The organism is Niallia sp. Marseille-Q9988 (assembly GCF_976954375.1).
Genome location: NZ_CDRJSZ010000004.1, coordinates 403701 through 461371 on the forward strand (window position 1 = coordinate 403701; position 57671 = coordinate 461371).

The 57671-nt window shown below is 34.8% G+C and carries 52 protein-coding genes and 1 riboswitch (2 of these 53 cut by a window edge); of the genes, 40 read left to right on the forward strand and 12 right to left on the reverse strand.

Annotation, left to right across the window (positions count from 1 at the left end):
- Window positions 1–998, forward strand: partial view of a ribosomal protection-like ABC-F family protein gene (gene abc-f, locus ACWNMZ_RS08890; protein ID WP_235248291.1) — the 3' portion only. Its footprint begins 892 nt before the window's first position; the window shows 998 of its 1890 coding nt (coding positions 893–1890); its start codon lies beyond the left edge, outside the window; it ends in the stop codon at window positions 996–998.
- Between the two features lie 40 nt (window positions 999–1038).
- On the opposite strand, the gene ACWNMZ_RS08895 is transcribed toward abc-f, so the two are convergent.
- A complete protein-coding gene (locus ACWNMZ_RS08895; protein ID WP_031538907.1) occupies window positions 1039–1746 on the reverse strand; it encodes a YoaK family protein in 708 nt (235 codons plus the stop codon).
- Between the two features lie 275 nt (window positions 1747–2021).
- Window positions 2022–2930: a helix-turn-helix domain-containing protein gene (locus ACWNMZ_RS08900; RefSeq protein ID WP_235248283.1), complete on the reverse strand. Its 909-nt coding sequence runs from the start codon at window positions 2928–2930 to the stop codon at window positions 2022–2024.
- A 173-nt stretch (window positions 2931–3103) separates the two neighbouring features.
- Here ACWNMZ_RS08900 and ACWNMZ_RS08905 point away from each other — a divergent pair, with 173 nt between their 5' ends.
- The 10 genes from ACWNMZ_RS08905 (at window position 3104) to ACWNMZ_RS08950 (ending at window position 17763) form a co-directional block, all read left to right on the forward strand.
- Window positions 3104–3280 (forward strand): hypothetical protein, encoded by a 177-nt coding sequence (locus ACWNMZ_RS08905; RefSeq protein WP_235248276.1) that lies wholly within the window; start codon window positions 3104–3106, stop codon window positions 3278–3280.
- Window positions 3281–3364: 84 nt separating this feature from the next.
- A complete protein-coding gene (locus ACWNMZ_RS08910) occupies window positions 3365–4510 on the forward strand; it encodes a DUF6034 family protein (protein WP_235248274.1) in 1146 nt (381 codons plus the stop codon).
- Window positions 4510–5295: a hypothetical protein gene (locus tag ACWNMZ_RS08915; RefSeq protein ID WP_235248272.1), complete on the forward strand. Its 786-nt coding sequence runs from the start codon at window positions 4510–4512 to the stop codon at window positions 5293–5295. Before ACWNMZ_RS08910 ends, ACWNMZ_RS08915 begins: the two co-directional genes overlap by 1 nt.
- On the forward strand, window positions 5282–6133 hold the full coding sequence (locus tag ACWNMZ_RS08920; RefSeq protein WP_441130843.1) for a hypothetical protein: 852 nt from the start codon (window positions 5282–5284) through the stop codon (window positions 6131–6133). Before ACWNMZ_RS08915 ends, ACWNMZ_RS08920 begins: the two co-directional genes overlap by 14 nt.
- A gap of 17 nt (window positions 6134–6150) precedes the next feature.
- A complete protein-coding gene (locus ACWNMZ_RS08925; RefSeq protein ID WP_235248262.1) occupies window positions 6151–6801 on the forward strand; it encodes an ABC transporter ATP-binding protein in 651 nt (216 codons plus the stop codon).
- A gap of 501 nt (window positions 6802–7302) precedes the next feature.
- On the forward strand, window positions 7303–8532 hold the full coding sequence (locus tag ACWNMZ_RS08930) for an IS110 family RNA-guided transposase (protein WP_031540352.1): 1230 nt from the start codon (window positions 7303–7305) through the stop codon (window positions 8530–8532).
- 325 nt (window positions 8533–8857) lie between these two features.
- Window positions 8858–10486, forward strand: coding sequence for a Na/Pi cotransporter family protein (locus ACWNMZ_RS08935; RefSeq protein ID WP_235248244.1), 1629 nt, complete (start codon window positions 8858–8860; stop codon window positions 10484–10486).
- A 291-nt stretch (window positions 10487–10777) separates the two neighbouring features.
- Window positions 10778–16036, forward strand: a complete 5259-nt coding sequence (locus ACWNMZ_RS08940; RefSeq protein WP_235248242.1) for a 5'-nucleotidase C-terminal domain-containing protein — start codon at window positions 10778–10780, stop codon at window positions 16034–16036.
- 6 nt (window positions 16037–16042) lie between these two features.
- Window positions 16043–16621 carry a class D sortase gene (locus ACWNMZ_RS08945; RefSeq protein WP_235248240.1) on the forward strand — a complete coding sequence of 193 codons (579 nt, stop codon included), beginning with the start codon at window positions 16043–16045 and terminating at the stop codon, window positions 16619–16621.
- A 227-nt stretch (window positions 16622–16848) separates the two neighbouring features.
- Window positions 16849–17763, forward strand: a complete 915-nt coding sequence (locus tag ACWNMZ_RS08950) for a glycine-rich domain-containing protein (protein ID WP_235248237.1) — start codon at window positions 16849–16851, stop codon at window positions 17761–17763.
- A gap of 72 nt (window positions 17764–17835) precedes the next feature.
- Here ACWNMZ_RS08950 and hxlB read toward each other — a convergent pair whose 3' ends face one another.
- Window positions 17836–18393 (reverse strand): 6-phospho-3-hexuloisomerase, encoded by a 558-nt coding sequence (gene hxlB, locus ACWNMZ_RS08955; RefSeq protein WP_235248236.1) that lies wholly within the window; start codon window positions 18391–18393, stop codon window positions 17836–17838.
- A gap of 4 nt (window positions 18394–18397) precedes the next feature.
- Window positions 18398–19030 (reverse strand): 3-hexulose-6-phosphate synthase, encoded by a 633-nt coding sequence (gene hxlA / locus ACWNMZ_RS08960; protein WP_235248229.1) that lies wholly within the window; start codon window positions 19028–19030, stop codon window positions 18398–18400.
- 178 nt (window positions 19031–19208) lie between these two features.
- On the opposite strand from hxlA, the gene ACWNMZ_RS08965 reads away from it, so the two are divergent.
- The 3 genes from ACWNMZ_RS08965 to ACWNMZ_RS08975 all read left to right on the forward strand — a co-directional run bounded on the left by ACWNMZ_RS08965 (window position 19209) and on the right by ACWNMZ_RS08975 (window position 22630).
- Window positions 19209–19583 (forward strand): winged helix-turn-helix transcriptional regulator, encoded by a 375-nt coding sequence (locus ACWNMZ_RS08965; RefSeq protein ID WP_235248221.1) that lies wholly within the window; start codon window positions 19209–19211, stop codon window positions 19581–19583.
- Window positions 19584–19882: 299 nt separating this feature from the next.
- The gene (locus ACWNMZ_RS08970) at window positions 19883–20908 is read left to right on the forward strand and encodes a LacI family DNA-binding transcriptional regulator (protein ID WP_235248218.1); all 1026 of its coding nucleotides are present in this window, start codon (window positions 19883–19885) and stop codon (window positions 20906–20908) included.
- Between the two features lie 57 nt (window positions 20909–20965).
- The gene (locus tag ACWNMZ_RS08975; RefSeq protein WP_235248203.1) at window positions 20966–22630 is read left to right on the forward strand and encodes a glycoside hydrolase family 13 protein; all 1665 of its coding nucleotides are present in this window, start codon (window positions 20966–20968) and stop codon (window positions 22628–22630) included.
- 204 nt (window positions 22631–22834) lie between these two features.
- On the opposite strand, the gene ACWNMZ_RS08980 is transcribed toward ACWNMZ_RS08975, so the two are convergent.
- Complete coding sequence (locus tag ACWNMZ_RS08980; RefSeq protein ID WP_031536360.1) at window positions 22835–23233, reverse strand: hotdog fold thioesterase; 399 nt, start codon at window positions 23231–23233, stop codon at window positions 22835–22837.
- Window positions 23234–23509: 276 nt separating this feature from the next.
- On the opposite strand from ACWNMZ_RS08980, the gene ACWNMZ_RS08985 reads away from it, so the two are divergent.
- Both ACWNMZ_RS08985 and ACWNMZ_RS08990 read left to right on the forward strand, forming a co-directional pair.
- Window positions 23510–23965: a MarR family winged helix-turn-helix transcriptional regulator gene (locus ACWNMZ_RS08985; RefSeq protein WP_081836571.1), complete on the forward strand. Its 456-nt coding sequence runs from the start codon at window positions 23510–23512 to the stop codon at window positions 23963–23965.
- A 17-nt stretch (window positions 23966–23982) separates the two neighbouring features.
- Entirely contained in the window at window positions 23983–27108 is a 3126-nt protein-coding gene (locus tag ACWNMZ_RS08990; RefSeq protein ID WP_235248195.1) for an MMPL family transporter, read from the forward strand.
- A gap of 56 nt (window positions 27109–27164) precedes the next feature.
- Here ACWNMZ_RS08990 and ACWNMZ_RS08995 read toward each other — a convergent pair whose 3' ends face one another.
- A complete protein-coding gene (locus ACWNMZ_RS08995) occupies window positions 27165–28553 on the reverse strand; it encodes an amino acid permease (protein ID WP_235248193.1) in 1389 nt (462 codons plus the stop codon).
- 319 nt (window positions 28554–28872) lie between these two features.
- Here ACWNMZ_RS08995 and ACWNMZ_RS09000 point away from each other — a divergent pair, with 319 nt between their 5' ends.
- Window positions 28873–29919 carry an AI-2E family transporter gene (locus ACWNMZ_RS09000; RefSeq protein WP_235248191.1) on the forward strand — a complete coding sequence of 349 codons (1047 nt, stop codon included), beginning with the start codon at window positions 28873–28875 and terminating at the stop codon, window positions 29917–29919.
- A gap of 38 nt (window positions 29920–29957) precedes the next feature.
- Here the strand turns inward: ACWNMZ_RS09000 and ACWNMZ_RS09005 are convergent, their stop codons facing one another.
- Entirely contained in the window at window positions 29958–30794 is an 837-nt protein-coding gene (locus ACWNMZ_RS09005; RefSeq protein ID WP_235248190.1) for an undecaprenyl-diphosphate phosphatase, read from the reverse strand.
- A 258-nt stretch (window positions 30795–31052) separates the two neighbouring features.
- On the opposite strand from ACWNMZ_RS09005, the gene ACWNMZ_RS09010 reads away from it, so the two are divergent.
- The 5 genes from ACWNMZ_RS09010 (at window position 31053) to ACWNMZ_RS09030 (ending at window position 35539) form a co-directional block, all read left to right on the forward strand.
- Complete coding sequence (locus ACWNMZ_RS09010) at window positions 31053–31988, forward strand: carbohydrate kinase family protein (RefSeq protein WP_235248187.1); 936 nt, start codon at window positions 31053–31055, stop codon at window positions 31986–31988.
- 434 nt (window positions 31989–32422) lie between these two features.
- Window positions 32423–32968: a hypothetical protein gene (locus tag ACWNMZ_RS09015; protein ID WP_235248180.1), complete on the forward strand. Its 546-nt coding sequence runs from the start codon at window positions 32423–32425 to the stop codon at window positions 32966–32968.
- Window positions 32969–33246: 278 nt separating this feature from the next.
- Window positions 33247–34065: an amino acid ABC transporter substrate-binding protein gene (locus tag ACWNMZ_RS09020; RefSeq protein WP_235248178.1), complete on the forward strand. Its 819-nt coding sequence runs from the start codon at window positions 33247–33249 to the stop codon at window positions 34063–34065.
- Window positions 34052–34753 (forward strand): amino acid ABC transporter permease, encoded by a 702-nt coding sequence (locus tag ACWNMZ_RS09025; RefSeq protein ID WP_031536351.1) that lies wholly within the window; start codon window positions 34052–34054, stop codon window positions 34751–34753. The genes ACWNMZ_RS09020 and ACWNMZ_RS09025 overlap by 14 nt, the downstream gene beginning before the upstream one ends.
- Window positions 34754–34804: 51 nt before the next feature.
- Window positions 34805–35539 carry an amino acid ABC transporter ATP-binding protein gene (locus tag ACWNMZ_RS09030; RefSeq protein WP_031536350.1) on the forward strand — a complete coding sequence of 245 codons (735 nt, stop codon included), beginning with the start codon at window positions 34805–34807 and terminating at the stop codon, window positions 35537–35539.
- A gap of 160 nt (window positions 35540–35699) precedes the next feature.
- Here ACWNMZ_RS09030 and ACWNMZ_RS09035 read toward each other — a convergent pair whose 3' ends face one another.
- The gene (locus ACWNMZ_RS09035; protein ID WP_152910785.1) at window positions 35700–35891 is read right to left on the reverse strand and encodes a hypothetical protein; all 192 of its coding nucleotides are present in this window, start codon (window positions 35889–35891) and stop codon (window positions 35700–35702) included.
- A 578-nt stretch (window positions 35892–36469) separates the two neighbouring features.
- On the opposite strand from ACWNMZ_RS09035, the gene ACWNMZ_RS09040 reads away from it, so the two are divergent.
- The 3 genes from ACWNMZ_RS09040 (at window position 36470) to ACWNMZ_RS09050 (ending at window position 39733) form a co-directional block, all read left to right on the forward strand.
- Window positions 36470–37753 (forward strand): methyl-accepting chemotaxis protein, encoded by a 1284-nt coding sequence (locus ACWNMZ_RS09040; protein WP_235248171.1) that lies wholly within the window; start codon window positions 36470–36472, stop codon window positions 37751–37753.
- Between the two features lie 372 nt (window positions 37754–38125).
- Window positions 38126–39271 (forward strand): rod shape-determining protein RodA, encoded by a 1146-nt coding sequence (rodA, locus tag ACWNMZ_RS09045; protein WP_031536348.1) that lies wholly within the window; start codon window positions 38126–38128, stop codon window positions 39269–39271.
- Window positions 39272–39484: 213 nt separating this feature from the next.
- Complete coding sequence (locus tag ACWNMZ_RS09050) at window positions 39485–39733, forward strand: DUF2573 family protein (RefSeq protein WP_031536347.1); 249 nt, start codon at window positions 39485–39487, stop codon at window positions 39731–39733.
- A gap of 77 nt (window positions 39734–39810) precedes the next feature.
- Here the strand turns inward: ACWNMZ_RS09050 and ACWNMZ_RS09055 are convergent, their stop codons facing one another.
- The 3 genes from ACWNMZ_RS09055 to ACWNMZ_RS09065 all read right to left on the reverse strand — a co-directional run bounded on the left by ACWNMZ_RS09055 (window position 39811) and on the right by ACWNMZ_RS09065 (window position 40753).
- Window positions 39811–40149: a spore coat protein gene (locus ACWNMZ_RS09055; RefSeq protein WP_031536346.1), complete on the reverse strand. Its 339-nt coding sequence runs from the start codon at window positions 40147–40149 to the stop codon at window positions 39811–39813.
- Between the two features lie 172 nt (window positions 40150–40321).
- Entirely contained in the window at window positions 40322–40597 is a 276-nt protein-coding gene (locus ACWNMZ_RS09060; protein WP_031536345.1) for a hypothetical protein, read from the reverse strand.
- A gap of 21 nt (window positions 40598–40618) precedes the next feature.
- The gene (locus tag ACWNMZ_RS09065; RefSeq protein ID WP_235248169.1) at window positions 40619–40753 is read right to left on the reverse strand and encodes a YuzL family protein; all 135 of its coding nucleotides are present in this window, start codon (window positions 40751–40753) and stop codon (window positions 40619–40621) included.
- A 426-nt stretch (window positions 40754–41179) separates the two neighbouring features.
- On the opposite strand from ACWNMZ_RS09065, the gene ACWNMZ_RS09070 reads away from it, so the two are divergent.
- The 15 genes from ACWNMZ_RS09070 to sufB all read left to right on the forward strand — a co-directional run bounded on the left by ACWNMZ_RS09070 (window position 41180) and on the right by sufB (window position 56692).
- Window positions 41180–43543, forward strand: a complete 2364-nt coding sequence (locus ACWNMZ_RS09070) for a 3-hydroxyacyl-CoA dehydrogenase/enoyl-CoA hydratase family protein (RefSeq protein ID WP_235248167.1) — start codon at window positions 41180–41182, stop codon at window positions 43541–43543.
- Between the two features lie 2 nt (window positions 43544–43545).
- A complete protein-coding gene (locus tag ACWNMZ_RS09075; RefSeq protein ID WP_396953875.1) occupies window positions 43546–45333 on the forward strand; it encodes an acyl-CoA dehydrogenase family protein in 1788 nt (595 codons plus the stop codon).
- Window positions 45334–45600: 267 nt separating this feature from the next.
- The gene (locus ACWNMZ_RS09080) at window positions 45601–45957 is read left to right on the forward strand and encodes an arsenate reductase family protein (RefSeq protein WP_031536341.1); all 357 of its coding nucleotides are present in this window, start codon (window positions 45601–45603) and stop codon (window positions 45955–45957) included.
- 69 nt (window positions 45958–46026) lie between these two features.
- Complete coding sequence (gene gcvH, locus ACWNMZ_RS09085; protein WP_031536340.1) at window positions 46027–46410, forward strand: glycine cleavage system protein GcvH; 384 nt, start codon at window positions 46027–46029, stop codon at window positions 46408–46410.
- A 160-nt stretch (window positions 46411–46570) separates the two neighbouring features.
- Window positions 46571–46924 carry a toprim domain-containing protein gene (locus ACWNMZ_RS09090; protein WP_031536339.1) on the forward strand — a complete coding sequence of 118 codons (354 nt, stop codon included), beginning with the start codon at window positions 46571–46573 and terminating at the stop codon, window positions 46922–46924.
- Window positions 46921–47232 carry a thioredoxin family protein gene (locus ACWNMZ_RS09095; protein WP_031536338.1) on the forward strand — a complete coding sequence of 104 codons (312 nt, stop codon included), beginning with the start codon at window positions 46921–46923 and terminating at the stop codon, window positions 47230–47232. The genes ACWNMZ_RS09090 and ACWNMZ_RS09095 overlap by 4 nt, the downstream gene beginning before the upstream one ends.
- A gap of 282 nt (window positions 47233–47514) precedes the next feature.
- Window positions 47515–47850, forward strand: a complete 336-nt coding sequence (locus tag ACWNMZ_RS09100; protein WP_155986737.1) for a hypothetical protein — start codon at window positions 47515–47517, stop codon at window positions 47848–47850.
- A gap of 282 nt (window positions 47851–48132) precedes the next feature.
- Window positions 48133–48238, forward strand: a riboswitch (SAM riboswitch).
- Window positions 48239–48386: 148 nt separating this feature from the next.
- Window positions 48387–49409, forward strand: coding sequence for a methionine ABC transporter ATP-binding protein (locus ACWNMZ_RS09105; RefSeq protein WP_235248153.1), 1023 nt, complete (start codon window positions 48387–48389; stop codon window positions 49407–49409).
- Window positions 49406–50074 carry a methionine ABC transporter permease gene (locus ACWNMZ_RS09110; RefSeq protein WP_031536335.1) on the forward strand — a complete coding sequence of 223 codons (669 nt, stop codon included), beginning with the start codon at window positions 49406–49408 and terminating at the stop codon, window positions 50072–50074. Before ACWNMZ_RS09105 ends, ACWNMZ_RS09110 begins: the two co-directional genes overlap by 4 nt.
- Before the next feature lie 11 nt (window positions 50075–50085).
- Window positions 50086–50931, forward strand: a complete 846-nt coding sequence (locus ACWNMZ_RS09115) for a MetQ/NlpA family ABC transporter substrate-binding protein (RefSeq protein WP_235248151.1) — start codon at window positions 50086–50088, stop codon at window positions 50929–50931.
- A 546-nt stretch (window positions 50932–51477) separates the two neighbouring features.
- Window positions 51478–52272 (forward strand): Fe-S cluster assembly ATPase SufC, encoded by a 795-nt coding sequence (gene sufC, locus ACWNMZ_RS09120; protein WP_031536333.1) that lies wholly within the window; start codon window positions 51478–51480, stop codon window positions 52270–52272.
- A gap of 19 nt (window positions 52273–52291) precedes the next feature.
- Window positions 52292–53599 carry a Fe-S cluster assembly protein SufD gene (gene sufD, locus ACWNMZ_RS09125; RefSeq protein WP_235248144.1) on the forward strand — a complete coding sequence of 436 codons (1308 nt, stop codon included), beginning with the start codon at window positions 52292–52294 and terminating at the stop codon, window positions 53597–53599.
- Complete coding sequence (locus ACWNMZ_RS09130) at window positions 53599–54828, forward strand: cysteine desulfurase (protein WP_031536330.1); 1230 nt, start codon at window positions 53599–53601, stop codon at window positions 54826–54828. The genes sufD and ACWNMZ_RS09130 overlap by 1 nt, the downstream gene beginning before the upstream one ends.
- On the forward strand, window positions 54818–55246 hold the full coding sequence (gene sufU, locus ACWNMZ_RS09135) for a Fe-S cluster assembly sulfur transfer protein SufU (RefSeq protein ID WP_235248142.1): 429 nt from the start codon (window positions 54818–54820) through the stop codon (window positions 55244–55246). Before ACWNMZ_RS09130 ends, sufU begins: the two co-directional genes overlap by 11 nt.
- Window positions 55247–55294: 48 nt before the next feature.
- Window positions 55295–56692, forward strand: a complete 1398-nt coding sequence (gene sufB, locus ACWNMZ_RS09140) for a Fe-S cluster assembly protein SufB (RefSeq protein ID WP_031536328.1) — start codon at window positions 55295–55297, stop codon at window positions 56690–56692.
- A 79-nt stretch (window positions 56693–56771) separates the two neighbouring features.
- On the opposite strand, the gene ACWNMZ_RS09145 is transcribed toward sufB, so the two are convergent.
- On the reverse strand, window positions 56772–57671 hold the 3' portion of the coding sequence (locus tag ACWNMZ_RS09145; protein ID WP_031536327.1) for a tyrosine-type recombinase/integrase. The gene runs 258 nt beyond the window's last position; the window shows 900 of its 1158 coding nt (coding positions 259–1158); the start codon falls outside the window, past its right edge; its stop codon occupies window positions 56772–56774.

Below are 57671 nucleotides of genomic sequence, written 5' to 3' on the forward strand. Positions count from 1 at the left end.
GAAATATGGAAAGGGCTATCGAAAGAATGGAAAAACTAGCTCGCCCCATTATAAATAGAAAGAAAATGAATTTTGACATGGAAGCAAGTGACCGAAGTGGGAAGGATGTTATTCAGCTGAAGAATGTATCAAAAAGCTTTGGCGATCAACTATTGTTTCAACAAGTTCAAATGCAAATAAGCTATAAAGACAGAGCAGCAATTATTGGAGAGAATGGATCGGGGAAATCAACTTTGTTGAAGATGATTCTTCAACAAATGGAGCCAGATATAGGAGAAGTTAAAATGGGAAGTAACGTGAAAATTGGCTATCTTTCTCAGCATGTATTAATGGAAATGGAAGGGGAAACAGTGATCGAAGCTTTTCGAAATGAAGTGCATGTGACAGAGGGGGAGGCACGGCATATTTTAGCTCAATTTCTCTTTTACGGTTATTCCGTTTTTCGAAAGGTCAGCAATTTAAGTGGAGGAGAAAGAATGAGGCTTCGCTTAGCCCAGCTTATGTATCAAGAAATCAATCTATTAATTCTAGATGAGCCAACCAATCATTTAGATATAGAGTCCCGTGAAGTATTAGAAGAGGCTTTAGAAGATTTTGATGGCACGATTCTTGCGGTTTCCCATGATCGCTATTTTCTAAATAAGCTATTTCAAAAGATTTATTGGATTCAAACAAAGGAAGTTCACTATTTTGAAGGGAACTACACGTATGCACGCGAAAAGTCGACGGAAAGACAAACGTCCAAGAATCTACAAACTAATCCAGTAAAATCAAAAAAAGAGAAGAAGGCCACAATTAAGGAAAAACAGGAGAGGGAAGCTTCTTTTAATCAAATTCAATTGGAAAAGGAAGTAGAAGGATTGGAAAAAAAGATTTCAGAAGTAGAGAAAATAATGGAAATAGAAACGGATTGGGGTAAATTGGAGCAGTTGTTTTCTAAAAAGGAGGAGCTTGAAAGACAGTGGGAGGAACTATATGGACTTATGAATAATAAGTAAAAAGGAGAAAGGCTGTCAATCATTCAGCCTTTCTCCTTTTTTATAAACTATCTGCACAACGTTTACGAATATACCCTTTATCTTTATGGTAAAGGACTAATGCGACGATTAGAATAATTGCCGATACCCATATGGCTTTATTGCCAAATTGAGTGGTTGTAAAGGTACCAAGTAATGCCCCAAATAAAAAGGAGCCGATAATAATGGAAAACTCTTTAAATTGGATCTTCGCTTCTTGACTTTGTTTTGTAAAAGCAGCATAAGCGGCTTGAGTTGCAGTTCTTAGATTCCCAGTAGTCATTGTTGAATTATATGCCCATTTATCTAACTTGTTAAATGTTGATATTTGTAAAGAAGATACAAATGAGATGCTGGTTGTAACAATGATGTTCGGAACAGATGTTGGCAAGAATCCGACTATAATTAAGACGATACATTCTAAAATAAGGATTGATCGTCTATAGCTGTATAGGATTTCCCTTAGAGATGGTATTTTGACAATTTCAGAAACTAAGACTCCTAAGACAAAGGCTATTAATGGCGGGATATAATGAAGGGATTCCACCCATTCACCTGTTGCAGCGTTTACTGCGAATAAAACGATATTCCCTGTTTGTGCATTGGCAAATACACCGTCTCTACTAATAAATGTATAAGCATCTAAAAAACCACCAACTATTCCTAATAAAGAAGCTAGGAATACGGAATTAGAGGATAAGGAAGGTATTGGTTTGATTTTATCAATCATGAATAATTACGCTCCTTGCAGGATAATTCTTTCCAGTAAAAATGTTTAGGAAAAACATTATAATCTTACCATAAGTTATTGGATGATTATTTGAACAAAAACCGAATTTTTTATTGTTGGTGTCAAAATAATAGAAAAGAATAAAAAGGGAGTAGATGGTACTTTAGAGGATATGATATCGTTAAATTTAAATCAAGGTGTACATATTTAGTTGCCTATCATTTTTAGTCAATATGTTTATAAATAAACTAACAGTTACTATTCAAAAAAACTCCTTAAATTTTAGGAGTTGGAAAGGGAGGATTAATTGATAGTTTTTTTATTTTTTCAGCGATAAATTCTATGGCTTTTTCATTTTCTAGGACTTCGAATATCGCAATTGCTTTCTGGTAGTATTCAATGCATTTTTCCATTTCCTCTGTTTGAACTTCATAGTTATACCCAATATGGTAAGTCAACTCTCCTAAAAGATACATAAGGTTTGTTTCCTTACAATAGTTAATGCCCATTTTGCACATTTTAATAGAATTTTCCTTTTCTCCTAATCTTGTTTTTACTTTCGAAAGATTATAAATAATTCTAATATAAATAGTTGGATCCTTTAATGGCCATTTTCTCTTCAATACATTCCATGCATCCATATAGTACTTATCTGCTTTTTCAAACATTTCTATTTCTGCATGAAGAGCAGCTAATGAATTTAAAATCTCAAGTTCTCTCTCTGAAAAGGAGCGGTTCTCATTACTAGAACGACTAATAGCCAATGATTGATTTAAAAAATCAACAGCATTCTGGAAATTTTGGTATACATAATAAGAGACCATTCCTTTATGCCAAAGAATAACCTGTTTTAATTCAGATTGTTTAAATACCGGATGGTGTTCTTCCTTTTTAATAAGATTTTCTACTTCCTTATAATCATGTTCTCTAACAGCTTTTCGTAATAATTGATAAAAGTGGTGAACATAGTCAGGTTTGGGAATTTTGGAGAATCGAAAGAAATGTTCCATATCTACATCAAGCTTCTTTGCTAGTTGATATAAAATAGTTGCAGAGGGATAAGTTTCTCCCTTTTCAATTTTACTAATCATCGATTGGTCACATATGCCTTTGCATAAAGATGCTTGAGTCATAGTTAGTGATTTTCTTAATCTTCTAATTTCCTGCCCTACTTTATTATCCATGTATCCATCATTCCTTCAAAAATATTCCTATCTTCATATTGTACAACGAAAATAGGATGAAATACTTAAATATTGTACTTTATTGGTGAAAATTCAGTGAATTTGTAAAATACAGTAATTTTAGATGTGTACTAAAATAAGATTAAGCAAATATACAGGGAGGAAAAGGAAAAATGAGTAGTGCGAGTACTTCTTCCACATCATATACTGGCTTTATTCGTGTGACTCCAAATAATGCATCAAAAATTGTGAATAGTTATCACACTTACGCTGGAAAAGGGACATCATTAGTTCTTCAAGCTGATACTGACCTGTATTCAGTACATGCGGAAGGCTACTGGTACTCTTAAAAATATTAAGCAATTAGCTTAAAACCTTAGATCGTTTACCTGTGACGATCTATTTTTTGATAATCTTAGAACGGAGGTTTCCCAGTGAAAAAAATAATATATTTTTTATTTTTGTGTCTATCATCTTTTATACTAACAGCTTGTTTTCCAGAGGGGGAAAAGAATAGTAATTCTTCCGAAGAAATAAAGCTTGATCAGCAGGATGGGACTACACCTGAATTTATTGAGGAGAAAATAGAAAATAACTTAGTAATTAAAGCAAGAGTAGTCGGATTTGATCATGTTAACTTAAAAAGAAGTTCTATTTCATTGAAAGTATTTGACGAGGAAAAAGTAAAGGATATATTTTTAGTAGATAATACAATAATAGAGACAAACGAAGTACAGAATGGTTTCTTTCCTGAGTATACAGATAAGTACTTTGAACTTTCAGATGATACTTCTCTAAGTTTGGAAATGGGCTCAGTTACTTATAGAACTCCATTTTATATGAATCGTGAGTACGATAGTGTTATCTCAAATGCTACGTATTTTGTTCGTGATGATTTAGAAAGTGTATTTAAAGCTAATTCACTTGAGCATATATCAAAAGAGGATGCGATTAATCAAGTAAAAGAGACTGCGGAAGAATTGGGAATTGATGATTTAGGTATGCCACAGGTTATTTCTCTTGATTTAAAAACATTAGAGCAGGAATGGGAAGACTATGAAATGAAAGATGGAAGTCATCCTCGCCAATGGGAGAAAGACGATGAGGCGTATGCTGTCATATTTCCAATCAGCTATGACAAGATAAATATAACGAATAAGGGTTATTTTTCGCTGAATAGCAGTAGTGGTATTCCTGTTATTGGAAGTCGTATACTAGGTATTGTAAACAAGGGTGGCTTAATTTATATGACAGCAAATGGAATATATGATATTGGTGAAACCGTTAAGGAAAAGATAAAGCCAATATCTATTGAAAAAGCAATTACTAAATTACAAGATAAATATAAAGATACTTTACTAACCGATTTGGTGACTATTTCGAAAATTGCCTTAGAATATGTGCCAGTAATAGCTGAAAATAAAGGAATAGAATATGAGCTTGTTCCTTGTTGGGTGTTTACAGCAAATCAAGAAATAACGGTAACAGATAGTAAGGGGACATCTCAGAGTTCATCTGAATTCTCTATCATTTTTAATGCAGAGACTGGTGAAGAAATCCTTATAGGGGGAGAATACTGATGATGAAGAGAAGAGCTTTATCAATGTCTTTCATGCAAGTATATACCTCGAAAGTTTTTTATCTTGCTATTATTGGAGTTACTGTACTATGTTTTATTAGTGTATGGGATTCTTTAAAAATGCCAGGGGTTTCGGTTAGTTATTTGATCGAGATATTTATTGGGCTGGCCATGTTTAAAAAAATAGTCGTTCTATTTGCGGCCATTCCTTTTGTTTCAAGTTTTTGTTCAGATTGGAAATGCCAGTACATTAAGCCAGTTATTATTCGTTCTGGAATAAATATATATATAAGGGCTAAAATCATTACTTGCTTTGTTACGGGGTTAATGACAGTATTTTTAGGTTTATTATTATTCATTTTAGTATTATCTTTCAGAATGCCGATTTTTCCTGTGGGTAATTACGAGAATATGATCAATCTTCCTCTTGCCCCCCTAGCAACTAGTTTTTTCCCGATTAGTTATATAGTTGCAAGATGCTTTGTGTTTAGTCTATCAGCAGCTTTATGGAGTGTTGTTGGTTTAACTGTATCTGCATTTATTCCCATTCACTTTGTAGCGATTGCCTCGACCGTTATTGCAAGTTATTTTTTGGAGCAAATAACGTATTTTTATCTACCAGATTGGTTAAATCTTTACAAATTGACAGGAAGTGAAGATGTCATTCATCAAGGTCCTTACATAAGTTTATTCTATTTTATATTTGTATTTGTATCATTTTCAGCATTGGCAGGATTGTTGTTTCAATATCAAGTAAAGAGGCGAATAAATAATGAAGTTGTTTAATGTAGCAAGCTATGTTTGTTTGCAAAACTTTCGTAAATGGCAAGTAGATTATCGAGTATGGATTATTGCCATTTTACTTTTTATGTTTACTCAAATATTCACAAAAGAAATTATTGAATTTTCTAAAGCAATCAATATAGAGGTCACTCCATGGATTTTTCCATTTTTATTTACACAAAAATTTGTTAAGCTATTATTTTTCTTTCCATTGATCTTGCTTTTTTGTGATGCACCATTTATTGATGATAACCAAGCATATGTAATCGCACGGAGTGGTCGGATTCCATGGAGTATTGGACAAATTGCGTATATTATAATTGCCTCTTCTATATACTTTCTATTTCTCCTGTTCTTAACTATTATTATTAATATCTCTCATATACAATTTACAAGCAGTTGGGGAAAAGTACTCGGAACGCTTGCTAATACGAATGCTTCTTCGGTAATAGGCCTCAAAACATTTGTGTCGAGAAATATTTTATATTATTTCACTCCTCTACAAGCAATGTGGTTTACATTTTTTCTGTCTTGGTTAGTAGGTATTGTTTTGGGATTAGTAATCTATGTCATTAATTCAATATCAAATACGAGAATATGGGGGGTATTAACAGCATCTTTTTTACTTGTACTCGATGCTACAGTAACTGGTTTTCCCTCCATCTATCGATTTTCACCTGTTTCATGGAGCAATTTAGATAGAATCGACATTAATGGGACAACCCAGATGCCATCTATTTCGTATATTTATATTGGTCTAGCTATTCTTATAATTGGGATGATTATTTTAGGCATAATAGCTAACCGAAAACAATCTATCCATGTATTACCACCTATTTAAAAGAGAGGAGTAAACAAATGCAACAAGTAGCAATAGAGATAAATAATATAAGTAAAAAATTTGGCGAAACAACGGTTTTAGATGGAGTTACTTTATCATTAGAAAAAAATAAAATTCATGGATTAATAGGAAGAAATGGATCAGGGAAGACAATGCTCTTAAAGTGTATTTGTGGGTTTGTTATTCCAACGACTGGTACCATTAAAGTAAGTGATCAACAAATAGGAAAAGATTGTGATGTACCAGATAATGTAGGCATCATTATTGAAGCTCCAGGATTTCTTCCTAATTATGATGGATATACTAATTTAAAGTTTTTAGCAGCAATAAAAAGAAAAATCACGAAAGAACAAATTCTGGCTACCATTGATAAAGTTGGCCTTGATTCCAAAAGCAAGAAAAAGGTAGGGAAATATTCATTAGGGATGAGACAAAGGTTAGGATTAGCGCAAGCACTTATGGAAGAACCTGGTATTCTTATTTTAGACGAACCAATGAATGGATTAGATAATCAAGGAGTTGCAGATATTCGTAAACTTCTTTTAGAGTTAAAAAAAGAAGGGAAAACAATCATCCTTGCTAGTCATGGAAAAGAAGATATCGAAATCCTTTGTGATACAGTTCATGAAATGGATCATGGAAAGGTTATTAACTCCATAATAAAATAATAATTCATAGAGGAGGGACATTAGTTGCCATCCTCTATTTTTACGTATTACCCCCCTTATTATTTTCTTCTCATAAATTAATCTCCTCGTATAGTAAGTTTATAGTCCTCTTTCGAGGTAATTTCCAATTAAAATATTGTTCTTTGATAATTCTATAGATGTTAGTTCAGATAGTGGGGGGCTAGCCCCCCACTATCTGAAAAAGTTTTCCAAAGGGTGGACTTTTCGTGATGTCCCTAGATAATGGTCTTAGGATCATTTGGGGGATTTCTATCATCTCCTGTAGCTTTGACTACTACAAAAGTCTGTCTCCCCAGTCCTTGTTCGAACTTCTAACCCGCAGGCTGTTCCCTTTGGCAGCCCATGCTGGAAGTTGCAGCTTCCAGGCAGCTCATGGACCAAAGTGAGTTCTAATACGCGAGGGTGATTGACCGACAAGTACACTGGGGATATCCCGAAGAGTCCTTCCCTTGATCCTAGATTGAAAGGAGGTTAGCCACCATGAAATTATTTGTTGGAATAGACGTTAGCTCTCAAGATATGAAAGCTTGTGTCATGAATTTTGAAGGAGAAGCATTAACTGCTCTCACTGTTGACAACAATTTGACTGGGGCATCTTATCTGAAAGATCAGATTGTCAAGATAGCCCAAAGTAACTCAATTTCCGAGATTCAAATCGGGATGGAGGCCACTTCAGTCTATAGTTGGCATCCTGCTATGTTTTTTCACGAGGATGAATCTCTTAAAGAATTTAAAACAACAGTCTTTACTATTAATCCAAAACTAATTAAAAAATTTAAAGAGTCATATGTTGACCTGGATAAAACAGACCAAGTCGATGCTTGGATTATTGCAGATCGCTTACGGTTTGGACGTCTTCCACTAACGGCGGTGATGCAGGAACAATTTATTGCTCTTCAAAGGTTGACAAGAATGAGATATCATCTCGTTCACAACCTAACGCGAGAAAAGCAATATTTTCTGCAACACTTATTTTATAAGTGTAGTTCCTTTACGACTGAAGTGGATAGTTCGGTTTTTGGAAATGCCATGTTAGAGCTATTTCTTGAACAATATAGCTTAGATGAAATTAGCTCAATGGATCTTCAAGAACTTGCGAATTATCTTCAAGATAAGGGCAAAAATCGCTTTACTGACGCCGAGTGTGTGGCGAAATCCATTCAAAAGGCTGCGAGATCTTCCTACCGATTATCAAAGTGTGTGGAAGATTCTATCGACCTATTATTAGGGACTTCAATAGAGTCCATCCGTAGTATAACTAAACAGATTAAAGAACTTGACAAAGCCATCCAAAAGCTTCTAGAAGGTATCCCTAATACCTTACAGACGATTCCAGGAATAGGCCCAGTCTATACCGCTGGTATTTTAGCCGAAATTGGACAAATTGATCGCTTTGATAACCAAGCTTCCATTGCCAAATATAGTGGACTTACATGGTCCAAGAATCAATCAGGAAAGTTCCAAGCTGAGGAAACCAAAATGATACGTTCAGGAAATAGATTTCTTCGTTATTACCTTGTTGAAGCTGCCAACTCGGTTCAACGAAATGAACCTGAATTTCGGGCATACTACCTGAAAAAATATCGTGAGGTTCCTAAGCATCAACACAAAAGAGCACTCGTCTTAACGGCAAGAAAACTTGTGCGGTTGGTCGATGCGCTGCTACGCAACGATCAAGTCTACACGCCAAGAAGGAAGGTGAATAACTAAAGGATAAAACATCCTAAATCCTTCAATATTTTCCAGTAAATGGTTTAATATCTTACTGGGTTTCTTAAGTATTGTCTTTTTTAGGTATTGGTTGGCTTACAATTTCCAATTCCTTAGATTTTGGTACTTGACATATTACCGCAGGACTATTGAATGATAGAAATAAAAATGTCAACTAATCTTTTGAAATCAGAATGTAAATTTTTCGTAAATAAATATTAATTTCGTGTAAATAATATTCTGGAATAGTGTAAATTCTTGTCGGATGTTGTTATGATAACTTGGTATATGTCTTAAAAGAATTAGGTTTTAGGGGGACAAACTTTTGGAAATTAATTATCAAGAAATGATCTTCCAGTTTCTTGGAGGATTAGGGGTATTTCTTTTTGGTATTAAATATATGGGAGATGGTTTGCAGAATGCTGCAGGAGACCGTCTTCAGGAAATCTTGGATCGGTTTACGACAAATCCATTTATGGGCGTATTAGCCGGAATTTTTGTAACAGTGTTAATCCAATCCAGTTCAGGAACTACTGCCATAACAGTAGGGTTAGTAAGTGCTGGATTTATGACCTTGCGCCAAGCGATTGGCGTTATTATGGGGGCAAATATAGGAACAACGGTTACTGCCTTTATCATTGGGATTGATATTGGAGCATATGCTTTACCGATTATTGCAGCTGGTGCTGTCCTATTATTCTTCTTTAAAAATCCAAAAATCACTTCATTCGGTCAAGTTGTATTTGGATTTGGAGCATTGTTTTATGGACTAGAACTAATGAGTTCTGGTATGAAGCCGCTACGTTCATTAGAAGCTTTTCATGAGTTAACTGTTAATATGAGTAATAATCCGATTCTTGGAGTTGTAGTCGGAACAGTCTTGACATTAATCGTTCAAAGTTCAAGTGCTACAATTGGAATTTTACAAGAGTTATTTGCTACAGATGCTATTTCTTTGAAGGCTTCTTTGCCAGTTTTATTTGGTGACAATATAGGAACAACGATTACTGCGATTCTAGCTTCCATTGGTGCGTCGATAGCTGCAAGAAGAGCGGCAATGGTTCACGTACTCTTTAACATTATTGGAACAGTGATTTTTGTAATTATTTTAGCGCCATTTACTCATTTTATTACGTATTTGCAAGGAGTTTTAGGTTTAAATGAACCGATGACCATTGCATTTGCACATGGGATATTCAATGTATCGAATACAATTATTCAATTCCCGTTCATCTTTGCCTTGGCATGGATTGTGACAAAGTTAATTCCAGGAGAAGATGGAGGTATTATTACAAAACCGCAGCATTTAAACACAACCTTTATTGAACATTCTCCTTCTATCGCTTTAGGGCAAGCAAAGGAAGAATTAGAACGAATGAAGGATTTCTCTATTAAAGGCTTAGAAGAAGCATTCAAGTATTTACAAACAGGAGAAAAGAAGTATAAAGAAAAAGCGTTGCAATACGAGCAAGGGATTAATAATTTAGATAAGGAAATTACAAGCTATTTAGTCGAGCTTTCATCCAAAGCCTTAACACCACATGAAAGTGAAGAGTTTTCTATTTTGGTTGACTCAATCAGAGATATTGAAAGAATTGGGGATCATATGGAAAACATCGTCGAACTTGTGGATTATAAAATCAATAAAAAAGTAGAATTTTCAATAGATGCGAAAAATGAATTAGAAAATATGTATCGCTTTACAGTGGAAACATTAAAAACTTCCTATAATAGCTTTTTTGCAAAAGATGTGGAGCTTGCTAAAAAAGCTATTACAAACGAAGAAGAAATTGATAAAATGGAAAAACAATATCGTAAAAAGCATATAAGCCGTTTAAATGAACGAAAATGTAGTGGCGATGCCGGCATTGTTTTTGTCGATATTATCAGTAATCTAGAACGAGTAGGCGATCATGCTGCCAATATTGCAGAGGCGATAGCAATCGTTAAATAAGAAAGTTTATGACCACATGGGTGAATTCTCATGTGGTCTATTTTTTCGAAAAAAGCTATAGGTTAAGTTAAATTGAAAATTAACAAAAATAGGTAAAACTTCATAGGTGAATTTATTGAGAAAATAGGTACAAATAACGAAATATTCCATTTCTATTAATAAATTTACAAATTGCTAGTGTAGTTTTTACAATATTAAGTTATCTTTATATAGTAATTAATTCTATTAAAGAGTTTTTCGCAATAAATGGAGTAGAAGAGATTACGATTAATAGGTGGAGGAGGAAAAAGATTGAAGGGAAATAGTAGCAAAAGATTATTTTCAATATTTTTAATTTTCTTATTAGTTTTTTCGAATTTATTTAGTACATTTACGGTAAGAGCAGCATCAGAAAACTTAACGGCAACAGACTTATTTATTTCTGAGTACATAGAAGGCAGTTCCAATAACAAGGCGATAGAATTGTTTAATGGAACTGGAAAGGATGTAGATTTATCGTCTTATTCAGTTGAACTGTATTCAAATGGTAAAACAACTACTACGTCTACGCTTCGTTTAGAAGGTAATCTAAAACATGGTGAATTATTTATTATTGCTCATTCATCTGCTAATGAAGCCATTAAGGAAAAAGCGAATATGGTGAGTGGGGTTGCAAACTTTAATGGGGATGACGCGATAGTTTTAAAACATAATGAAGAAATCATTGATGTATTTGGGATAGTTGGCGAACAACAAGAATGGGGCGATGGCCAAACAAAGGATCATACCCTTGTAAGAAAAAATAATATCTCATCTGGAAATAAAGGAAAGAATCCATTCGATCCATCAGAAGAATGGGATACGTATAACCAAGATGATTTCTCTCATTTAGGTAATCATCTGTTTGGAGAAGAGTTATATGGAAATGAAGAGTCAACAACCGATCCAACTGAGCCCCAATCTATCAAAGAAGCACGAGCAATGGTTGGACAAAATGTAACAATTGAAGGGATTGTCACTGCTGATAATTCGAGCATCGGCGGAGGAAAGCTATCCACTTATATTCAAGATGAGGAAGCCGGCATTAATATTTTTTCTCAGGATGCAAGTTCTTTTCCTGCATTAACAGAAGGTCAGAAAGTAAAAGTAACCGGGAAAATAACAGAATATAATAAGTTATTGGAAATTGTCCCAGCAGAAGATGGAATTGAGGTGATTTCTGAAAACAATGAATTACCTGTACCAGTTACTATGAATCTAGCAGATTTAAATAATGATAGTGTAGCAGAATTAAAAGAAGGACAGTTAGTAAAAGTAAAAGGCTATGTGCAAACAGTTCCTGAAACTGCTGCAGGTGGCGGATATAATGTGACGGTGTTAGATGAAAGCTTTAATGGAACGACAATTCGAGTAATGGAAGAAACTGAGGCGATTTCGTCTATACAAACAGGAAAATGGTATGAATTCACAGGAATTCTTAGTCAATATAATACCTATCAAATTTTGCCTAGAAAAGCCAGTGATGTTCAGTTATTGGCAGAACAACCACCTTCTCCTTCTGCTAAAGGAGAATATGAAAGCACTGTTAGCAGTGTAGTAGACGGAGATACAATCCATTTACAAACTCCAGTATTAGGGACAACGAAAGTTCGCTATGTGAATATCGATACACCAGAAACCTATCATACTCCTCAGAATGAAGCAGATGAAAACCAATTAGAACATGGAAATAAAGCAAAAGAGTATTTAAATACGCTTTTAGAGCCTGGTGATGAAGTAATTGTAAAAGTAGGGGAAGAAGCAACAGATGATTATGGCCGTCTACTGGCACAAATTATTCGTAAGAGCGATCAATTAAATACCAATCTTGAAATGGTGAAACAAGGATATGCATCGACATATTTTATTTGGCCAGTTGCTGATGAAGCAGATTATGATATGTTCCAGTCCGCAGTGAAAGATGCAATGGATAATCATAAAGGGATTTGGGATAAAGACAATCCTTTAATGGAACAGCCTTTTGAATTTAGAGCTAGAGAACAAGGAAAAGGGTTATTGCGATATGTAGGAAATTCTGAAACAAAGAAATATGTGTTACCAGAAGATTTTCAGGAAGTACCAGTGGAAAATCGCATTTTCTTTGCTAGTGCCAAGGAAGCAGAGAACAATGGGTATACAGCATTCAATGGTGGTGAAGAGAAGGATACAATTAAACTTCAGCTTCTAAGTGTAAATGACCTTCATGGAAAAGTGACAGAAGAATATGAAGATGAAAAGAAAGAAAATATAATTGGTAGAATGGATTATTTAGCACAGTACTTAAAAGAAAGGGAAGCTACAAATCCTAATACACTAATTGTACACGCTGGTGATATGGTAGGAGGGAGCTCCCCGCTTTCTGCATTGCTTCAAGATGAGCCTACTGTGGAGATGATGGAATCAATCGGCTTTGACGTAGGAACAGTTGGTAACCATGAGTTCGATGAAGGAGTAGTCGAGATGCTCCGCTTAATCAACGGTGGGGATCATGCAAATGGAACAAAAGGGTATGATGGAATTGATTTTCCAATGGTAGCAGCAAATGTTGAATACAAGGATACTGGCAATCTAGTACTTGATCCATATGCTATTAAAGAAGTAGAGGGAGTCAAGGTTGGATTTATTGGTGTCGCCACAACAGAAACGCCAGATATGATTATTGCAAAAGGAAATGAAAATATTCGCTTTACTGATGAGGCAGATGCTATTAATAAGTATGTGCCAGAATTGCAAGCCCAAGGTGTAGAAGCGATTATTATTCTAGCACATGTTCCCGGAAATCAAGCTGGTGAAAGCGCAACTGGTGATATTGCCAAAATTGCAACAGAAGTAGATGATGCTGTAGACGTCATATTTGCGGCTCATAATCATGTAAAAGTTAATGCTGTTGTGGATAATAAATTAATTATTCAAGCTGGAGAATATGGAAAAGCTTTTGCAGATGTTGATTTAGAAATTGACCCGGAGACAGGCGACATTGTGAAAAAATCAGCTGAAATCGTGGATGTAGTTCAAACTGGAGTTACTCCAGATCCTGAAGTGTCTACTATTTTAGCAAAATACCAAGAATTAGTTGGCGAAAAGCTAAATGAAGTCATTGGCGAAGCTGCGACTGATATGGTAGGTGGGTATGCGACAAAAGAAGCAGAAGGAGATAACCCTGTAGGAAATCTAATTGCTGACGGTATGAAAGCTGCAATGGATAGTGATTTCGCTTTAATGAATGGCGGCGGAATTCGAGATGATATAGTTTCCGGGGAAATAACGTGGAACGATTTATTTAACGTACAGCCTTTTAATAATACATTAGTAAAGTTAGAGATAAGTGGTAGTGATTTAGAAGAAATTTTAAATAGTCAATTTAGTAGCTATGGACCAGATGTTAGTATTGGTGGATTTTCATATACTTGGGATAGTAAAGCAGGAAAATATGGACAAGTAGTAGATATATTCTTGCCTAATGGGGAAAAAATAGATCCGAATGGAAACTATACGGTAACAGTAAATAATTATATGGCTGATCACACATCAGACCAATATCTTCTTCAAAAGCTTGGGGAGAATCCAATTCAAGGTGGAGAAGATTTAGAAGCAACGGTAGAATTTGTAAGAAGCTTTAGTGGTCCAATCTCTTATAATACAGGAAGAATTAAGGAAATAAATGCAGAACCACTTCCATCCATTTCTGGCCAGTTCCTTGGTGTGAATGATTTGCACGGGAAAATTGATGTAACAGGAACAGTTGATGGTGTTAATTATGGAAGAATGGATTATTTAGCTACCTATTTAAGAAAAGCAGAAGCAACGAACCCGAACACATTATTGGTACATGCAGGGGACATGATTGGTGGCAGTTCACCAGTATCAGCCCTTTTACAGGACGAACCAACTGTTGAAATAATGGAATCACTAGGCTTTGATGTTGGTGTAGTAGGAAACCATGAATTTGACGAAGGGGTAGACGAGATGCTCCGCATGATTAATGGAGGCGATCACCCTAAGGGAACAAGTGAATATGATGGTATGAATTTTCCAGTCCTTGCAGCAAATGTAGAATATAAGGAATCTGGTGAATTAGTATTAGATCCATATACAATAAAAGAAATAGATGGGGTAAAGGTTGGCTTTATTGGGGTGGCGACAGTAGAAACTCCAAGCATGATTGTAGCTACAGGAAATGAGCATATTCGCTTCACAGATGAGACAGAGGCGATTAATAAGTACGTTCCTGAATTACAAAAGCAAGGAATTGAAGCAATCGTTGTTTTAGCGCATGTTCCTGGAAGCCAAGAAGAAGGAACAAATGAAATTACAGGAGAAATTGCAGATATTGCCCGAAATGTAGATGATGCAGTTGATATTATTTTTGCCGCACATAACCATGTGAAGCTAAATGGGGTTGTGGATAATAAGCTAATTGTTCAAGCATGGGAATATGGCAAGGCTTATTCGGATATTGATTTTACCATTGACCCACTAACAAAGGATTTCTCTGAAAAAACAGCGGAGATAGTGGATGTTGTTCAAGAAGATGTTACACCAGATTCTGAAGTAAAAGCCATATTGGATAAGTATCTCGATCAAGTTGGTCCGAAGTTAAATGAAGTAATTGGAATAGCTGCTACTGACATAACAGGTGGCTATGCACAAAAAGGAGAAGTTGGCGATAATGGTCTTGGCAATTTAATTGCCGACGGAATGAAAGCCGCGATGGACAGTGATTTTGCCTTAATGAATGGTGGCGGAATTAGAGATGATTTACTGGAAGGAGAAATTACTTGGCAGGAACTCTTTAATATTCAGCCATTTAATAATACCCTTGTTAAATTGGAAATTACCGGTCAAGAGTTAAAAGAAGTATTGAATACACAATTTAGTTCCTATGGTCCAGACGTCAGTATTGCTGGCTTTAAATATACATGGGATGCATCTTTAGGACAATTTGGACAAGTCGTGGATCTACTTATGCCAGATGGAACGAAGCTAGATTTAGAAAAAACATATACAGTAACGGTTAATAGCTATATGTATCCACATAGTACCGATTCATACTTACTAAATACGTATGGGGAAAATCCAATTCAAGGACCAGAGGATTTACAGGCAACGGTCGATTTTATTAAATCTTTCGATGAACCAATTGCCTATACTGCTGAAGGACGTATTTCAGAAGTTTCCAGTGGTGCTGAAGAACCTGAAGTAGACCCAGAAACTCCAGGTGATGGGGATGAAGATCAAGGAGACGATCCAGAAACCCCAGGTGATGGAGAAGAAGAGCAGGGAGAAAATCCAGATGCTCCAGATGATGGAGAAGATGAAAATGGTACGCAAGATAACGAAAGTGATGGATCTGATGAAGGTACAGAAACTTCATTAGATGAAAACAATGATACAGTTAATCAGCCAGAGAAAGAAAAAGGAAATCTATTGCCAAATACAGCGACAATGACTTACAATTTTATCATAGTAGGATTATTATTATTCTTCATAGGAGTTGTTGTTTTCTATGCAAATAATAGAAGAAAGGCATAGGATATCATGAGATGGACAAAATGGTTATCCCTCCTGCTTATAGTAGGAGGAGTACTTTTTATTGGTTATGGCGTCTTCAATATTATGGACACAAAAGCGCAAACAGAGAATTCCTTATCGGAAGCAAAAACAGCCATTAACAAGGGGAATGAAAAATGGGTAGATAAAGACAGCGACCGTTTTATTCCATCCATTGGTGATGCAGTGGGGCTATTGGAGATTGATAAGATTGATGGCATATTACCGATTGTAGAAGGTACCGATCCAGATGATCTTGATAAAGGAGTCGGCCATTATAAAGGCAGTTTTTACCCGAATGAAAATGGACAAATTGTCTTGTCAGGTCATCGAGATACAGTATTTAGGAGAGCGGGAGAACTAGAAATCGGGGACGAGTTAAAAATTGTGTTGCCATATGGAGAATTCTCTTATCAAATCACTTCGACAAAAATAGTTGAGGCAGATGATCGTTCGATTATTACGTTAGATGATTCAAAAGAGGAGCTAATTCTAACAACATGTTATCCTTTTAGATTTGTAGGAAACGCTCCACAGCGCTATATTATTTATGCAGAAAGAATGTAAAAGCAAGATATTGCTAATTTTTCAAAATTATTAAAATGGCATATATCATATCCTTTGGTACATCACTTTACGTAGTGATGTACCTTTTTTAGTAGCTTCTAAAATAATTCCTAATCTAAATATTAAAAAAAGGTAAAAATGGAACTTTATATAAAAAATTTCGTAAGAGTAATAATAACCAAGGTAAATAGCCTTTATATGTTACTAATAGGAAGGGGAGAAGTTAGATGGCATGGTTGCTTCTATGTGCAGTTTTTATTATTTGGTTGAGTCTATTTTTACGTAAAAAACTAACGTTTAAATTTGGTTTGTCTCCTAAAGTATTAGAGATAAAGCCAATTAAAGGATTAAAAAAATTGAATGACGATTTAGATCGCTCCCTTACTAGAAGTTATATGGAAAATGTAGAAAATAGAGTGAAGGAAGAAAATAAATTAAAAGAAAATGAGTATGAATGGCGCCTACTTGATTTAAAACGTTACTTTGTTTTAACTTCTCTTTTAAAAGAGTCTCCAATGTTTAGTAAGAAAGTCGATGAATTATGGCATCAAATGCTTATGTTCACCCGTGAATACGACGATTTTTCTAGAAAATATTTAGGTACTACTCTTCATCACAGTCCTAATGTGAAGGCAAAGTCTGACCCTGATCTGCGAGGATTTTTTGATTGGGTATATGCGGAGCTTTTTCTTATAAGAAAGGAGAATATCTATTTATACAATGGCTTTTTCAGGTATCCTGTTCATCCCGCAATCATTGAGGACTTTAAGGATTTATCAGAAGCTGAGCTGCTTGAAAGATATTTTAAAAGTGACACGAAATATCTTCCAACGGTATTTGCACTTATTGCATCTATGAAAAAAACAGTAAGGAAGGTAAGGGATTATCAAAAAAGCGTCATATATGACAAAATGGAGAAAGGGAAAAGAGAACAAAAATTTAACATTATGCTTGTTCCTTTTTTATCTGTTTCTTATTTTCATTATGAAGATTTTTCAAGTTATATGAAAATAAGTAGTAGTAGCTCGTCAAGTTGCACAAGTTGCGGATCCGGATCGTTTTTCTCCTGTAATTCTTGTTCGTCTGATAACTCCTGCTCGTCAGGTAGCTCCTGTTCCAGTTGTGGTGGTAGTTCAGATTAAAAATGTTTCAAAAGGATAGATAAAAATTATATGGAACATACTTTTATCTATCCTCTTGATGTTTAAAAAATTCTATTCCAAATTAGCATGCTTTCCATACATTTTATTGGAATCTAATTCTTTTATTTCCATGTATTTTAAAATGACGCTATCCAAGACAATTAGGAGTAATTGTTCGAACAGGGAGCCCATTGGCTGTAAGCTTTTTGCATCTTCATTTCCTCTATCTTTTGGAGAACCAGGCATTTTAATAACTTGATCAGCTAATTTACCAACAGTAGAATCAGGAGAGATAGTAAGAGCGGTAATATTTCCACCAATACTTTTTGCTTTTTCCACTATAGTAATGATGCTTTTCGTTTCACCAGATCCAGTCCCTACGATAAGAAGGTCATCTTTTTCATAGGTAGCTGTAACCGTTTCTCCTACAACATAAGCATCAATTCCCATATGCATCATTCGCATCGCAAATGATTTAAGCATAAATCCAGAACGACCAGCGCCATAAACAAATACTTTATTGGAATTAAGAATACGTTCAACGAGTTTTTCTAAGTCATCATTAGCAATGAGTGTCCCAGCCTGAGATAGCTCTTGGATAACACGATCAAGGTAGTCAGTTATTTTCATTGATTTATCCTTGAGCAATTAGTTCTTTAAATTTAGAAGCAGCTTCGCTTAAGTTTTCTTGGCTAGTGATTCCTCCACCAACGATTACTAAATCTGGTTGTGCTGCAATAACTTCAGGTAATGTATCGAATTTAATTCCACCTGCAACAGCAGTTTTTGCATTCTTTACAACACTTTTAATAGCTTTTAAATCTTCAAAAGAGTTTTTCCCAACTGCTTGTAAATCATAACCAGTATGAACACAAATGTAATCAACACCAAATGCATCTAATTCTTGTGCACGAGCTTTAATATCTTTAACAGCAATCATGTCCACAAGAATTTCTTTGCCATGTTTTTTTGCTTCTGCTACAGCGCCTTTAATAGATTCATCTTCTGCTACTGCTAAAATAGTAACAATATCAGCACCTGCATTAACTGCTTGGCTTACTTCATATCCAGCTGCATCCATAATTTTTAAGTCAGCTAAAAAAGATACGTTCGGGAATGCTTCTTTTAGTTGTTTAACTGCATGAAGTCCTTCGTTAATTACAACAGGTGTTCCAATTTCCACGATATCTACATGTTGCTCAACCTGTGATACTACCTCGATTGCTTGTGGGATATTTACTAAATCTAATGCTAATTGTAATTTCATTTTGATTTGCTCCTTTTCTTTTTTTCGTTATATATTGTGCTAAGCTGTGTTGAAATATGTTTAATTTCTGTACAATCGTTATTATACGTTTTATAATCCATGTAAGTAAGTACGCACTTTATTTTTACATAGTGCCTAAAAGTATACTAAGTATATTTTAGATGAAGGAGGTTTTTTGATGGAACGAATGGCAGGCAAAGAATTCAATTGTGAGAAAGAGCTAACTTTAAGCATAATAGGCGGAAAATGGAAAATGCTCATTCTCTGGCATCTGGGAAAGGAAGGAACAAAGCGATTTGGAGAATTAAAGGCTTTGATACCTGGAATAACGCAACGTATGCTTGTAAATCAATTACGTGAATTAGAAAATGACTATATTGTAAAAAGAGTTGTCTACCCTGTTGTGCCACCAAAAGTGGAGTACTCCTTAACAAAGGAAGGCGAATCTCTTATGCCGATTTTAGATGCTATGTATAGTTGGGGACGAAATTATATGGACACTGTGCTAGAAAATCCTCCAGTGATAAAGGAACTAGAGTCATTGGATAAATAAATTTTATATGTACGAGAAAAATCCTCCTTGTGAGGTTTTTTTTGGTAGATTGGATATTAAAGCTGCTTTGGAAAGAGTGTAATGCCCTCTCTGAGCCCGAAAAGCAAAACATCTTTTTTTAAAAGCATCAATTCCTCCCAATATAATTTTTTATTGATATAAAACATTTCCTATGGTATATTCTACATATGTTAATGCAATCGTTTGCACGAAAAGGTGAATGAAGCTACAAATTTTTTTGAAACAAAATGATAACGTTTACCATAATAGTGCTTAAAAGGATGGAGGTGCATGCAAGCATGGCAGTAACTATTAAAGATGTTGGTAAATTAGCAAATGTTTCTCCCTCCACAGTCTCAAGAGTACTTGCAAATCATCCTAAAATAAGTGAGGAAACGAAGCGTAAAGTTCGAGAAGCCATGGAGGAATTAGGATATCATCCGAATCTTCAAGCAAGAAGTTTGGTAGTAAAGAGCACAAAAACGATTGGGATTGTTATGCCGAACTCAACAGAAAGGGTACTGGAAAACCCATTTTTTCCAGAAGTATTAAGAGGAATATGTTTAGAGGCAAGAAAAAGCCAGTTTGGTATTTATTTGACGACTGGAGCAACAGAAGAGGAAATATTACAAGAAGTTATAGAGATGGTTCAGGGCAAAAGAGTGGATGGAATCATTCTTTTATATAGTAAAACAAATGACCAGATTATGGATTATCTATTGCAGAAAAAATTTCCGTTTACTGTCATTGGTAGACCGTATCAGAATGCTGAAAGAATTACATTTGTGGATAATGATAATGTGTTTATTACGAAACAAATTACGGAGCATTTAATACGATTAGGACATAAAAGAATTGCGTTTATTGGTGCAAATATAGAAATGGTTTTTACGATTGATCGTTTAAAAGGATTTAAACAAGCATTAAAGGAAAATGGAATTGCTTATCAAAAGGAATTAATTGTATATGATAAGGAAATAGCTGGGAGAACGAAAGAAAAGCTTGCTGAAATATTGAATATGGAGAGTCGCCCGACAGCATTAGTTGTTTCCGATGACTTTATTGCGATTGAATTAATCAGCTACGCAGAGGAACTTTCTATATCTATTCCAGAAGATTTATCGATTGTTGCCTTTAATAATATTTCAACCGGTAAGTACATGAAGCCTTCGTTGACAAGTGTTGATATCAATATTTTTAAACTTGGCGTCGAAGCAACGAAATGTTTACTTGATGATATAACGTATCCTAATTCAGTAATGAAGCGAATAACAGTGCCAGCGAAAATGGTGGAAAGAAACTCATGTTGTAAAGTAGCAGAGTAATACAAGCTTAATAGTGGTAATAAGACAGAAACTAGATGTAGAAAGGGAGTTAAAACAGTGACGCAAAAGTGGTGGAAAGAAGCAGTAGCATATCAAATTTATCCTAGAAGTTTCATGGATTCAAATGGAGACGGGATAGGGGATCTAAAGGGGATTATAACAAAATTAGATTATTTAAAAGATCTTGGTATTGATTGCATTTGGATTTGTCCAATGTATAAATCTCCAAATGATGATAATGGCTATGATATTAGCGACTACCAAGATATTATGGATGAGTTTGGAACAATGGCTGACTTTGATTTACTTCTCTATGAAGTTCATCAACGCGGAATGAAGTTAATCATTGATTTAGTTATAAATCATACGAGTGATGAGCATAAATGGTTTCTGGAATCTCGCTCGTCTATAAATAACCCAAAGAGAGACTGGTATATTTGGAGAGATGGCATAGATGGGAAGGAGCCTAATAACTGGGAAAGTATATTTGGCGGGTCTGCATGGAAGCTTGATGAGACAACGGGACAGTACTTTATGCATATTTTCTCAACAAAACAACCGGATTTAAACTGGGAAAATGAAGATGTAAGAAAAGCTATATACGATATGATTAATTGGTGGCTTGATAAAGGAATTGACGGTTTCCGAATTGATGCAATCAGCCATATCAAAAAAGAAAAAGGATTAAAGGATTTGGATAATCCTTTAAATTTAGACTTTGTTCCATCCTTTGAAAAACATATGAATGTGGAGGGAATTCAAACCTATTTAGAAGAATTAAAAAACGAGACATTTGCTAAATATGACATTATGACAGTTGGAGAAGCAAATGGAGTTAAAGTGGAAGAAGCAGAGCTTTGGGTTGGAGAAACAAAAGGTAAATTTAATATGGTCTTTCAATTTGAGCATCTCGATCTATGGGATAATGAAAAAAATTACGGCGTAGATGTTATGGAATTGAAGCAAGTACTAAATAAATGGCAAAAAGGTTTAGAGAATAAAGGCTGGAATGCGCTATTTATCGAAAACCATGATAAAGCGAGATCTGTCTCTACATGGGGAAATGATAAAGAATACTGGAAAGAAAGTGCGAAGGCTTTTGGCATGATGTATTTCTTTATGCAAGGAACGCCATTTATCTATCAAGGTCAAGAAATAGGCATGACAAATGTTCAGTTTCCGACAATTGAGGAATATGATGATGTGGCAACAAAAAATCTATATAAATTGAAACGAGAAGAAGGAGTTAGCCATAAGGAGATAATGGAAATTATTTGGTCTTCTAGCCGTGATAATTCTAGAACTCCAATGCAATGGTCAAGCGAGGCTTACGCAGGATTCTCCCGACATACTCCTTGGATGGGGATTAATCCTAACTATTTAGATATTAATGTAGAAAATCAAAAGAAAGATCCAGATTCTATTTATCATTTTTACAAGAAAATGATTGAGTTGAAAAAATCAGGTCCTATTTTAACCTATGGAACCTTTGATTTAGTAGATGAGGAAAATAATCAGGTATTTGCTTATACGCGAACACTAGATGATAAAAAAATGGTTATTATAACTAATTTATCAGCAGAAGAGGCAGTATTTGAAAATCGTGTTGTAGAGTTAGAGCATGAAAATCTATTGTTAGCGAACTATGCAGTGGAAGAGCATGAGCCAACTACTTCGATTTCATTGCAGCCATATGAAGCAAGATTATATACGTGTAAGTAACATGTAGTTTAAAGGCAAAAGTGCATCTAAAAGTCAGATTAACTGGCATTTTGGATGCACTTTTTTGTGTGTTAAGTGAAATTTATCCGTAAATTACGTGGGATTATAGCCTAATAGTGGAGATATCAGCCAAAGCAAACAGGATATCAGCCAAAAGCCAAATAAATCAGCCAAAGCAAACAAGATATCAGCCAAACGAAAGAATCACTTTTCTAAACAAATTACCGCCATCGTACACCGTGAGATGCAGATTAATTCCTTATTATCATTCACTATTTTGATTTCATAAACCATGCTAGATTTTCCTTGATGAATAACTGTAGCAGTTGCAGTTACTATCCCCTCTTTTACGGAGCGAATGTGATTTGCATTTATTTCTTGTCCAAAAACAGCCTGTCTTTTCGAATCAACTAGACTTGCTGCTCCAACACTTGCAGCCGTTTCTGCTAAGGCAACGGAAGCCCCGCCATGAAGGTAGCCAAAGGGTTGTTTTGTTCTTTCATCAACTGGCATTGTCGCAATACATTCTCCATTTTTCACATTCACTATTTTGATTCCTAAGCTTTCCATAAGCGTATTTTTCATTGAAATGTTTGGAAACATAATCTTATTCTCCGTTTGTTTTTTTCCTTATTATAGCATAGGTATCTTTTAAGTTCGTTTGCCCCTTCCTTTAATAGGAATTCATCGCTTTTATCTTCCTCTTAAGTTTTAATAAAACGCTCACTATTTATGGAGGAAAGGGAGAAAAACTGATGGTAAAGGTTCGATTGAATAGTCTTCCTGTATCTTTTAGGAATGAAAGTTTTTTGTTGACATAAAAATAACAATAAAGTTAAACTATTTAATAGTTAAGCTCTTTAACTAAAAGAAAGAGAGGTGACTGTTATTAATCGAAAAGAAATAGATCAAATTATTGACCGATATGTCAGTATAAATTTTTCAGTTAATCGTAAATTTGATCAGCTAATTAGACAGGAAATCGGTGATGTTCTTACTACAGAGCAGCATTTTACGATGCGCCATATAAATAATGTCCATGTATGTACATCGACTGAGCTTGCGGTTGTCTTTGGAGTTAAGAAAAGTGCTATTACACCCATTATCAATCGTCTTGTTGAAAAAGGATGGGTGGAAAGAACAAGGGACGAAAAGGATAGGCGTGTCATTTATTTAACCTTGACCATTGACGGCAAAGTGATTTTTGGCGAAATGGAGAAAAAAATTCAAAGTGTGATTGAATCTGTCATCTCGAAATTTGATCATACAGAAATTCAAAATTTCTTAGATACTTATGCAAAATTAGATGGACTGATTGAGGGAAATAAGGAATAAAGGTTGGAGGTAAGAAAGTGAATGCTATTTTAAAAGGAAAATGGTTTATTCTTGGAGCTTGGATTATCGCTATAGTAGGATTATTTATCATCGCTCCAAATATGGGAGATCTAGTGGAAGAAAAAGGACAGATTAGTATACCTGATGAGTATTCCTCTTCCCAAGCAGGAAAGATTCTGGATGAAATTCAAAAGCAGAAAAATGTGGGAGAGCAGTCATCTGTAGCACTTGTCTTCCATAATGACAAAAAGTTATCTGATAATGATATAACGGAAGCGAAAAAGGCAGTTGAAGCATTAGAAGCAAACAAGGAAGAGCTTGGAATTACAGATATTATTTCGTCTTTTACCAATGAAGATTTAGAAGATCAATTGGTTTCAGAAGATGGAAAAACCATTCTCACCTCATTAACGATTAGCTGGAATGACCGAGAAGCAGAGGAAGTAAGTGATGCATTATATAAAACAATCGAAGAATATGATGTAGATCACTTTTATACGAGCAATTGGATGATTGACCAAGATTTAGTTAATAGTTCGCAAGAAGGGTTAAAGAAGACTGAAGGGATAACAGTTGTCTTTATTCTTGCAGTGCTATTAATTGTATTTAGATCAGTTATTGCACCGTTTATTCCATTAATCACAGTAGGTGTTACCTATTTAGCATCTCAATCTATCGTGTCTATTTTAGTAGATAAATTTGATTTTCCGATTTCCACCTATACGCAAATCTTCTTAGTAGCAGTACTCTTTGGGATAGGAACAGATTATTGCATTCTTTTATTAAGTAGATTTAAAGAAGAAATGATGCACAGGGAAAGTATTTGGGAGTCGATAGTGGAAACGTACAAGAATGCAGGCAGAACCGTATTTTTTAGTGGTGTCGCTGTAATGATTGGTTTTGCTGCGATTGGATTCTCTAAATTTGTACTTTATCAATCTGCTTCTGCTGTCGCGGTTGGAGTAGCAATTCTATTGGTTGCCTTGTTCACGGTGGTGCCAATCTTCATGCTACTGCTAGGGAATAAATTATTTTGGCCGTCAAAAGGGTCAGCAGAACATGGAGATAGTAAGATTTGGGCAATGGCAGGTAATTTATCCTTAAAGAGACCATTGTTATCCTTATTAATTGTTGCATGTATCTGTGTGCCTTTCCTTGTCACATATGATGGGGATCTTTCTTTTAATTCCTTAGAAGAAATTAGTGATGATTATCCATCTATTAAAGCATTTAATGCCATTGCTGACAGCTTTGGACCAGGAGAATCGATGGCAACAACTGTTATCATTAAAAATGATGATGAATTAGACTCGATTGAATACCTATCATTAGCAGACTCGGTTACAACTGAATTAGCTAAAGTAGATTTAGTCGATAAAGTTCGTTCCATAACGAGACCAATGGGAGAATCGATTGAGGATTTTTATATTTCTAATCAGGCTAAGACGCTAGAAGAGGGATTGGATCAAGGAAAAGAAGGACTTGATCAAATAAGTGAAGGACTTTACAGTGCTGGAGATGAGTTGCAAAGTTCTGAACCGCAGCTTAATGAAGCGGCCGATGGGATTAATGGGCTTATTAAAGGAACCGATGATGTTAAAGCCGGCTTAGGCGAAATTCAAAACAATCTCGAAAAGATTGAGCAAGGCATTCGTCAAGGATCGGCTGGGTCTGATCAAATAAAAGCTGGTTTAGTAGAAGCAAAAACAGGAGCAGAAGCATTATTGGCTGCACATAAAGATTTACAAAGCGGCTATAAAAAAGTGGAAACTAATTTAGCCACTGCCCTTTTGGAATATCAAAAAATTGGTTCTGGTGTAGAGCAATTAGCCACAGGTCTAAATAAAATTCCAAAAGAAACATTTGGCTATTTAGAAAATAAATATGCTGGATTGGCTGATGAGGAAGGCTACCTCGGTATAAGAGAAGGATTTCTAGGAGCTCAACAGCAATTACCTGCCATTAGCAATGGGATAAGTCAATTAAATGATGGCCTTGCAGAATTACAATCGGGAGTAAGTGCCGCAAATGAAGGCTATGCTGAGATTCTAAAAAATCAAAGCAATATTTCAATTGGGCTACAGCAATTAATTGATGGAATAGACCAAGAGCAAAAAGGGTTAGATCAACTAGCAGACGGTCAAGGGCAAATTGTTGAAAATATGCCTAAATTAACGAATGGCTTAAGCAGTATTAATGATGGACAGAAGCAGTTATTGGATGGTTTTAGCGAAATTGGCGGACAGCTTGGGCAATTAACCGATGGACTAACACAAAGTGCAGAAGGATTAGATCAAGTTTCCGATGGAATAGGTTCCGCTACAGACTATTTAGCTGGTTTATCCAAGAATGAAACAAATAGTTTCTATATTCCAGAAGAAGTATTAAAGAGTGACGAATTCAAGGACGCATTAGATACGTATTTATCTCCCAATCGCAAAATTATGACTTTTGATGTTATTTTCGCAGATAACCCTTATTCTAACGATGCCATCGATCAAATTGATGTGATAAAGGATAGTGTGGAAAGCATAACAAAAGGGACGAAGCTAGAAAACGCTGAAGTTGCTGTTTCAGGAATTACCAGTACAAACGCAGACCTTCGAACGATGTCAGATGCAGATTATACGAATACCGTTATTTGGATGATGATTGGAATTTCAATTGTATTAATCTTTTTATTCCGTTCCATCATTATGCCAGCCTATATAATTGGATCATTGATTTTAACATTCTACACAGCACTTGGAATAAATGAAGCTATCTTTGTCAATATGCTTGGCTATACAGGAATCAGCTGGGCAGTACCATTTTTTGCCTTTGTTATTTTAGTGGCTTTAGGTGTGGATTATAGTATCTTCCTTATGGATCGCTTCAATGAATATAAGGATTTAACAATAAAAGAAGCGATGCTAGAAGCAATGAAGAGGATGGGAACTGTCATTATATCAGCAGCCATTATTTTAGGTGGTACATTCGCAGCAATGATGCCATCAGGAATGCTTTCCTTATTGCAAATAGCTAGTATAGTATTAGTTGGATTATTTTTATACGCGTTTATCATCTTGCCATTGCTTATTCCTGTACTTGTTAAGAATTTTGGAGAAGCAAACTGGTGGCCGTTTAAACGAGTTAAAGACTAAATTAAGAAAGAGGAAGACTTTTAGGCTGTAACCTTAAAGTCTTCCTCTTTTTATTATTAAATAGAGTTTTCGCTAGTATTATTTAATTTACTATGCTTATAACCGTATGAAAAATAAATAATCAATCCGATTACTAGCCAAACGACAAAGCCTTTCCATGTGACGCTGCTTAGCTGAAGCATTAAATAAACGCAAAAGATGACAGCTAGTCCTGGAATATATGGTACGAAAGGAGTTTTAAATCCTCTTTGAAGGTTTGGCTGAGTGTAACGTAAGACGACGACACCAAGGGAAACCATAGTAAATGCAAATAATGTCCCAATATTGGTTAGTTCTGCTAATCGATCTAATGGCACTAAACCAGCAAAAATTGCTACTAAAGAGGATGTTATCCATGTGCTGACAATAGGTACTTGGGTTTTCTTACTAACCTTTTGCATAGATTTTGGAAGCAAACCATCTTTACTAATGGCGTAAAAAAGGCGAGTTTGTCCAAACATCATTACCATTAAGACGGTCGTGATTCCGATAATAGCACCAAGAGAAACAAAGCCAGCTACCCAATTTTGATTAATATAGCTAAGAGCAAAGGCAACAGGATCTTTGACATTTAATTGATGATAAGGAACAATTCCAGTTAGAATAAGCGATACAATAATATAGAGTACAGTACAAATGGCTAAGGCGGAAATAATCCCAATAGGCAGATTTCTTTGTGGATTTTTTACTTCTTCTGCCGCTGTAGAAACAGCATCAAAGCCGAAATAAGCAAATATCACAACAGCTGCCCCTGTAGTGATTCCAGAAAAACCAAATGGTGTAAAGGGTACCCAATTATCAGGTTTTACATACCAGACACCAACAAATATAAAGAGTAAAACGACTGCTAATTTAATGAATACCATAATGATATTCCATTTTGAGGACTCCTGAATCCCTCTCGTTAATAAAAGCGTAATAATAAAGACGATTATAATAGCAGGGATATCGATAAATGTACCATTTGCAGGGTTAAAGGCACTTGTCATAAAAGTAGGCAAATGGATACCAAAACCTGATAACAGGCTTTGAAAATAACCTGACCAGCCACTTGCCACAGCGGCCGAAGCAAGTCCATATTCCAATACTAAATCCCAGCCTAAAATCCAAGCGATTACTTCTCCAAATGCTACATAGCTATAAGTATAGGCACTGCCTGACTGCGGAATCATAGAAGCAAACTCCGAATAGCATAAAGCCGCAAAAGTACAGGCAAGGCCTGCAATTATAAAGGAAAGAATAAGAGCAGGTCCTGCATATTTAGCAGCGGCAACACCTGTCAATACGAAAATGCCAGTACCAACAATTGCACCGACCCCTAACATCGTTAAATCAAATGCACCGAGTACACGATTAAGCGAGGTATTAGTGCTTGACGTTACTGCCTTTTTTCTGAAGATACTCATGTAAACCTCCTGATGATAAAAAATTGCGAAAATTGCATAAAAATGTCGACCAAATTGAAAAACGACTTTCCTATTTTACTAATTTTCATATAGACTGTAAAGAAAGTTTTTTCTAAAAAATAAAGAAACTTGTTCCTTTTTGTTACAATTTGGTGAAAATAATAAGGACATCGAATAAGATCTATATTCAAAAGAAAGTGTAAAAAAATTCAATCGTTTTTTCTTGTTATTTTTCATTATTGGATTGATAATAAGTTGTAAAGTAAAAAAATTTCTATTGGCTAGGTATTATAAATCGTCAGCGTCAGGAGTCTTTCACATGGAAATATTGCTTTCATTTTTTCGAAAAAAAGGAGTAAAAAGAGTTTTAATTTTAATTTTAATTAGTTTATGCCTTTATTTTGTACGAAGTATGATAAATCTCCTTTTATTTACTTTTATTTTTTCCTACTTAATGGATAGACTTGTTCAGGTATTTACAAGTAAGTTTGCAATTAAACGGACAATAGCTGTTATCTTACTCTATTTTTCAGTGATATTCTTGCTTATATATGGGATTTCCACCTATTTACCTGTTGTCATTCAGCAAATATCTGGATTAGTTATTCAGCTTACAGATTTTTATATGCAGCCACATGATAATGTTGTGTTAAATTTTATAGTGAATAAAATCAATGATTTTAGTATCACAACTTATTTGCATCAGGGAATCACCTTTATATTTAAGTATTTTACTAATATTTGGGGAAATCTTCTTCAAGTGTTTATGGCGATCGTGCTAAGCTTATTTTTTCTGTTAGAAAAAGATCGCTTACGATTGTTTGCTAATCGTTTCCATACTAGCAAAATAGCACCGATTTATTTTGAATGCATGTATTTTGGAAAGAAATTTGTTGCTACTTTTGGAAAAGTAATTGAAGCACAATTTATAATTGCCATAATTAATTGTATCTTAACGACAGCTTCTTTATATTTTCTTGGATTTCCTCAATTATTTGGTTTAGGCATTATGATATTTTTGCTTGGTCTTATACCAGTTGCAGGTGTGATTATTTCTTTCATTCCATTATGCATTATTGGCTATACGGTCGGAGGAATAAGTCATGTCATTTCGGTTGTTATCTTAATTATGGTTATCCACTCTATTGAGGCATATATTTTAAACCCAAAACTAATGTCTTCTAAGACAGATTTGCCAGTATTTTTCACATTTATTGTCCTTATTTTCTCTGAACACTTCTTTGGAGTCTGGGGATTAATCGTCGGTATCCCGATTTTCATATTCTTGTTAGATATATTAGAAGTGAAGAGCGACAAAAAAGAGGGAAGTAAAAAAAGTTCAAACAAAAAAGTCATCTCAAAATGAGGTGACTTTTTTGTTAAGGATAGTATTATTCACTAGGTTTATAAGAACACTACAATAATAATAATGGCAATAATGATACGATAAATTGCAAATGGTGTTAATTTAATTCGATCAATTAACTTTAAAAAGAATCGAATGGAAATTAATGCAAAAATAAATGCACTGATAAATCCAACAATAAAGAATGGAAGAGACGCAGATGTGATATATTCCCAATTGTTTAATAAAGAAATAAAGCTTGCCCCGGCCATAATCGGTACAGCCATAATAAAGGTAAAATCAGCTGCGACACGGTGACTTAGTCCCATAAGTACGCCACCAGATATCGTTGATCCAGATCTTGAAAAGCCTGGCCATAAGGCAATACATTGGAATAGACCAATGAAAAACGCTTGTTTATTGGTGATTTGATCCAAAGAAGTTGTAGTTGGTTTCTTTTTCTTTTGTGTATAGTCTGCGATAATCATCAGAATAGCTCCAACAATCAAAGCGTACACCACTGTTTCAAAATTAAATAGATGTTCATCTATGTAATCATCAAAAAGGAGCCCTAAAACACCAGCTGGGATCAACCCAATGATAACTTGTACGAGGCTCAATTTATGTCCTGTTACTTTTTCGCCATCAATCGTTTTTTTCAAACCAAGAATATTAAGAAAGCGATCTTTGAAGATAATGACTACTGCTAAAATCGATCCTAATTGGATCACTACTTTAAAGGTATTTGCTACTTCAGGTGAAATAAGTTCTCCTGATTTTAACCATAAATCATCAACAAGTATCATATGTCCTGTTGATGAAACAGGTGCAAATTCAGTTAAACCTTCTACTATGCCTAAAATAAAGGCAACAATTAATTCCCATAATTTATCCAAGCCTTGTTCACTCCTATTTATCAATTAATATGTAAATTACTTTTTCAAAAACATACACCCAACTATCATAACAAATATTTTGCAAAAGCTGAATGATATGTGATGTAAAATTTCTGCCATTTAAATTTTTACATAGAGTATAACGTAGAAATAGAATTATAAGTTTCACTAATTTTATCAAAAATTCTTTGAGTTAAAATGCTTAATAAGAGGAATGAAGATATACTAAGGAAGTAAAGTAAAGGGGGAGAGAATAATATGGCTCGAAAAGGAATTCTATCTCTTGGTGATGCGTTTATCGATTTTGTTTCACAAACAAGGGATAATAACAGTTTTGATAGAAATTTAGGAGGAGCTTCTGTTAATGTCGCTGTACATATAAGTAGATTTGCTATTCCAAGCTTTTATATTACAAAGTTAGGAATAGATGAAGATAGTATATTTGTGGAAGAAGAGATGCAAAAGGAAAAAATAAATTTGGATGAAAGCGTTCGGACATCAACAAAGAAAATTTCCAAAGTTTTTGTTCATCTCGATGAAGATGGGGAAAGACACTTTCATAACTACGAAAATGAAACTCCCGATGAAGTCGTATTGGAATCAGATATTAAAGGACAATCATTTGAAAATAAAGCTATTTTCTATTTTGGATCAGGTACACTTTTTCATCCACATGCAAGAGCAGCAACGAAAAAAGCAATAAGCTTAGCAAAGGAAAAAGGGCTGCTAATTGCTTTTGATGCGAATATACGCTTGAAAAGATGGAATAAGGAAGAGGAATGTAGAGAGGTGATTAGAGAACTTTTGCCTTTTGTTGATATTCTAAAGCTATCAAGAGAAGAGCTTTATTTTCTAATGGAGGTAGATAAGGTGGAAGAAGGGATGGAAGAGCTGGCAAATTTAAATATCCCATTTCAGCTTGTTACTCTCGGAGAAAAAGGAGCTATTGGACGATTGCTTGAGAAAAAAATGCATGTACCTGCAGAGGCGGTGAATGTTTTAGATACCAATGGCTCTGGCGATGCATTTATGGCAACAATTCTATTTTATATACACGAAAAAGGATTCCCTAATTCAGAGGAAGAGATGGTGAATTATATAAGGTGTGCCAATAAGCTAGGAGCAATGGTCGCAACTAAAAAGGGATCCTTACCTCCCCTGGATAATTATCGATCACTTGTCCTAAAATATTAATTAGACATATTGAGCATCCTGAATACATAAACTCCTAGGTGATAAGCGAGAATGGCGGCTCCACAGTTTAAGCTTGCGACTTGGCTTAGGCGTACCCCATGGAAAGGAAAGTGCATGTAACGAAAACATCCTTAATTAAAAAATTGCTTTAAGCATGCTTACATAGAAGGAACAACCATCATGATGGCAGAATTCTTATGTAAGGATGCTTTTTGTCACTTTTTAAGTCTAAAGACGTAGACAAAAATAATCCAAGAGTTTGTTTCAAGACTTAGATAATCTTTATATGATAGTACAGAGGAATGGAAAAAGTAATAGGTGTCTTTGGAAATTAAAAGATACATCAGAACAATTATTTCCTTACGATCTATTTATTTACGAAAGTAAAGTGAAAAGAGTGTAAATTACGGATTTTAGAAGGGAGGGGTGTTTGTGTGACGGAAAAAAAAGTATATATTATTTTATCTGATACAGGAACATTATTCACACGTTGTATTAAGTTATTTACGAGAAAGCCCCATAATCATGCATCTATTTCCTTTGATCCACAACTAAATGAAGTGTATAGTTTTGGCAGAAGGAAACCTAGCAATCCCTTTGTTGGCGGCTTTGTTAAGGAAAATGTAAAACATGATTTTTTTCGAAAAAGCCGTTGCATCATATATTCCATCTCTGTGACGGAGACACAATATGAAAAAATGAAGTGTAAGATTGAAGAAATGGAGAAAGAACAAAGAAATTACCGCTACAATCTTCTTGGCCTATTATTTATTTTATTTAAAATACCTTATAATCGGAAAAATGCTTATTTTTGTTCACAGTTTGTTGCATCTATCTTACATGAAAGTGGTGTTTTATTTTTTACTAAGCCACCTTGTTTAATAACCCCATATGATTTATTAGATGAATATAATATGCATAGGGTTTATGAAGGGGAATTACAATTATATCCACTTGTTTTTGCGAAAAAAGCAGCATGAAGCTATTATATTTTTATCATACCTAGACAACAAATGTTATACCCCTACTAAGGATAGCTTCTTGGTAATTAATATCGTTAGTAAGGGGATTTTTATATAAATGAAAAAAGTGACCCTTTAAAGGGTCGCTTTTTTGGTATGAAATGGATATAGCGCAAATGGTTAATGACAGAACTTTTGGTGAAAATAAAAGTTAGAAGGAAAGCTTTGACAAAGGTAATCCCCATATAATATGATAACAATTGCTGACAAGTCTTATCGGAATTAGGAGGTTTAATATGAAAAAGTTAAGTATATTGTTTAGTTTATTACTAAGTCTTACCATTGTTTTAGCTGCATGTGGTGGTAATTCAGATAATGAATCAAATGATTCTGCAGATAAAAATGATGACAAAACAGATTTATTAGCGCAAATTAAAGAAGATGGAAAATTAGTAATTGGTACGGAAGGTACTTACCCTCCCTTTACTTTTCATGATGATTCAGGGGAATTAACGGGATTTGATGTGGAAATCGCACAAGAAGTCGCAAAACGATTAGGTGTGGAAGCTGAATTTATGGAAACACAATGGGATGCCATATTTGCTGGACTTGATGCAAAGCGTTTTGACATGATTGCAAACCAAGTAGGAATTAATGATGAAAGAAAAGAGAAGTATTCATTCTCTGATCCATACATTTCTTCTTCTGCAGTACTTATCACAAGAGAAGATTCAGATGTAAAAAGCTTTGAAGACATTAAAGGATTGAAGTCAGCACAATCATTAACAAGTAATTACGCTGAAATCGCCAAATCTAACGGTGCTGAGTTAGTTGGGGTAGATGGATTTAATCAAGCTGTTGAATTGTTAAATTCAAAACGAGTAGATGTAACAATTAATGATAAATTATCATTTTTAGACTTTAAAAAACAAAAGCCGGATGCAAAAGTTGTGATTGCTGATTCTGCAGATGATGTGGCCCAAAGTGGATTAATGTTTAGACAAGGAAATGATTCGTTAGTAGAAGCGGTAAATACAGCATTACAAGAAATGATTGATGATGGTACGTATAAATCAATATCTGAGAAATGGTTCGGAGAAGATGTACTTAAATAATATCTTTACAGACCCAGAAGCATTCCAGCGATATTATGATATTGCCGTTAGTTCCCTTCTTCCTTTGGTGAAGGGGGCTATTTTATATACGATACCACTATCAATTATTTCCTTTATCATTGGACTGATCTTAGCTGTATTAACCGCTTTAGCTAGATTATCAAGTGTTAAAATTTTGCAAATCATTGCAGGGATTTATGTTTCCGTAATTCGAGGAACCCCTTTACTCGTACAGCTTTTCATTATTTTTTACGGGCTTCCGAACATTGGCATTACGCTTGAACCATTTATAGCAGCAATCATTGGTTTTTCCTTAAGTGTTGGAGCGTATGGGTCAGAAATAGTTAGAGGTTCCATATTGAGTATTCCTAAAGGGCAATGGGAAGCTGGATATTCGATTGGAATGAGCTATGCCCAAAATTTAAAAAGAATTATTTTGCCACAGGCTGCGCGCGTGTCCATTCCACCATTGTCGAATACATTTATAAGTTTAATTAAAGATTCATCCCTTGCTGCCTTAATCCTAGTAACAGAAATGTTTCGAAAAGCACAGGAAATAGCAAGCACAAACTATGAATTTTTGCTTCTATACTCAGAGGTTGCGCTTTTATATTGGCTTATTTGCTTCCCTCTATCTATTATTCAGCAGAGTCTTGAAAATCGCTTCGGACGTCACTTGAATAAATAATCAAGCTTCTAATTAGAAAATAAATAATCGATAGAGAAAGGAGGAACTAGCATGATTTCCATCAAGGGGTTGTCAAAGCATTTTGGTGATTTACAAGTATTAAAGGACATAAATCTAGAAGTAGAAAAAGGGAAAGTCATTGTCGTTATTGGACCGTCTGGATCTGGTAAAACGACGATGCTGCGTTGTTTAAACATATTGGAGATACCGACGAATGGCCATATTACGATTGAAAATAAACAATTGGACTTCTCGAAAAAGGTTACAAAAAAGGCTATAACCGATTTTCGAAAATTGACAGGAATGGTTTTTCAAAGCTATAATCTTTTTCCACATAAAACGGCCTTGGAAAATGTAATGGAAGGCCCTATTACGGTGAAAAAGCAATCAAAGGAAATAGCAAGAAATAAAGCTATTGAATTATTAAATAAAGTTGGGCTTGGGGATAAAATCGATTACTATCCATTCCAGCTTTCAGGTGGGCAGCAACAGCGTGTTGGCATTGCAAGAGCATTGGCAATGGAACCAGAAGTGATGTTGTTTGATGAACCGACTTCAGCGTTAGATCCAGAGCTCGTTGGTGAAGTATTAAAGGTAATAAAAGCACTTGCTAATGAGGGAATGACAATGATTGTAGTTACACATGAAATGAAATTCGCGCGTGAGGTTGCAGATGAAGTTATCTTCATGGATGGTGGCTATATTATGGAAAAAGGAAATCCACAGAATATCTTTACTGCGCCTAAAGAAGAAAGAACACAGCAATTCCTACAATTAATTCAATAAAAAAATGAGTTGTTAAGGAAACTCGGATAAGGAGATTCCTTAACAACTCTAAAACAAAAGGGGGAATTACACTTTGTAGTATCATTGTGGCCCCCTTTTTCGTTTTTTATACATACAAAGATAATTTTTTTAAAATCTACATGCTTTTTGAAAAAGGAAGCTATTGTTTATCATGAATTTTCTTATGAATGACTTCCTCTTCTAATAAATTTAAGAAAGCAACAATGATACCAGAGAGCAAAGAAGCAATGGTGTAAACCGATAAACCAGATATAGCATAGAACAGAAACGTTATGATAAGAGTCAATATGCAGCAATAGATAATCGTGTTTACATATACGTGATTTTTCATTTCGAACCTTCTTTCAGCTATTCATATATCTTAGTATATGTGGAGAATTAATAATATACTACTTTTAAAGGGTGATTGCCCTTTTTTATGGATAAAGGGGATAAGCCCTCACTGATTTTACAAAAAAGCATATTTAATAAGTATAAGGAATAGCTTGTATCACCTTCTTAGAAGCTGAATACACAGTCATATTTCTTATACCGTAACCCCATAACCTCCTCTCACTTAAGGTATAGCCGTTCGTTTGGCTATACCTCTTTTTTTATATCTCGATACATAAGCGTATTTATCATTGTTATAGTTCGCGAAACACGGTTAATAGCGACAAAATTCATGACGCCCTTTTAATGAAGGGTGTTTTCAACCAAAATAGGGTTATTTTTTCCTCCTAATTGCTTTAAGCAACAGTATTTTGTAAAATAGGTATAAACAACTATTTGTTTTGTGAAAATTTCATCAAATTTCCTATTTATAATTCATTTGTCCTGTCGATAAAAGAATTATAAACAAAATAAGTTGGAGGTTTTTTAGAAATAACAGGTGAAAAGAACTATAAAAAGTCAGGATGGTATAGCTATATGAAAAGAAGAAATTTATTTCATAGTTTAAGAACAAAAATGATAATCATCATACTTTTTGCTACATTCTTTAGTACGATGATTTCGTTTAAGTTGCATGAAATTATTCGTGAGGCAGGCATTTTTCCAGAAGCATTTGGTATTTTCGTAAATACGATTATTAATCTAGTTTTTGTGACGATTATTGTTTCATTATTTACACGACGAATCATCATATCTCCACTTAAAAAATTATTAAATTCTACAAAGAGAATTACAGAAGGCGATTTAGATATTGAAATTAATAAGGCTTCGAATGATGAAATTGGCCAATTGACAGATGAATTTATTTTAATGAAAGAATTTATAAGAAATTTAGTGCTGAAAGTAAACGAGACATCTGAACATATTAATGCATCTGCTGAAAAATTAACGGCGAATACAGTGGAAACAAGCTATGTATCAGAACAAATTTCTTCCTCCATTCAGAGTGTTGCAGCAGGGTCTGAAGAGCAAACGAAAGGAATGGAGTTCATTGTAGATTCTGTTGCAGTTGTTAATAACGAAATTAAAGATATTGCCAAAAATACAGAAGAAATGGTGAAAAACACGAATGATACAGTATTGAAGGCAAAAGAAGGACAAGAAGTTGTGGAGAGTACTGTTACTCAAATGAGTTTAATCCAGAATTCAGTGAAGGAATCTAATGACTCTATCGTATTATTACAGGAGCGTTCACAAGAAATTGGGCAATTTTTAAATGTAATCACAGAAATTGCTGATCAGACCAATCTATTGGCTTTAAATGCAGCAATTGAGGCAGCTAGAGCCGGAGAGGCAGGAAAAGGTTTTGCAGTAGTTGCTGAAGAAGTTAGAAAGCTTGCTGAACAATCTAATCAATCTGCTAAACAAATTGCTGTATTAGTAAATGAAATACAAAAAGATACCCTGTCGTCGGTTAAAACAATGAAAAGAGTGACAGAGGAAGTAAAGGATGGCATTAATATTACAAATGATACAAAGCAAAAGTTTAGTATTATTTCCAATTCTATGTTATCAATGAGCAGTCAAATGAAAGACATTTTGGATGCTGCCACTAAGATTTCTACGAATATTGTGGAGGTTGCAGGATCTGTGGATCAAGTTACAGGTATCGCGAAGGAAAATAGTCAAAATTCGATGAACGTATCGGAAGCCTCCCAAGAACAACTGGCAGCAATCGAAGAAATAGCTACTTCTACTAAATCTTTAGCGAAAATTGCCGACGATTTAGTGGAGTTAACAAAAACAATCCGTGTAAACTAAATTAAATGAAAAACAAAAAATAAGAATGGTCAAAAGATAAGTTAACATCTCCAGATAAATTCTACTGGATGCTAAACACTTTTGATCATTCTCTTTTTTTTTGGGGGAATATAAAAGGGAATAATCGTTGTATGACATTTTAAACAGTTTTGATTCAATTTGATTAAAGTTAGGATTCAAAATAATAAATTTTACGAAAATGATTGTCGAAAGTTGTTATTTCATGCAAATACAAATATAATGGAGAATTGTAAATATGCAAATTACTTCTATTCATTTAGGGAGAAAATAAATATAAAAAATAATAGTTTTTAGTGTGAGAGGATTCAAGCCCCACTGTTAAAAGTTTTACTGAACAGGAGCAATGACAATATGTCCCCAAAAAATTCATCAAAAATAGATTATACACTTGTTCTAATATTAATGCTTTTATGCTTAACAAGTCTTACTGCTATCTATGGAGCGAATTCTGCTTATGTGTTAAAGCAGGTTTTATATTATGTGGTTGGTATCGGAATTATTATTGGAGTGATTCGGCTAGATTCGGATCAGTTAAAAAAATTAACTTGGTATTTATATGGTTTTGGTTTGTTATTATTAGTTTTACTTATTATTGCGCCAGAAAGTATTGCACGAAAAATTAATGGTGCGAAAAGTTGGTTTACGCTTCCTGGCTTTTCTTTACAGCCTTCTGAATTCGTTAAAGTGTTTTTAGTATTAGCGCTATCTCGATTAATTGTAGAACATCAAGAAAAATATATTGTGAAAACTTTACAAAGTGACTTTTTACTATTATTTAAAATTGGAGGAGTAACGGCACTTCCACTATTCTTAGTAATGTTACAGCCTGACTTAGGAACTTCTTTAGTGTTCCTTGCTATTATGTTAGGTATGGTATTTATCTCTGGTATCTCTTGGAAGATATTAACGCCTATTTTCTCCAGTTTTGCCGTTATTGCATCGGCAGTCCTATATATGGTTATTTGGCATTCGGATTGGATTACAACGTATTTTGGAGTAAAGGAATATCAAATGGGAAGAATCTACTCTTGGTTGGATCCATATACGTATCAGAGCACAACTGGATATCATTTAACCCAATCCTTACTTGCGATAGGATCGGGTCAAACGACAGGGAAGGGCATTGGCACTAGTGAAGTAGTACTTCCTGAAAATCACACCGATTTTATTTTTAGTGTGGTTGGAGAGGAGTTTGGCTTTATTGGCGCTAGTATTATAATTAGTTTGTTTTTCTTACTTATATACCACATTACAAAAGTAGCATTGGAAACAAAAAATACTTTTTATACTTGTATGAGTGTAGGAATTATTAGTATGCTTTGTTTTCATGTTTTCCAGAATATTGGAATGACAGTAGGGATTCTTCCAATCACTGGTATTCCACTTCCTTTTATTAGTTATGGTGGTAGTTCTTTAATGGGGAATATGCTTTCTATGGGATTAATTTTTTCGATTAGATACCATTATAAAAAGTATATGTTTTCCAGCGATGAATAACAATTTTTTATTTGAGCATAACGAAAAGAGGCTGACAGGGTGCAGCCTCTTTTCGTTTATTCTTTCTCCATTCTTTAATGAGGGGGAAGAAAAGGAAAGAATAGCCATCATTTTGGGAAGTTAATGATATTGATAATCATTATCATTTGGTGTAATCTAATAATAAAACAATTTATTTTTATTGTCAATGTATATATAAGGAGGAATAATATAATGAATGAAAAATTTCGAGAAGAATTTGAAGCACTATTAAGTAATTATACAGAATTACTACTAGGAGATGAAAATAAGGAGTTAAATGAAAAAGTACAAATATGGATGCTTTATTCATTTATGTCGAAAAACATGCCAGGATTGGTAAAGCATTGGAATGCTAAATTTCCAGATGGTAAACAAACGATGATAGAAATAATATCCGAAATAAAAAAAATGAATGAGATAAGAAAACAAAATCAGAAATAAAACATATGCTATATAGAAAGCCTGGACAAAGTACAAAAACATACCACCAAATACGTAGGTGGTATGAATCAATAAGATTACTGAATAGTAGTATTACCGTAAGGGAACTGGTTACTATAGCCTTTAAATTGCTGATAGGATTGTTGAAGCTTTTGCTGATCAGCTGCTTCAAGCTTATACCAGCCTTTTTGAAACATTAAATCATATAGTTCCCTTTGCATATTTTGCGTTTCAGTAAAAATCGATAATAAATCTTGATATAGTGGTTCATTGCTTGCTTCATTTAATGCTGTTGAATAAGAGTCGGTTAAATATTTTTCCGTTGAAAGCATATCATTAGTGAAATCACGATCATTCATTTGTGGTGTTTTTGGTACCTGCGCTTCAGGATTTTGAATTGTATTTTGTTGGTTCATTTTCTTTGTCCTTCCTCACAAGATATTATTTCATATGTTTGATTGCTGATTCATCCATTCTCTTTTATGAGAAGCTACTCATTCTGCCAAAGACAAGATCAAAATAAGGTTTGGCATTCTCTTTAGCAGAATGAGCAGTATGAATCAACAATCGCTGCAATTTAGTAAGTAATTATTGTGGTTGTTGAGACATGGGCTGATTGCTATCATTTAAGTGATTAAGTATTCTTTCATAATGATGCTGATGCATTTGTCCACATTTTTCAAGCTGCGATTTAATAGCCGGATCTTGGGCACTTTGAGCAAAAAAATGTGCTTTTTTCATTGCTAATAAATTCCAAGATAGCATATCTGTTAAATAAAGGGAATCTTTGACTGTTACCATAACTGGTGGTTTCATCATCATCCCGTTTGGCTGTGTCATATTATTGGGTTGCTGTTGTTGCATTTTAATTTGACCTCCTAAAAACTATCGCTTTTTATATTGATTATTTTGACTATTGACTTTTCCACCACCATCTGTTTCAACGGTCGGACCAGCATTTCCTTTCACACTAGTCGCACTAACACCTGATTTAGAAGGATTCTTTTTAAGACGGGCCATCTTTCTATTCACCTCCCTTTCTTGTTACATTTTTAGCATTTCCTATTTTTTTTATTTAATGAGCACATAGCTTCGAGATTATTATGTCCAGTCCTTAATTAGAAATGGTATATACGTAAAGACAGAAGGGTTTTGGTTAATAATTGACCATCTAAACAAAAGGCTGTTTTCTTATAGAATTGTTGCTTTTTCAAAAGGGAAAATAAACTAATTAGTAATACGGAGCAGCCTGAATACACGTAGACTCCTATGGGATTAGCGAGAAAGGCGAGACCCCGCAGTAGCTGAGGGAGGCTAGCCACTCGCCCCATGGAAAGCGAAGTGTATTCAGGCTGCGGTTCATAGCAACAAACATTACGAAAACAGCCAAACAAATACAAACACAAAAGCCAATCGAAACTAATTAATTTTCAAGGAGGAAGTAAGGTGAAAGAGATAAAATCAGCTGCGGTTATTGGTTCTGGAGTAATGGGTGCAGCGATTGCGGCACAGTTTCTTAATGCAGGCATTTCTACTGTTCTTCTGGATATTGTGCCAAATCAGTTAACAGAAGAAGAGAAACAGAAAGGATTAACGAAAAAGGATAAGATGGTAAGAAATAGATATGGACTGCTTGCCATCGAAAAAATGAAAACAGATTCTCCTAGTCCACTCACCTCTTATCATAATTTATCGCTTTTAACAATAGGGAATCTAGAGGATGATTTATCACTGCTGAAGGAAGTAGATTGGATAGTTGAAGCGATAATTGAAGATGTTCAAATAAAAAATGAATTATTTAAAAAGGTAGATCAATATAGAAAAAAAGAATCAATTGTTAGCAGTAATACTTCTGGTATCTCCATAAATAAAATGAAAGAGACTCTTTCTGCAGATTTCCAAGCACACTTTTTAGGGACTCACTTTTTTAATCCACCTCGCTATATTAAATTGATGGAAATAATTCCTACAGAAGAAACTGACCCCGTAGTGGTGAAAATCATAAGTGATTTTGCTGAAGAGACATTAGGAAAAGTGGTAGTAAAAGCCAGTGATACTCCTAATTTCATTGCGAATCGAATTGGTTCATATGCTTTTTTAAACATTGTGAAAGAAATGATGAAGGCTGATTTAACAATCGATGAAGTGGATCAATTAACTGGTCCGCTAATTGGCCGCCCGAAAAGTGCCACCTTTCAAACCTTAGATATGGTTGGCTTAGATACTTTTTATCAGGTCATTCAAAATATGCAAGGAAAAATGCAAATGGCAGAAGAAATAGAGATGTACCAAATCCCAGCTTTGCTAGAAGCAATGCTTAAGAAGAAGATGCTTGGTAGAAAAGTTGGAAAAGGGTTTTATAGTAAAACAGAAAAAGGATTAAAAGTTTTAGATTATCATACATTCACATACAAGGATTTAACAGCAACGAAAGAAAATGTGGTTAAAAAGCCTCTTTCATCGTTTTTACAGGAAAAAAATAAAAAAGCATTTTTTTTATGGAATGGAATTGCCCCATTTTTGCTTTACTCTGCAAAAATGGCTGGTGAGATAACAGATTCCATTTATGAGTTAGATCAGGCTGTTCAATCTGGTTTTAACTGGAAAAATGGTCCGTTTCGTTTATGGGATAAATTGTCTCTAAAAAACACGATCGAGCGAATGGAAGAAGAATTAATGGATATTCCTTTATGGATCAAAGAAATGATTGATCATGGATTTGACCAATTTTATAAAGAAATTAATGGGGTGGAGCATTATTATCATAAAGGACAATATTTGCCCATTCCAAAAAGTATGGATCAAATAAGCATTCGAGAAAGTAAAAAGCAAAGAGATCCCCTTCTTTCTAATGATGGAGCAAGTCTAATAGAGATAGGGGATGGTGTCTTATTGCTTGAATTACACAGTAGAAATATGAGTATTGGTGTCGATATTCTGACGATGATTGAGAAATCGATAGCATTGATAGAGGCGCAGGAATTTAAAGGGTTGATTATTGGTAGTGAAAAAAAGAGTTTTAGCCTCGGTGCAAATTTAGCATTGATGCTTCTAGAAGCACAAAACGAAGATACTGTTGAAATAGAGCTAGCCGTCCGCCGTTTTCAGCAAGCAATGAAGCGCATAAAATATTGCAAAAAGCCAGTTGTAGCGGCTCCTTATCAAAAAACATTAGGGGGAGGAGCGGAAATTTGTCTAGCGGCAAGCAAGGTGCAAGCTTCCTTAGAAACGTATATTGGTCTTGTGGAAACAGGGGTTGGGCTTATTCCAGGTGGTGGAGGAACAACCGAATTGTATTGTAATAAATGGAGAAAAAAGCCAAGTTCTTCAACGGAGGATTTACTAAAGCTTACAGGAGAGGTATTTCAGACGATTTTAACAGCTAAGGTTGCTACTTCTGCCGCCCATGCAAAGGAAATAGGCTTTTTTACGGAGATGGATGGGATAACCAATAATGAACGATTTATATTAAGAGATGCCAAAAAAGCAGTCCTACAATTAGCCAATGAAAATTATCTCCCTCCAAAAAAAGAAAAAATTGTTGTGTCAGGTAGAAATGGCTATCAATTCTTAATGAAGGAAATAGTAAAGCTACAAAAAATCGGGTTTATATCGGAGTATGATGCCTTCATTGCAAGCATTCTTGCAACAGTTCTTACAGGCGGCGATGTAGATTGTGGAGCATTGGTAGAGGAGGATTATCTATTAGACCTAGAAAGAGAAGCTTTTATTCGTTTGATTAGAAAACAAGAGACACAGCAAAGAATGCTGCATTTATTACAAACAGGGAAGCCATTGACAGCGAAATAAAGATGAAAAACCTTGAAAGGAAGGAAAGGATTACTATGCAAAAGGGTGGAAGTTTTTTAACAGAACCAATCACCATAGACGCTATCTTTACACCAGAGGATTTTACAGAAGAGCATCAAATGATTGCAGAAATGACAAGTGAATTTGTGCAAAAAAAGGTATTGCCACATTTAGCTGAAATGGAAAATCATCAATTTACAATTACGAAACAATTGATGGAAGAAGCAGGAGAGTTAGGACTCTTAAGCTCAGATATTCCTGAAGCATATGGCGGTTTGGGATTGGATAAAATTAGTACAGCAGTTATTTCGGAAATGATGTCTGTGGCAGGGGGGTTCTCTGTTACGCACGGTGCCCATATAGGAATTGGCTCATTGCCGATTGTCTTATTTGGAAATAAAGCGCAGAAGGAAAAGTATTTACCAGCATTAGCTAGCGGTAAAAAAATAGCATCCTACGCATTAACAGAACCTACGGCCGGATCAGATGCGCTTAGTGTAAAAACAAAGGCTGTTTTAAATGAGGCAGGCACACATTATCGTTTAACAGGCGAAAAGCAATGGATTACGAATTCTGGAATTGCAGATATATTTATTGTATATGCAAAAGTCGATCAAGAGTATTTTACTGCCTTTATCGTTGAAAAAGAATTTTCTGGTGTGTCAGTGGGAAAAGAAGAAAAAAAATTAGGAATCAAGAGCTCATCAACTTGCGCAGTCCGTTTTGATCAGGTAGAAATACCCATTGAAAATGTATTGGGAGAGGTAGGAAAAGGCCATTTAATTGCATTAAATATCTTAAACATTGGGCGCTATAAACTAGGCCTTGGAGCTATTGGCGCTAGCAAGGAAGCCCTTAAAAAGACGATTGCCTATACAAAACAACGAATACAATTTTCCACCCCAATAGCTCATTTTCCTCTAACACTTGAAAAGTATGCGACGATGGCTTCTTATATTTATGCCGCAGAAAGCACTGTTTATCGAACAGCTGGAATGCTTTCAGAAGCAATGGATGAACTATCGGACGATGTAGAAATGAAAGTAATGGCAAAAATTATTAATGAATACGTAATTGAGTGTAGTTTAAATAAGATTTTTGCATCAGAAGTATTAGATATGGTTGTAGATGAATGTGTTCAACTTCATGGTGGTAATGGTTTTATGGAAGACTATGATATTGTTAGAATGTACCGCGATTCAAGAATCAATCGTATCTTTGAAGGAACAAATGAAATAAACAGGTTAATGATACCTCCTACCTTGGCGAAAAAGTGCCTAAAAGGTGAGCTTCCCATTTTGTCCCTAGCAGCGATGACAGAAAAAGAGATGCTTTCCTATCTTCCGGATGAACCAGATGGAAAACCGTTATCACAAGAAAAGATGCTCCTCTCCAATGCAAGAAAAATTACCTATCTCTTATTTGGAATGATGCTGAGACAATATAAGCAACAATTGGAAGAACAGCAAGAGATTATGGTGAATCTAACAAATTTAATCAATGCTGTCTTTGCAATGGATTCTTGTATTATAAGAACGGAAAAGGCGATGATAAAGGGCAAGAACGATGAAATGCAAAAATTATTATATACGGAAATATATTGCCAAGAAGCCTTCCAACAAGTGATTTTAGAGGCAACAGATACTTTAGCATATATGCTTAGCGGCGATGAATTAAGATTAGCCCTTTCCGTATTGAAGAAATATACTAGATTTACGCCAAAGCCGATTATTAGAAGTAAGAGAGAGGCTGCTAAATGTATATTAAAAGCCGGTGGATATCAGGTATAATTTTATTGATAAGAATGATTCAAGGTTCTTCAGACAGTTTGGGTTACTATCATGAAGAACCTTTCTCTTGTATCAACCCAATAACTTTATGGTTATCTTCCTTTTCAAAAGAGAAGAAGTTCCATTTTGCATAACGCAAAAATGAATGGAGAAATCTAGTTAGGAGATAAGTTCCGTAGAGGTCTTCTTTATTGAAGTTTCACTTTATATAAAATTGTGATAATATTTAGTTGGATGTTATAAAATACATAGATTATGGGTGATGGAATGAAAGTTACTTTTTATTGGTATCCAAAATGCTCAACTTGTCGTAAGGCAAAAAAGTGGCTGGATGAAAATCATGTGTCATATGAAGAAGTACATATTGTCGATAATCCTCCTTCCCGCGAATTATTAGAGGATTTGTATAAAAAAAGTGGTCTAGAATTAAAGAAATTCTTCAATACGTCTGGACAGAAATACAGAGATCTAGGATTAAAGGATAAAATGAAAGAATCATCAGAGGACGAACTGCTTGATTTACTTGCTTCTGATGGCATGTTAATAAAAAGACCTTTAACGACAGATGGAAATAAAGTTACATTAGGCTTTAAAGAAGAAATGTTTAAAGAAAGTTGGGCATAACATTACCTGCTTTTTTTAATAGGTGGCTCTAAGATAAAGGGCAAATATGATTTTACGGAGGGGTTAATAATGACGGTACCAAAGGATTTAAGATATTCAAAAGAACATGAATGGGTAAAAGTTGAAGGAGATAATGCTCGTATAGGAATTACACATTTTGCACAATCTGAATTAGGCGATATCGTATTTGTTGAACTACCGGAAGTAGGCGATGAAGTAACTGCGAATGAGCCTTTTGGAAGTGTAGAATCTGTAAAGACAGTTTCGGAATTATATGCTCCAATCAGCGGTAAAGTAGTAGAAGTAAATGAGGATCTTAGTGATAATCCAGAGTATGTTAACGAATCTCCTTATGAAAATGCTTGGATGGTAATTATTGAACCAAGTGATAAAGCAGACATTGAAACACTAATGACTGCAGAGCAATATGAGGACATGACGAATGAAGGATAATTCTTAGTAATGATGACATCGGTAAATTGCCGATGTCTTTTCTTCAATTGAGTGCTTAATTAGATAAATATTAAGTTGAAAATTGTTTCATTAACCTACTTCTTTCTCTTTAAGTTTGAATATGTTAAAGTATATCAAATAACTCCTTTAGGTGATCAAAATGAAAAAAGTAATCATTGTGGAAGGTAAATCGGATAAACGAAAAGTAGAAAAAATTGTACGTGAACCGGTGGATATTATTTGCACAAATGGAACAATTGGCGTTTCGAAGCTGGATGAATTATTAGAAGAATTAATGGATAAAGATGTGTATATTCTAGTGGATGCAGACAAATCTGGAGATAAGATAAGAAAGCAGTTTAAAAGAGAGCTTCCAGAAGCAGAATTTCTTTATATTGATCGGAAGTACAAAGAAGTTGCTACCTCTCCTGAACATCATTTAGCAACACTATTATTACAGGCAAACATTGAGATTAATGCAAAATATTTAGATGCAAGGATGAATGGATTATGATAGATTGGAAGATCGACCAATGGGAGAAACAAATCAAGGATGCTCCTCTTGTATGTCTTTATTTGTATACTCCCCTTTGCGGAACATGTATGGTTGCTTCTAAAATGCTAACAATATTACATACAATGAAGCCAGATTTACATTTAGGAAAAATGGATTTGAATTATGCACCAGAATTAGCGGTAGAGTACGAAGTCGAAAGTGTACCATGTTTAGTTATTGTAGAAGAGGGATTGCTAAAGGAAAAATTGTATAGATTCGAATCGGTTCCTCATTTAGTAGAGGTTATAAATAAATATACGAAGTAGAAAGACTCTTTTTCAGACAGAAAGGGTCTTTCTTTTATGGTTTGGTGGATAAACGAAGTGGCACCATCCATAAAAGCCAGTTTACTAAAAAAAGGTAACAGTAACAAATCACTTATTCTAAAAAGACTCTATCTATCCCAAAGCAAAGCTTACCAATACGGATTTTAATTCTAGGATTAAAAAAAGATTGTTCTTATAAAGCAGGTTTTTTCTATTATTGCAAGAATAAGTAATAATATAAGATTGTTCGGCAGAAAGTAGGAGATGCTTTTGCAGGAGTGGATGACAAGTTTTGTAGATAAGTTGAACCGTAAAGAGTCTTTAAAACCATTATTACGAAACACTTCTTTTTCATTAGCAATATCATGTCAAAAGGTTGCCTATTTAATGGAGGTAAGGAACAATCATTTTTCATGGAGAAGGATGAAAGAGGAGAATCCAGATGTATGGTTAATGGGGGAAAGAGAAAGTATTCACTCCATTGCAAGTGGAGAGATTCTTCTGAGAGAAGCAAAAAAGAACGGATTGATTCAATTAGATGGATCTTTAAGAAAAATCCTTTTGTTAGAATCTCTGCTTTTCTTATGCAATTCACCGCCTGAAAAACGAATCGGTTAAGTAGGGGGATCCTAAAAGAATAGTTCTTTCCTTTTTCCTGAAATCCCCCTTTTCTTCCAGAAAGGGACTGAGATTTCAGGTTATTTTTTGATTCTTTCTTTCTCGTTTTCTCTCTTATATCCCCCTTTTTTTATCGAATTAATTATGTTAGAAAATCTAACAGTATTTAATGGAAAATTCAGAAAAAATATTATATTAAAAAATGTGTTGACACGAATATCAGTAAGTGGTAAATTACATCTATCATATTAGCGAATTATAAATTTCATATCGATAATGAAACTCTTATCAAGAGAGGTGGAGGGATGTGCCCTATGAAACCCGGCAACCGTCAGTATACTGAAACGGTGCCAATTCACACAAAGCGTTTAGCTTTGATAGATGAGAGAAAGGGATATTATTAATAATAGAAACCTTTCTGCTCATCTTGCAGAAAGGTTTTTTTATTATGTGGAATGATATGATGTACTTTGTTAAAAACTATTTTAAAATAGTTATCGATAAAGTGGAATTTTAGATAGAAGTAGGTGAACAATATGATTAATGTTAACGCAGTTAAAAAAATATATACCTCTAGAAGCGGGAAGGTCACTGCAGTCGATCACGTAGACTTAACCATTCATTCAGGAGAGATATTTGGAATAATCGGATATAGTGGTGCAGGAAAAAGTACATTAATCAGAATGCTGAACGGATTGGAGATTCCTACTGAAGGAAGTGTTTCGGTTGCAGGACATGAGGTTTCTAAAATTAAAGGAAGCAAGCTTCGTAAGGCGAGACAAGAAATCAGTATGATATTTCAACATTTCAATCTGCTGTGGTCAAGAACGGTAAAAGAAAACATCGCTTTTCCTTTAGAAATAGCAGGCGTAAAAAAATCAGCAAGAGAAAAGAAAGTGCTTGAGTTAATCAAGCTAGTAGGATTGGAAGGAAGAGAAGATGCATATCCTTCACAATTGAGTGGTGGTCAAAAACAGCGTGTTGGCATCGCAAGAGCACTTGCGAGTGATCCAAAAGTTCTTCTTTGTGATGAAGCCACCTCAGCATTGGATCCGCAAACGACGGATGCCATCTTAGATTTGTTAGTGGATATTAATAAGCGTCTTGGTCTTACAATTGTTCTTATTACACACGAAATGCATGTTATTCGGAAGATATGCCACCGAGTTGCTGTAATGGAAGAGGGGAATGTAGTAGAAACGGGACCTGTTATTGATGTTTTTAAAAAGCCCCAGAAAGAAATCACCAAACGTTTTGTTCAACAAGTCATTGAGCCAGAAGAAGCGAAGGACACAATTGATCATTTAATAGCGCAATACAAAACTGGAAGCTTGGTAATGCTAGGATTTGTTGGTGAAAGTGCAGAACAGCCTGTTATCACAAATCTAATTCGATCTTTTTCTGTTTCGGTGAATATCATTCAAGGGAAAATTTCTCCGACGCAAAATGGATCGTATGGAACTTTGTATATTCATATGGATGGAGAGAAAGAAGAAATAGAGAAAGCTATTCAATACCTTCATTCTCAAGAAATTAGTGTGGAGGTGATCGAAGGATGACCGAAAGTTTACTGCCAAATGTAGATTGGGAAATAATGTGGAAAGCCACAGTAGAAACCCTTTTTATGACTGGATTCTCGATTATTTTTACCTTTATACTCGGAATTATTCTAGGGATTACTTTATTCTTAACTGGTAAAGGGAATATGTGGAATAATGCTTTTGTTAACAAAGTGATTAGTGCAATTGTTAATATTTTTCGTTCCATCCCTTTCATTATTTTATTGGTTTTATTAATACCATTAACAACTTTCTTAATCGGTACGATGATTGGACCGAAAGCAGCTTTACCATCTTTGATAATTGGAGCTGCTCCGTTTTATGCAAGACTTGTAGAAATCGGCCTTCGTGAAGTAGATAAAGGAGTCATCGAAGCTGCAAAGTCAATGGGAGCAAAACCAACTACGATTATCTTTAAAGTTCTTTTGCCAGAATCTATGCCAGCACTTGTTTCAGGAATTACGGTAACTACGATTGCGCTAGTTGGATCTACTGCAATGGCAGGGATTATTGGTGCAGGGGGACTTGGGAATTTAGCTTACTTACAAGGGTTCCAAAGAGGTAATGGTGATGTAACACTCGTGTCAACCATTATTGTATTAATTATTGTATTTATCATCCAATTTATTGGAGATTATATAACAAAAAAATTAGATAAAAGATAAGGAGAATAAAAATGAAAAAATTATGGACATTATTAATTGCTTTGACATTTATACTTGTACTTTCTGCATGTGGATCGTCTGAAGATAAAAATGAGAGTGGTGCTTCTAAAGAAGAAAAAGAAACAACTAAATTAGTGGTAGGTGCTTCTAATGTACCGCACGCTGAAATTTTAGAGGAAGCTAAGCCGATTCTTAAAGAAAAAGGAATTGATTTGGAAATTGTTACTTTCCAAGATTATGTATTGCCAAACAAAGCATTAGAATCAAAAGAATTAGATGCTAACTATTTTCAACATATCCCTTATTTGGATCAACAAATTAAAGATAATGGATATGACTTTGTAAATGCAGGTGCTATTCACATTGAGCCAATGGCAGTTTTCTCAAAAAAATATAAAAGCTTAGATGAGCTTCCAGATGGAGCGACAATCATTCTAAGTAATTCAGTTGCTGAACATGGCCGCGTGCTTTCTCTTTTAGAAAAAGGTGGATTAATTAAACTAAAAGATGGAATTGATAAAGTGAATGCAACAATCGAAGATATTGTAGAAAATCCAAAAAATATTCAATTAAAAGCAGATTATGAGCCATCATTACTTCCTCAAATCTTCAATAACAATGAAGGGGATGCAGTTGTTATCAATGCAAACTATGCATTAGATGTAGGTTTAAACCCAGTGGAAGATTCAATTGAAATTGAAGGAAGTGAATCTCCATATGCGAATATCATTACCGTTCGTAAAGGAGATGAAAGCAAAGAAGCTATTAAGACATTGGTAGAAGTACTTCATTCAAAAGAAATTCAAGATTTCATCAATACAGAATATAAAGGTGCAGTTGTACCAGTTAGTGAATAAGATTTAAAGGAGATGTTCCTATAAAAGACCAAAACATAAAGCAAATATCCAATTGAGAATGAAGTCGCTTCTATCAATAATGGATATAGCTTGTGTATCGGTCTTTATAGGGACATTTTTTTATGATGTTTCAAAATAAAGTTGTTTTCCAATGAAGATTTTCTCATTTTAAAGGGAGGATTCCATTTCCAATAAGTACTAGGGCTAAATTCAATACGTGTATAAATACTAAAACGATGCACTATATTAGTGCAGAATTTGACAGCTAGTAATAAATAGTATAGTTTAAAGTATTTATCATTTATACGAAAGTAATGTTATGTAATATAATAAGGAAAGAAATCGTTTCCAAATAACAAATAAATAGATATTGATAAGTGGATGAAGTGTATTTATTTTGTTTTTATGCGAATTTTCCTTATAGAACTGGAAGCAATAGGTTGCTATCAGTTTTTATTTGTTATAAGATTAGAATGATAATAAATTGATAATGAAGTTTCGACAATCTTGTGAACAAAACTTCTTTTACTATGGAGGTATTATAATATGAGTCAACCTAAATTAGTCATTAATGATTTACATGTTTCAATCGAAGAAAAAGAAATTATTAAAGGTCTTAACTTAGAAATCAAAGGTGGAGAAATTCACGCAATCATGGGACCAAACGGAACTGGTAAATCTACTTTATCTTCTGCAATCATGGGTCACCCGAAATATGAAGTAACTAGCGGTGAAGTAAGCCTTGATGACGAAGATGTATTGGAAATGGAAGTAGATGAGCGCGCGCGTGCAGGTCTATTTTTAGCGATGCAATATCCGAGCGAAATAAGTGGTGTAACAAATGCTGACTTCTTACGTTCTGCTTTAAACAGCCGCTTAGGCGAAGGAAATGAGATTTCATTAATGAAGTTTATCCGCAAAATGGATGAAAACATGGACTATCTAGAAATGGATCCAGATATGGCACAGCGTTATTTAAATGAAGGTTTCTCTGGTGGAGAGAAGAAACGTAATGAAATTCTTCAATTAATGATGTTAAACCCTAAAATTGCAATTTTAGATGAAATTGATTCTGGCTTAGACATTGATGCACTAAAAGTTGTTTCAAAAGGAATCAACAAAATGCGTGAAGAACGTAAAGAAGATTTTGGTTGCTTAATCATTACTCACTACCAACGTTTATTAAATTATATCACTCCTGATTACGTTCACGTAATGATGCAAGGTCGTGTTGTTAAATCTGGCGGTCCTGAGCTTGCACAACGCCTAGAAGCAGAAGGATATGATTGGATTAAAAAAGAGCTAGGTATTGAAGACGAAACTGTTGAACAAGAAGCGTAATTGTTAGGAGGATTGACCAATGACAACGGATATTAAATTACCATTTGACCAAGAATATCTTTCCTCTTTTTCGAAAGATATGAACGAACCTTCTTGGCTAACGGAGCTGCGTGTTAATGCATTAGAACAAGCAGATTCTCTTCCAATGCCAAGACCGGATAAAACAAATATTAAAAACTGGAACTTTACACAATTTGAAAAACACATTGTAAGCAGTGAAGATTTTTCTGATGTAAATGACTTGCCAGAACAAGTAAAAGCACTTATCGATTTAGAAAAGAATAAAACACTTTATATTCAAAGAAATAACCGTCCAACTTTCTTAGCTGTTTCGAATGAATTAAAAGAAAGTGGCGTAATTTTTACTGATATTTTCACAGCAGCTAGAGAGTATAGTGACTTATTGCAAAAATACTTTATGAAAGATGCTGTTAAAGTTGATGAGCATAAATTAACGGCTTTACATGCGGCTCTTTTAAATGGTGGAGTATTCTTGTATGTTCCTAAAAATGTAGTAGTGGAAGAACCAATTCAATCTATTTTCTTACATGATGACAAAGAAGCAAACCTTTTTAACCATATTATTGTTGTAGCAGAAGATAATAGTTCTGTTGTTTATGTAGAAAACTATGTTTCTACCGTTGATCCTGAAGAAGCAGTGTTCAATATTGTTACAGAAGTAATTGCTAACGCAAATGCAAAAGTTCAATATGGGGCAGTTGATAATTTAGCGCATGGTGTTACTACGTATGTAAATCGCCGAGGTGTTGCAGGTCGTGATGCTAAAATTGAATGGGCATTAGGCTTCATGAATGATGGTAATACAATTTCTGATAATACCACATTCCTAATGGGCGATGGCTCATATGGTGACACAAAATCAGTAGTAGTTGGTCGCGGAGATCAAAAGCAAAACTTTACAACAAAAGTAGTTCATTATGGTAAGAGCTCAGAAGGCTATATCTTAAAGCATGGTGTAATGAAAGATAAAGCTTCTTCTATCTTCAATGGTATTGGAAAAATCGAACATGGTGCTACGAAAGCAAATGCAGAGCAAGAGTCTCGTGTTCTGATGTTAAGTGAAAAAGCTAGAGGCGATGCGAACCCAATTCTATTAATTGACGAAGATGATGTAACTGCAGGTCATGCTGCATCTGTTGGTAGAGTTGATCCTTTACAATTGTATTACTTAATGAGCCGTGGTATTCCGCAACATGAAGCAGAAAGATTAGTTATTCATGGTTTCCTTGCTCCAGTTGTAGAACAATTGCCAATTGAAGGTGTTAAAAAGCAATTAGTAGAGGTAATTGAAAGGAAAGTAAGATAATGGATAGTAAACATATTCGTTCTTACTTTCCGATTTTAAACCAAGAAGTCAACGGAAATCCTTTGGTTTATCTTGATAGTGCGGCCACTTCTCAAAAACCTGTCCAGGTAATTGAAACATTAGAAAAATACTATCGAGAGTATAATTCTAATGTTCACCGTGGCGTTCATACCTTAGGGACAAAAGCGACGGATGCTTACGAAGGAGCAAGGGAAAAGGTAAGGAAGTTTATCTCTGCTTCTTCGATAGAAGAAATTATCTTCACTCGCGGAACTACAACAGCTCTTAATACAGTTGCACAAAGCTATGCTATGGAAAATATAAAAGAGGGGGATGAAATAGTCATCACCCCAATGGAACATCATAGTAATATCATTCCATGGCAGCAAGTTGCTAAAAAAACGGGAGCAACACTAAAATATTTGCCTCTTCAAGCAGATGGCACGGTAGCGATTGCTGATGTGGAAGAAACAGTTACTCCGGCAACAAAGTTAGTTTCTATTGCTTATGTTTCTAATGTTCTAGGAGTTATTAATCCGATAAAAGAAATAGCTGCGATTGCGCATAAAAATGGAGCTGTTCTTGTAGTAGACGCAGCCCAAGGCGCTCCCCATGTAAAAATTGATGTGCAAGATTTGGATTGTGATTTTCTTGGGTTCTCTGCTCATAAAATGTGTGGTCCAACGGGAATTGGGGTACTTTATGGAAAGAAACATCTTTTAGAAAACATGGAGCCAATTGAATTTGGTGGGGAAATGATTGATTTTGTCGGTTTATATGAATCTACTTGGAAAGAACTTCCTTGGAAGTTTGAAGCAGGGACGCCAATCATTGCAGGTGCTATTGGATTAGGGGCTGCAATTGATTTCCTCGAAGAAATCGGCTTAGAGAATATAACGGAACATGAGCATAAATTAGCAGCCTATGCAATAGAGAAAATGTCTTCTATTAACGGTTTAACAATTTATGGTCCGCAAAGTGCAAATAATCGGGCTGGCGTTATCACTTTTAATATTGAAGATGTTCACCCTCATGATGTTGCAACAGTGTTGGATGCTGAAGGAATTGCTGTACGTGCAGGACATCACTGTGCACAACCATTAATGAAATGGCTAAATGTTTCTGCAACCGCTCGTGCAAGTTTTTATCTATATAATTCGGAAGAAGATATTGATAAGCTTGTGGAAGGGATTGGCAAAACAAAGGAGTATTTTAGCGATGTCTTTTAATAATTTAGATTCTCTTTATAGAAGTGTTATTATGGATCATTATAAAAATCCTCGGAACAAAGGAGTTCTTGAAGGTAGCTTGACCGTTAATATGAATAATCCAACTTGTGGGGACCGCATTCTTCTAACAATGAAATTGGAAGATGGGGTTGTCGTCGATACGAAATTTGATGGAGAAGGATGCTCTATTAGCATGTCTTCTGCATCCATGATGACACAAGCAATTAAAGGAAAGACAGTCGAGCAGGCGTTGAAAATGTCTGAGTCATTCTCTGAGATGATTCAAGGAAAAGACTACTCGGATGATATGGACTTGGGGGACATTGAAGCACTTCAAGGTGTTAGTAAATTCCCTGCAAGAATCAAATGTGCAACACTAGCTTGGAAGGCAATGGAAAAAGGGATAAACGAAGGTTAAATTCGTAGGATTACCACCAAGGTTGCATGTAGAATGGAGGAAAATGAAATGGCAAAAAAGATGCCCGAAATTGGGGATTATAAATATGGATTTTCAGACAAAGACGTTTCTATCTTTCGTTCCAAACGTGGATTAACGAAAGAAATCGTTGAAGAAATTTCAAAAATGAAGGCTGAACCACAATGGATGTTAGACTTCCGCTTGAAATCATTAGAGCATTTTTATAAAATGCCAATGCCACAATGGGGTGGCGATCTATCTGCTTTAAACTTTGATGAAATTACGTATTATGTAAAACCATCAGAGAAGACAGAAAGATCTTGGGATGAAGTACCAGATGAAATCAAACAAACATTTGATAAGCTTGGTATTCCAGAAGCTGAGCAAAAATACTTAGCTGGTGTGTCTGCTCAGTATGAATCAGAGGTTGTTTACCATAATATGCAAGAAGATCTTGAGAAAATGGGGATTGTTTTCAAAGATACGGATTCTGCATTAAGAGAAAATGAAGATATTTTCCGTGAGCATTGGGCAACAGTTATCCCAGCTACAGATAATAAGTTTGCTGCCTTAAACTCAGCAGTATGGTCTGGTGGATCTTTCATTTATGTTCCAAAAGGAATTAAAGTGGATACGCCATTACAAGCGTACTTCCGTATTAACTCTGAAAATATGGGACAATTTGAAAGAACGTTAATCATCGTGGATGAGGGTGCAAGTGTGCATTACGTGGAAGGATGTACAGCACCAGTATACACAACTAACTCTCTTCATAGTGCGGTTGTTGAAATCATTATTAAAAAAGATGCATATTGCCGTTATACGACGATTCAAAACTGGGCAAATAACGTATACAATTTAGTTACAAAGCGTGCTGTTTGTGATGCGAATGCTACAATGGAATGGATCGATGGAAATATTGGTTCTAAATTAACGATGAAATACCCTGCTGTTATCTTAAGAGGGGAAGGCGCAAGAGGAATGACTTTATCTATCGCTCTTGCTGGAAAAGGACAACACCAAGATGCTGGAGCAAAAATGCTTCACTTAGCTCCAAATACCTCATCTACCATTGTTTCTAAATCTATTTCGAAACAAGGTGGAAAAGTAACATACCGTGGGATTGTTCACTTTGGACGTAAAGCCGATGGTGCCCGTTCCAATATCGAATGTGACACATTAATTATGGATAACAAGTCTACTTCCGATACTATTCCATACAATGAAATTTTAAATGACAATATTTCATTAGAGCACGAAGCAAAAGTTTCGAAAGTATCTGAAGAGCAATTATTCTACCTAATGAGTAGAGGTATTTCCGAAGAAGAAGCAACAGAAATGATTGTAATGGGCTTTATCGAGCCATTCACAAAAGAATTACCAATGGAATATGCAGTTGAAATGAACCGTCTAATCAAATTCGAAATGGAAGGTTCTATCGGTTAATATCCAAAAAACCTTTAGATTTGAGGGGATTTTATATCGAGCCAACTTGGTGGCGTGCCAAATTCGTGCCAAGTTGAACTCATCTTTTAGTATAGGAGGCGAACTTTTGAAGTTCGTCTTCTTCTATTTTTTCGGTAATATCAAGATAAGTGTCCGCTGTTGTTTTAATGGTTTTATGTCCCAATCGATTTGATACAAATTCAAGTCTTGCCCCCGATTCAACCAGCAGGACTGCATGAGTATGCCTAAAGGCGTGGGTGCCTTTATAATCAACACCGGCTTTTTTGCAATAATCTTGCATTGTTTCACGGATGATAGAAGGTGTTAAATAATGTCCGTTATAATTTTGAAAGATAATGCCATCTTCATTTTTGCGGAATCTTGGATTTCCTAAAATCAATTCATTTTGCTTCATCTTGAACTTCTTCAATTCACGTACTAAATCATTATCAATCTTGATCGTCCGATATGATGAAGAATTTTTTAATGTTGTCAATTTTACATTGTTATTATCATCACGACTTGTTTGTTTAGCTATGGTTACTTTATCACCATTAATATCTTCCCATCTTAAAGCTAATGCCTCGGATATCCTTAAACCGGTTTTACTTAAAAAGTACATAAGCACGTAGTAAAGCTGATATTCAGGAAAGCGTTGATGCTTATATGCTTTCATGAAATCCAATAATTGATTTAATTCTTCTAGGCTGAAATATTTCACTTTTTCCTTTTTTATAGCAACAGAGTCTTGTACTGGAACTCTTAATTTATCAGCCGGATTTTTTTCAAGCACTTCAAGTTCATGAACAGCATAATGTAGGATGCTTTTCATATGGGAAAGATATTTTAACCTTGAACCAAATGAGTATTTTTCTTTTCCGTTTTCATCAAGTTCACCAAATGAAGCAATCCATCTTTTTATTTCAGGTCTATGAATCATCATGATTTTTTTATGTCCAAAAGTGGGCAAAATGTGATT

What these genes read in the sequence shown, in the direction of transcription:
- ACWNMZ_RS09000 (WP_235248191.1), top strand. Translation starts at nt 28,873, where the DNA reads ATGGAAATATTGCTTTCATTTTTTCGAAAAAAAGGAGTAAAAAGAGTT.
- ACWNMZ_RS08895 (WP_031538907.1), bottom strand. Translation starts at nt 1,746, where the DNA reads ATGATTGATAAAATCAAACCAATACCTTCCTTATCCTCTAATTCCGTA.
- ACWNMZ_RS08980 (WP_031536360.1), bottom strand. Translation starts at nt 23,233, where the DNA reads ATGTTTCCAAACATTTCAATGAAAAATACGCTTATGGAAAGCTTAGGA.
- sufB (WP_031536328.1), top strand. Translation starts at nt 55,295, where the DNA reads ATGGCAAAAAAGATGCCCGAAATTGGGGATTATAAATATGGATTTTCA.
- ACWNMZ_RS09105 (WP_235248153.1), top strand. Translation starts at nt 48,387, where the DNA reads ATGATTAATGTTAACGCAGTTAAAAAAATATATACCTCTAGAAGCGGG.
- ACWNMZ_RS09090 (WP_031536339.1), top strand. Translation starts at nt 46,571, where the DNA reads ATGAAAAAAGTAATCATTGTGGAAGGTAAATCGGATAAACGAAAAGTA.
- ACWNMZ_RS09130 (WP_031536330.1), top strand. Translation starts at nt 53,599, where the DNA reads ATGGATAGTAAACATATTCGTTCTTACTTTCCGATTTTAAACCAAGAA.
- sufU (WP_235248142.1), top strand. Translation starts at nt 54,818, where the DNA reads ATGTCTTTTAATAATTTAGATTCTCTTTATAGAAGTGTTATTATGGAT.
- ACWNMZ_RS09080 (WP_031536341.1), top strand. Translation starts at nt 45,601, where the DNA reads ATGAAAGTTACTTTTTATTGGTATCCAAAATGCTCAACTTGTCGTAAG.
- ACWNMZ_RS09055 (WP_031536346.1), bottom strand. Translation starts at nt 40,149, where the DNA reads ATGAACCAACAAAATACAATTCAAAATCCTGAAGCGCAGGTACCAAAA.
- ACWNMZ_RS08925 (WP_235248262.1), top strand. Translation starts at nt 6,151, where the DNA reads ATGCAACAAGTAGCAATAGAGATAAATAATATAAGTAAAAAATTTGGC.
- ACWNMZ_RS09030 (WP_031536350.1), top strand. Translation starts at nt 34,805, where the DNA reads ATGATTTCCATCAAGGGGTTGTCAAAGCATTTTGGTGATTTACAAGTA.
- rodA (WP_031536348.1), top strand. Translation starts at nt 38,126, where the DNA reads ATGTCCCCAAAAAATTCATCAAAAATAGATTATACACTTGTTCTAATA.
- ACWNMZ_RS08965 (WP_235248221.1), top strand. Translation starts at nt 19,209, where the DNA reads ATGGAACGAATGGCAGGCAAAGAATTCAATTGTGAGAAAGAGCTAACT.
- ACWNMZ_RS09075 (WP_396953875.1), top strand. Translation starts at nt 43,546, where the DNA reads ATGAAAAACCTTGAAAGGAAGGAAAGGATTACTATGCAAAAGGGTGGA.
- ACWNMZ_RS08930 (WP_031540352.1), top strand. Translation starts at nt 7,303, where the DNA reads ATGAAATTATTTGTTGGAATAGACGTTAGCTCTCAAGATATGAAAGCT.
- ACWNMZ_RS08995 (WP_235248193.1), bottom strand. Translation starts at nt 28,553, where the DNA reads ATGAGTATCTTCAGAAAAAAGGCAGTAACGTCAAGCACTAATACCTCG.
- ACWNMZ_RS09035 (WP_152910785.1), bottom strand. Translation starts at nt 35,891, where the DNA reads ATGAAAAATCACGTATATGTAAACACGATTATCTATTGCTGCATATTG.
- ACWNMZ_RS09025 (WP_031536351.1), top strand. Translation starts at nt 34,052, where the DNA reads ATGTACTTAAATAATATCTTTACAGACCCAGAAGCATTCCAGCGATAT.
- ACWNMZ_RS09110 (WP_031536335.1), top strand. Translation starts at nt 49,406, where the DNA reads ATGACCGAAAGTTTACTGCCAAATGTAGATTGGGAAATAATGTGGAAA.
- hxlB (WP_235248236.1), bottom strand. Translation starts at nt 18,393, where the DNA reads ATGAAAATAACTGACTACCTTGATCGTGTTATCCAAGAGCTATCTCAG.
- ACWNMZ_RS09100 (WP_155986737.1), top strand. Translation starts at nt 47,515, where the DNA reads ATGACAAGTTTTGTAGATAAGTTGAACCGTAAAGAGTCTTTAAAACCA.
- ACWNMZ_RS08950 (WP_235248237.1), top strand. Translation starts at nt 16,849, where the DNA reads ATGGCATGGTTGCTTCTATGTGCAGTTTTTATTATTTGGTTGAGTCTA.
- ACWNMZ_RS09095 (WP_031536338.1), top strand. Translation starts at nt 46,921, where the DNA reads ATGATAGATTGGAAGATCGACCAATGGGAGAAACAAATCAAGGATGCT.
- ACWNMZ_RS09060 (WP_031536345.1), bottom strand. Translation starts at nt 40,597, where the DNA reads ATGCAACAACAGCAACCCAATAATATGACACAGCCAAACGGGATGATG.
- sufC (WP_031536333.1), top strand. Translation starts at nt 51,478, where the DNA reads ATGAGTCAACCTAAATTAGTCATTAATGATTTACATGTTTCAATCGAA.
- ACWNMZ_RS08915 (WP_235248272.1), top strand. Translation starts at nt 4,510, where the DNA reads ATGATGAAGAGAAGAGCTTTATCAATGTCTTTCATGCAAGTATATACC.
- hxlA (WP_235248229.1), bottom strand. Translation starts at nt 19,030, where the DNA reads ATGAAATTACAATTAGCATTAGATTTAGTAAATATCCCACAAGCAATC.
- gcvH (WP_031536340.1), top strand. Translation starts at nt 46,027, where the DNA reads ATGACGGTACCAAAGGATTTAAGATATTCAAAAGAACATGAATGGGTA.
- ACWNMZ_RS08920 (WP_441130843.1), top strand. Translation starts at nt 5,282, where the DNA reads ATGAAGTTGTTTAATGTAGCAAGCTATGTTTGTTTGCAAAACTTTCGT.
- ACWNMZ_RS09010 (WP_235248187.1), top strand. Translation starts at nt 31,053, where the DNA reads ATGGCTCGAAAAGGAATTCTATCTCTTGGTGATGCGTTTATCGATTTT.
- ACWNMZ_RS09040 (WP_235248171.1), top strand. Translation starts at nt 36,470, where the DNA reads ATGAAAAGAAGAAATTTATTTCATAGTTTAAGAACAAAAATGATAATC.
- ACWNMZ_RS08905 (WP_235248276.1), top strand. Translation starts at nt 3,104, where the DNA reads ATGAGTAGTGCGAGTACTTCTTCCACATCATATACTGGCTTTATTCGT.
- sufD (WP_235248144.1), top strand. Translation starts at nt 52,292, where the DNA reads ATGACAACGGATATTAAATTACCATTTGACCAAGAATATCTTTCCTCT.
- ACWNMZ_RS09115 (WP_235248151.1), top strand. Translation starts at nt 50,086, where the DNA reads ATGAAAAAATTATGGACATTATTAATTGCTTTGACATTTATACTTGTA.
- ACWNMZ_RS09065 (WP_235248169.1), bottom strand. Translation starts at nt 40,753, where the DNA reads ATGGCCCGTCTTAAAAAGAATCCTTCTAAATCAGGTGTTAGTGCGACT.
- ACWNMZ_RS09020 (WP_235248178.1), top strand. Translation starts at nt 33,247, where the DNA reads ATGAAAAAGTTAAGTATATTGTTTAGTTTATTACTAAGTCTTACCATT.
- ACWNMZ_RS08945 (WP_235248240.1), top strand. Translation starts at nt 16,043, where the DNA reads ATGAGATGGACAAAATGGTTATCCCTCCTGCTTATAGTAGGAGGAGTA.
- ACWNMZ_RS09050 (WP_031536347.1), top strand. Translation starts at nt 39,485, where the DNA reads ATGAATGAAAAATTTCGAGAAGAATTTGAAGCACTATTAAGTAATTAT.
- ACWNMZ_RS08970 (WP_235248218.1), top strand. Translation starts at nt 19,883, where the DNA reads ATGGCAGTAACTATTAAAGATGTTGGTAAATTAGCAAATGTTTCTCCC.
- ACWNMZ_RS08900 (WP_235248283.1), bottom strand. Translation starts at nt 2,930, where the DNA reads ATGGATAATAAAGTAGGGCAGGAAATTAGAAGATTAAGAAAATCACTA.